This is a genomic window from Megalodesulfovibrio gigas DSM 1382 = ATCC 19364, from assembly GCF_000468495.1.
Taxonomy (GTDB): domain Bacteria; phylum Desulfobacterota; class Desulfovibrionia; order Desulfovibrionales; family Desulfovibrionaceae; genus Megalodesulfovibrio; species Megalodesulfovibrio gigas.
This window is the reverse complement of sequence record NC_022444.1, coordinates 1,524,935-1,582,605: the sequence shown is the minus strand read 5'-3', so window position 1 is coordinate 1,582,605 and position 57,671 is coordinate 1,524,935. Positions and strand designations below refer to the sequence as shown.

45 protein-coding genes (1 of these 45 cut by a window edge) are annotated in these 57,671 nt (G+C 64.8%); 27 read left to right on the top strand and 18 right to left on the bottom strand.

Translation table 11 applies throughout. The annotated features are described in order from the left end of the window. From DGI_RS06895 to DGI_RS06865, 7 genes are all read left to right on the top strand, one after another. Positions 1-635, top strand: partial view of an SO_0444 family Cu/Zn efflux transporter gene (locus DGI_RS06895; RefSeq protein WP_021760107.1) — the 3' portion only. 457 nt of this gene lie to the left of the window's left edge; 635 of the gene's 1,092 nt are visible here — the last part of the coding sequence; its start codon lies beyond the left edge, outside the window; its stop codon occupies positions 633-635. Between the two features lie 630 nt (positions 636-1,265). Then, on the top strand, positions 1,266-2,810 hold the full coding sequence (locus DGI_RS06890; protein WP_021760106.1) for an ABC transporter substrate-binding protein: 1,545 nt from the start codon (positions 1,266-1,268) through the stop codon (positions 2,808-2,810). A gap of 77 nt (positions 2,811-2,887) precedes the next feature. Beyond that, positions 2,888-3,868 carry an ABC transporter permease gene (locus DGI_RS06885; RefSeq protein WP_021760105.1) on the top strand — a complete coding sequence of 327 codons (981 nt, stop codon included), beginning with the start codon at positions 2,888-2,890 and terminating at the stop codon, positions 3,866-3,868. A 118-nt stretch (positions 3,869-3,986) separates the two neighbouring features. Beyond that, the gene (locus DGI_RS06880; protein WP_021760104.1) at positions 3,987-4,922 is read left to right on the top strand and encodes an ABC transporter permease; all 936 of its coding nucleotides are present in this window, start codon (positions 3,987-3,989) and stop codon (positions 4,920-4,922) included. A 2-nt stretch (positions 4,923-4,924) separates the two neighbouring features. Further along, positions 4,925-5,926 carry an ABC transporter ATP-binding protein gene (locus DGI_RS06875; RefSeq protein WP_021760103.1) on the top strand — a complete coding sequence of 334 codons (1,002 nt, stop codon included), beginning with the start codon at positions 4,925-4,927 and terminating at the stop codon, positions 5,924-5,926. A 2-nt stretch (positions 5,927-5,928) separates the two neighbouring features. Continuing rightward, entirely contained in the window at positions 5,929-6,939 is a 1,011-nt protein-coding gene (locus DGI_RS06870) for an ABC transporter ATP-binding protein (RefSeq protein ID WP_021760102.1), read from the top strand. Positions 6,940-7,192: 253 nt separating this feature from the next. Next, the gene (locus DGI_RS06865; RefSeq protein ID WP_027192840.1) at positions 7,193-8,899 is read left to right on the top strand and encodes an FAD-dependent oxidoreductase; all 1,707 of its coding nucleotides are present in this window, start codon (positions 7,193-7,195) and stop codon (positions 8,897-8,899) included. 190 nt (positions 8,900-9,089) lie between these two features. Here the strand turns inward: DGI_RS06865 and DGI_RS06860 are convergent, their stop codons facing one another. The 14 genes from DGI_RS06860 to DGI_RS17065 all read right to left on the bottom strand — a co-directional run bounded on the left by DGI_RS06860 (position 9,090) and on the right by DGI_RS17065 (position 28,413). Then, entirely contained in the window at positions 9,090-13,118 is a 4,029-nt protein-coding gene (locus DGI_RS06860; RefSeq protein ID WP_021760100.1) for a class I adenylate cyclase, read from the bottom strand. 6 nt (positions 13,119-13,124) lie between these two features. Continuing rightward, positions 13,125-14,477 carry an HD-GYP domain-containing protein gene (locus DGI_RS06855; protein ID WP_021760099.1) on the bottom strand — a complete coding sequence of 451 codons (1,353 nt, stop codon included), beginning with the start codon at positions 14,475-14,477 and terminating at the stop codon, positions 13,125-13,127. 30 nt (positions 14,478-14,507) lie between these two features. After that, positions 14,508-14,915: a hypothetical protein gene (locus DGI_RS18975; protein ID WP_193787670.1), complete on the bottom strand. Its 408-nt coding sequence runs from the start codon at positions 14,913-14,915 to the stop codon at positions 14,508-14,510. A gap of 141 nt (positions 14,916-15,056) precedes the next feature. Next, complete coding sequence (locus DGI_RS17075) at positions 15,057-16,388, bottom strand: hypothetical protein (RefSeq protein ID WP_021760097.1); 1,332 nt, start codon at positions 16,386-16,388, stop codon at positions 15,057-15,059. Then, positions 16,388-17,497 carry a DUF362 domain-containing protein gene (locus DGI_RS06840; RefSeq protein ID WP_021760096.1) on the bottom strand — a complete coding sequence of 370 codons (1,110 nt, stop codon included), beginning with the start codon at positions 17,495-17,497 and terminating at the stop codon, positions 16,388-16,390. Before DGI_RS06840 ends, DGI_RS17075 begins: the two co-directional genes overlap by 1 nt. A gap of 32 nt (positions 17,498-17,529) precedes the next feature. Next, positions 17,530-18,795 carry a class II aldolase/adducin family protein gene (locus DGI_RS06835; protein ID WP_021760095.1) on the bottom strand — a complete coding sequence of 422 codons (1,266 nt, stop codon included), beginning with the start codon at positions 18,793-18,795 and terminating at the stop codon, positions 17,530-17,532. Continuing rightward, positions 18,788-20,473, bottom strand: coding sequence for an aldehyde ferredoxin oxidoreductase N-terminal domain-containing protein (locus DGI_RS06830; protein WP_021760094.1), 1,686 nt, complete (start codon positions 20,471-20,473; stop codon positions 18,788-18,790). Before DGI_RS06830 ends, DGI_RS06835 begins: the two co-directional genes overlap by 8 nt. Further along, positions 20,470-20,919: a tRNA (N6-threonylcarbamoyladenosine(37)-N6)-methyltransferase TrmO gene (gene tsaA, locus DGI_RS06825; RefSeq protein ID WP_021760093.1), complete on the bottom strand. Its 450-nt coding sequence runs from the start codon at positions 20,917-20,919 to the stop codon at positions 20,470-20,472. Before tsaA ends, DGI_RS06830 begins: the two co-directional genes overlap by 4 nt. Before the next feature lie 19 nt (positions 20,920-20,938). Continuing rightward, the gene (locus tag DGI_RS06820; RefSeq protein WP_021760092.1) at positions 20,939-21,499 is read right to left on the bottom strand and encodes a biotin transporter BioY; all 561 of its coding nucleotides are present in this window, start codon (positions 21,497-21,499) and stop codon (positions 20,939-20,941) included. Between the two features lie 33 nt (positions 21,500-21,532). Then, the gene (bioB, locus tag DGI_RS06815) at positions 21,533-22,579 is read right to left on the bottom strand and encodes a biotin synthase BioB (protein WP_021760091.1); all 1,047 of its coding nucleotides are present in this window, start codon (positions 22,577-22,579) and stop codon (positions 21,533-21,535) included. Beyond that, positions 22,557-23,591, bottom strand: a complete 1,035-nt coding sequence (gene thiL / locus DGI_RS06810; protein WP_051286246.1) for a thiamine-phosphate kinase — start codon at positions 23,589-23,591, stop codon at positions 22,557-22,559. Before thiL ends, bioB begins: the two co-directional genes overlap by 23 nt. Before the next feature lie 85 nt (positions 23,592-23,676). Beyond that, positions 23,677-24,069 (bottom strand): hypothetical protein, encoded by a 393-nt coding sequence (locus DGI_RS06805; RefSeq protein WP_021760089.1) that lies wholly within the window; start codon positions 24,067-24,069, stop codon positions 23,677-23,679. Positions 24,070-24,172: 103 nt separating this feature from the next. Beyond that, positions 24,173-26,857 carry a response regulator gene (locus DGI_RS17070; protein ID WP_051286248.1) on the bottom strand — a complete coding sequence of 895 codons (2,685 nt, stop codon included), beginning with the start codon at positions 26,855-26,857 and terminating at the stop codon, positions 24,173-24,175. A 107-nt stretch (positions 26,858-26,964) separates the two neighbouring features. After that, positions 26,965-28,413, bottom strand: coding sequence for a PAS domain-containing sensor histidine kinase (locus DGI_RS17065; RefSeq protein WP_027192845.1), 1,449 nt, complete (start codon positions 28,411-28,413; stop codon positions 26,965-26,967). Between the two features lie 213 nt (positions 28,414-28,626). Here DGI_RS17065 and DGI_RS06790 point away from each other — a divergent pair, with 213 nt between their 5' ends. Continuing rightward, positions 28,627-29,217, top strand: a complete 591-nt coding sequence (locus DGI_RS06790) for a helix-turn-helix domain-containing protein (RefSeq protein WP_021760086.1) — start codon at positions 28,627-28,629, stop codon at positions 29,215-29,217. Between the two features lie 62 nt (positions 29,218-29,279). After that, a complete protein-coding gene (locus DGI_RS06785) occupies positions 29,280-30,935 on the top strand; it encodes an AMP-binding protein (RefSeq protein ID WP_021760085.1) in 1,656 nt (551 codons plus the stop codon). A gap of 215 nt (positions 30,936-31,150) precedes the next feature. On the opposite strand, the gene DGI_RS06780 is transcribed toward DGI_RS06785, so the two are convergent. The 4 genes from DGI_RS06780 to DGI_RS06765 all read right to left on the bottom strand — a co-directional run bounded on the left by DGI_RS06780 (position 31,151) and on the right by DGI_RS06765 (position 34,060). Next, positions 31,151-32,575, bottom strand: a complete 1,425-nt coding sequence (locus tag DGI_RS06780) for an esterase-like activity of phytase family protein (protein ID WP_021760084.1) — start codon at positions 32,573-32,575, stop codon at positions 31,151-31,153. 120 nt (positions 32,576-32,695) lie between these two features. Next, on the bottom strand, positions 32,696-33,157 hold the full coding sequence (locus tag DGI_RS18340; protein WP_021760083.1) for a hypothetical protein: 462 nt from the start codon (positions 33,155-33,157) through the stop codon (positions 32,696-32,698). Positions 33,158-33,262: 105 nt separating this feature from the next. Beyond that, positions 33,263-33,679 (bottom strand): amphi-Trp domain-containing protein, encoded by a 417-nt coding sequence (locus tag DGI_RS06770; protein WP_021760082.1) that lies wholly within the window; start codon positions 33,677-33,679, stop codon positions 33,263-33,265. A gap of 36 nt (positions 33,680-33,715) precedes the next feature. Then, on the bottom strand, positions 33,716-34,060 hold the full coding sequence (locus DGI_RS06765) for a hypothetical protein (protein ID WP_021760081.1): 345 nt from the start codon (positions 34,058-34,060) through the stop codon (positions 33,716-33,718). 418 nt (positions 34,061-34,478) lie between these two features. Here DGI_RS06765 and DGI_RS06760 point away from each other — a divergent pair, with 418 nt between their 5' ends. From DGI_RS06760 to DGI_RS06675, 18 genes are all read left to right on the top strand, one after another. Further along, on the top strand, positions 34,479-35,216 hold the full coding sequence (locus DGI_RS06760) for a cytochrome c3 family protein (RefSeq protein ID WP_021760080.1): 738 nt from the start codon (positions 34,479-34,481) through the stop codon (positions 35,214-35,216). 5 nt (positions 35,217-35,221) lie between these two features. Then, positions 35,222-36,418, top strand: a complete 1,197-nt coding sequence (locus DGI_RS06755) for a 4Fe-4S dicluster domain-containing protein (protein ID WP_021760079.1) — start codon at positions 35,222-35,224, stop codon at positions 36,416-36,418. Between the two features lie 75 nt (positions 36,419-36,493). Then, entirely contained in the window at positions 36,494-37,450 is a 957-nt protein-coding gene (locus DGI_RS06750; protein WP_021760078.1) for an RnfABCDGE type electron transport complex subunit D, read from the top strand. Positions 37,451-37,456: 6 nt separating this feature from the next. Then, positions 37,457-38,038, top strand: coding sequence for an RnfABCDGE type electron transport complex subunit G (gene rnfG, locus DGI_RS06745; protein WP_021760077.1), 582 nt, complete (start codon positions 37,457-37,459; stop codon positions 38,036-38,038). Positions 38,039-38,071: 33 nt separating this feature from the next. Continuing rightward, positions 38,072-38,791, top strand: a complete 720-nt coding sequence (gene rsxE, locus DGI_RS06740; protein WP_021760076.1) for an electron transport complex subunit RsxE — start codon at positions 38,072-38,074, stop codon at positions 38,789-38,791. Between the two features lie 6 nt (positions 38,792-38,797). Beyond that, a complete protein-coding gene (locus DGI_RS06735; RefSeq protein WP_021760075.1) occupies positions 38,798-39,373 on the top strand; it encodes an electron transport complex protein RnfA in 576 nt (191 codons plus the stop codon). 16 nt (positions 39,374-39,389) lie between these two features. Continuing rightward, positions 39,390-40,271, top strand: coding sequence for an RnfABCDGE type electron transport complex subunit B (rnfB, locus tag DGI_RS06730; RefSeq protein WP_021760074.1), 882 nt, complete (start codon positions 39,390-39,392; stop codon positions 40,269-40,271). A gap of 22 nt (positions 40,272-40,293) precedes the next feature. After that, positions 40,294-41,328, top strand: coding sequence for an FAD:protein FMN transferase (locus DGI_RS06725; protein WP_021760073.1), 1,035 nt, complete (start codon positions 40,294-40,296; stop codon positions 41,326-41,328). A 161-nt stretch (positions 41,329-41,489) separates the two neighbouring features. Next, complete coding sequence (locus DGI_RS06720) at positions 41,490-43,004, top strand: sigma-54-dependent transcriptional regulator (RefSeq protein ID WP_027192847.1); 1,515 nt, start codon at positions 41,490-41,492, stop codon at positions 43,002-43,004. Positions 43,005-43,451: 447 nt separating this feature from the next. After that, on the top strand, positions 43,452-45,152 hold the full coding sequence (locus DGI_RS06715) for an L-lactate permease (RefSeq protein WP_021760071.1): 1,701 nt from the start codon (positions 43,452-43,454) through the stop codon (positions 45,150-45,152). A gap of 69 nt (positions 45,153-45,221) precedes the next feature. Beyond that, entirely contained in the window at positions 45,222-46,604 is a 1,383-nt protein-coding gene (locus DGI_RS06710; protein WP_021760070.1) for an FAD-binding oxidoreductase, read from the top strand. Between the two features lie 11 nt (positions 46,605-46,615). Next, the gene (locus tag DGI_RS06705; RefSeq protein ID WP_021760069.1) at positions 46,616-47,896 is read left to right on the top strand and encodes a (Fe-S)-binding protein; all 1,281 of its coding nucleotides are present in this window, start codon (positions 46,616-46,618) and stop codon (positions 47,894-47,896) included. A gap of 328 nt (positions 47,897-48,224) precedes the next feature. Then, on the top strand, positions 48,225-50,336 hold the full coding sequence (pta, locus tag DGI_RS06700; protein ID WP_021760068.1) for a phosphate acetyltransferase: 2,112 nt from the start codon (positions 48,225-48,227) through the stop codon (positions 50,334-50,336). Between the two features lie 4 nt (positions 50,337-50,340). Next, a complete protein-coding gene (locus DGI_RS06695) occupies positions 50,341-51,558 on the top strand; it encodes an acetate kinase (protein WP_021760066.1) in 1,218 nt (405 codons plus the stop codon). 10 nt (positions 51,559-51,568) lie between these two features. Continuing rightward, positions 51,569-52,195 carry a LutC/YkgG family protein gene (locus tag DGI_RS06690; RefSeq protein ID WP_021760064.1) on the top strand — a complete coding sequence of 209 codons (627 nt, stop codon included), beginning with the start codon at positions 51,569-51,571 and terminating at the stop codon, positions 52,193-52,195. Positions 52,196-52,198: 3 nt separating this feature from the next. Further along, the gene (ldhH, locus tag DGI_RS06685; protein ID WP_021760062.1) at positions 52,199-54,364 is read left to right on the top strand and encodes an L-lactate dehydrogenase (quinone) large subunit LdhH; all 2,166 of its coding nucleotides are present in this window, start codon (positions 52,199-52,201) and stop codon (positions 54,362-54,364) included. A gap of 39 nt (positions 54,365-54,403) precedes the next feature. Then, positions 54,404-55,441, top strand: coding sequence for an alpha-hydroxy-acid oxidizing protein (locus tag DGI_RS06680; RefSeq protein ID WP_021760060.1), 1,038 nt, complete (start codon positions 54,404-54,406; stop codon positions 55,439-55,441). A 362-nt stretch (positions 55,442-55,803) separates the two neighbouring features. Further along, entirely contained in the window at positions 55,804-57,618 is a 1,815-nt protein-coding gene (locus tag DGI_RS06675; protein ID WP_021760058.1) for an SLC13 family permease, read from the top strand. The last annotated feature ends 53 nt before the right edge of the window (positions 57,619-57,671 follow it).

The window sequence follows — 57,671 nt, the reverse complement described above, 5'->3', positions numbered from 1 at the left end:
GCGGCTGCAACACAGGCGGGTGCGGCTGTGACGCTGCCGCGCCATCGCCACCGGCTGCGCAGCGTTCCCTGGGGCGCAGACTCCGCGAGGCCGGCGGGCACATCGTCCATGACATTCTGCCGTCCATCGGGCCGTGGTTTCTGGTGGGATCGCTGCTGGCCGGCTTCGTCACCGCCATCCTGCCCGACGACTTCCTGACCCGCCAACTCGGCCAGGGCCTGCCCACCATGCTGGTGATGCTGGCGGTGTCCATACCCCTGTACCTGTGCGCCTCGGCCTCCACGCCGCTGGCCGCGGCCCTGGTGCTCAAGGGGCTTTCACCGGGCGGTGCGCTGGTGCTGCTGCTGGCCGGGCCGGCAACGAACCTGGCGTCCCTGGCGGTGGTGACGCAGCTGCTGGGCCGCTGGGGGATGGTGCTGTACGTGGGGGGCATCGCCCTGTGCGCCCTGGGCCTGGGCCTGGGCACGGACGCCCTGTATGCGGGCATGGGCTGGAGCACCCGGGAATGGCTGCACGGGGAAGGCGAAGGCGGCCCCGGCCTGGTGGACATGCTCTGCGGCATGCTCCTGGCTCTGGGCACCCTGGCGGCCATGCTGCATGCACGCCGGCAGGGCCGGCGGCACGGCTGCTGCTGAGAAGCGCAACAGTATCTTTGAAAAGAACTGTCGGGGGAAGACCCCCCTTTCCAAAGACTTTTATTATACCGACAGCATATTAACTGTGCACCAGCATAACGAAGAGCGGCCCGGCACAGCGTCATCGCATCCGAGCCGCCCTCGCGTGCGCAGCAAGCTCTCGCAGTTCGGGCGTCCCACGCCCCGGCACCCCTCTGCAGAGGAAGACCGGGGGGGACCGTCGGCGAGCGGCTTCCCGTGCGCGTCGGGATCATCAAAAACAACAGGCCATGGTCTGGGTATCAGAAACCTTACCATTCGTCCACGGTCAGAATGCGCTCTGCCCAGGACCAGGCAAAACGTCGAGAAAAAATCACGTGATCGCCGCAGTATCGTCACACATCTCGCCAGCCCCTGCGATGTTTCAAACATTTTCCAACATTGTGCCTGATTTCGCAATCTTCGATTTTTCTTGCCAAGCGGGCCAATTTCTTCCATGTTGAGCTGTCGTCCCGCGGCGTGCCTTGCCTGCGGGCGCGACAGGACCAAATCCGTCATACGCCTTTTCCTCCGGACGTGATGTCCGGGGATTTTCGCCGGGCATGGGGCCCGCGCGATATATTGCAGTTCTGCGCAACCCAAGGAGACTCTATGAAACGGTTGTTGTTCGTGCTGGTCTTCTGCCTTTTGCTCCCCGCCATGGCGCACGCCAAAACCTTGAAGCTGGCCATGGATGCGGACCCCGAATCCCTTGACCCGCATGTGCAGCTTTCCGGCGGGATGCTTCAGTACAGCCACATGGTGTTCGACCCCCTGGTGCGCTTCACCAAGGAAGGCGGCTTCGAGCCCCGGCTGGCGGAGAAGTGGGAAGTCATCGATCCCCTGACCACGCGCTTTTACCTGCGCAAGGGCGTGAAGTTCCACAGCGGCAGCGCCTTCACCGCCAAGGACGTGGCCTGGACGCTGGACCGGCTGAAGAAGAGCGACGACTTCAAGGGTCTTTTTGAGCCCTTCACCGTCGCCGTGGCGGTGGACGACCACACCGTGGACCTGAAGACCTCCAAGCCGTACGCGCTGGTGCTGGCCATGGCCACCTACCTCTTCCCCATGGACAGCGCCTACTACACCGGTACTGACGACCAGGGCAAACCCAAGGATGCCATCGTCAAGACCGATCACTCCTTCGCCAACAAGAACGCCTCCGGCACCGGCCCCTTCAAGCTGATCAAGCGCGAGCACGGCGTGGTGCTGGAGCTGGATCGCTTTGCCGATTACTGGGACAAGGCGTCCAAGGGCAACGTGAGCAAGATCATCTTCACGCCCATTCCTGAGAACGCCGCCCGCGTGGCTGCCCTGCTCTCCGGTGGCGTGGATTGGATTCAGCCCGTGCCCCCCCAGGACTACCCCCGCCTGGAAAAGGAAAAGAACATCCAGCTGGTGACCATGCCCGGCACGCGCATCATCACCTTCCAGCTGAACCAGAAGCGCAAGCCTGAGCTGGCCAATCCCAAGGTGCGCCTGGCCATCGATTATGCCATCGACTCCGTGACCATGGTGGACAAGCTGCTCAAAGGCGCCGCCACCCCCGCCGGCCAGCAGGGCCCCGAGGGCATGGCCGGGTTCGACCCCACCCTGACCCCCCGCCAGGACCTGGAAAAAGCCAAGGCCCTGATGAAGGAAGCCGGGTACGAGAAGGGCTTCGAAGCCACGATGATCTGCACCAACAACCGCTACGTCAACGACGAAAAGATCTGCGAAGCCACCGTGGGCATGCTGGCCAAGATCGGCATCAAGGTGGCCCTGACCACCTACCCCAAGGCCCAGTACTGGGACAATTTTGACGCCCAGATCGCCGACATCCAGCTCATCGGCTGGCATCCGGACACCGAAGATTCCGCCAACTACAGCGAATACCTGCTGATGTGCCCCAACAAGGAAACCGGGTACGGCCAGTACAACTCCGGCAACTACTGCAACAAGGCGCTGGACGAACTGCTGATGCAGGCTGCCGTGGAAACCGACCTGGCCAAGCGCAGCGAACTGCTGCGCAAGGTGGAACGCATCGCCTACGAAGACGGCGCCTACGTGCCCCTGCACTGGCAGAACCTTTCCTGGGCTGCCAAGAAGGGCGTGCATCTGGAGCCCATCGTCAACATCATGGACTTCCCTTACTTCGGCGACCTGGTCATCGACTAAGGTGAACGATCATTCCTGATTAACCACGGCGCCGGGGCTCGAACGAACCTCGGCGCCGTCTTCATGCCGGGCGCACCATGATTGCATTTCTCATCCGACGAATCCTGCAGGCCTGCATCGTGATGGGCGTCATCAGCCTCATCGGCTTTTCCCTGCGTCATACCATAGGCGACCCCGTGCGCGAGATGTACGGCATGTCCGTCTCGGCCGAGGTCAAGGCCGAAGCGCGCGAACGCCTGGGGCTCAACGATCCCATCTACATCCAATATTTCCGTTTTCTCAAGAACGCCGTGCAGGGGGATCTGGGCAACTCCCTGTTTTACCAGAAGCCGGCCCTGGAGGTGATCCTCTCCAAGGCCCCGGCCACGCTGGAACTGGTGTTCTCCTCGGCCCTGCTCATCACCGTGTTGTCCGTGCCATGCGGAATCTATTCGGCCATCCACCCGCGGCGGCTGCTTTCGCGCATGATTCTGGGCGTCTCCACGGTGGGGGTCTCGGTGCCGGTGTTCTTCACGGCATTGATGTGCATTTCGCTGTTCTCCATCACCCTGGGCTGGCTGCCCAGCTTTGGCCGCGGCGAGCTGACGCCGCTGTTCGGCGGGGCCTGGGAGACGGGCCTTTTGACCTGGAGCGGCATTTCGCACCTGATCATGCCATCCTTTGCCCTCACCTCCATCATGCTGCCCCTGTTCATCCGGCTGGTGCGTGCGGAGATGATGGAAGTGCTGCAGATGGATTACGTCAAATACGCCCGGGCCAAGGGCCTTTCGGAGCGGCGCATCTACTGGGTGCACGCCTTCCGCAACACGCTGTTGCCGGTCATCACCGTGGGCGGGGTGCAGCTGGGCATTCTCATCGCATTCACCATCCTCACGGAAACGGTGTTCAACTGGAAGGGGCTGGGGGGCATGTTCAAGGAAGCCGTGGATCGTGGGGATACCTCCCTGCTGGTGGCGTACATGGTGGTGGTGGGGGCGTTGTTTGTGGTGGTGAACACCTTGGTGGACGTGATTTACGGCTTGGTGAACCCCATGGTTCGCGTGGTGGGCAGGAAATAGGAGCGCAACCGTGGAGATCTTGTTTTTCTTCCTGTCCTGGACGCAACCAGCCATCAATGCCCTGGCCATCGCCGGGCTGGTCTTGTTTTTCCTGTGGGTGGCTGGCGGCCGGTTCCTCATGCCTGCAGCCTGGGGACGCTTTGCCGATTCGCACCTGATGTACAGCTTCCGGCGCGACACCGTGGCCAAGGCCAGCCTGGGGATTCTGCTGGTGCTGCTGGTCTCCAGCTTTGCCTGCCCGTGGATTGCGCCCACGAACCCGTACGACCCCGCCTCCCTGGACCTGATGATGGCCCAGACGCCGCCGGCCTGGATGGAGGGCGGCGCGCCGGACCAGCTGCCGGCCTTTGTCCTGGGCGCGGATGATCAGGGCCGGGATCTGCTCTCCACCATGCTCTACGGCATGCGCGTGTCCCTGGTCATCGGTCTGGGCGCGGTGCTGGTGCAGGCGGTGCTGGGCATCGCCATCGGGCTCACGGCCGGATACCTGGGCAACCGGGTGGAAATACTGCTCATGCGTCTGGCGGACGTGCAGCTGTCCTTCTCCACGCTGCTGGTGGCCATCTTCATTGGGGCCATGTTCCGCACGGCGTTCGGGGTGGCCAGTTACGAACGGCTGGCCGTGCCCATTCTCATCTGCATCATCGGGCTGGCCGAATGGCCGCAATACGCCCGCACCGTGCGCGCCAGCGTGCTGGCGGAAAAGAAGAAGGAATATGTGGAGGCCGCCCGCGTGGTGGGTCTGCCCACCTGGCGCATCATGCTGCGGCACATCCTGCCGAACACGCTTTCGCCGGTGCTGGTCATCAGCACGGTGCAGGTGGCCAACGCCATGATGACCGAAGCCGGCCTCTCCTTCCTGGGCTTCGGCATGCCGGTGACGCAACCCTCCCTGGGCTCGCTCATCAACGCGGGCTTCGAGTACCTGCTGTCCGGCTCGTGGTGGATCACCATCTTCCCCGGATCGCTGCTGGTGGTGCTCATCCTGTCCATCAACCTGCTGGGGGACTTCTGCCGCGATGTCATGAACCCCCGGCTGTACAAGGGGATGTAGCCATGCATGCCATGACGACACCCTCCCCGGCAGCGCCGCTGCTGGAAGTAAAAAATCTGGAAGTGAGCTTCCCCACCAAGACCAAAACCCTGGTGGCCGTGCGCGACGTCTCCTTCACCCTCCACCGTGGCGAGCGGCTGGGGCTGGTGGGCGAAAGCGGCGCCGGCAAGTCCATCACCGGGTTCTCCATCCTCAAGCTCATCAGCCGGCCCGGGCGCATCAGTGGCGGCTCCATCCTGTTCGAGGGGCGCGACCTTGCCCCGCTCTCGGAACAGGAAATGCGCCCCCTGCGCGGCGACCGGATCTCCATGATCTTTCAGGATCCGATGATGACCCTCAACCCCGTGCTGACCATCGGCACGCAGATGGTCGAAACCCTGCAGGCTCACCGCCGTCTGAGCCGCCGGGAAGCCCAGGACATCGCCATCGAGACCCTGCGCGCCGTGCGCATCCCCTCGCCGGAAAAGCGGATGGCGCAGTACCCGCACCAGTTTTCCGGCGGCATGCGCCAGCGCATCGTCATCGCCATTGCCCTGCTCACCCGGCCGTCCCTCATCATCGCCGACGAGCCCACCACGGCCCTGGACGTGACCATCCAGGCCGAGATTCTGGACCTGCTGCTGGAGCTGGCCGAGCATGAAGGCATGGGACTGCTCCTCATCACCCACGATCTGGCCGTGGTCTCCCAGGTGACGGACCGCGTGGCCGTGATGTACGCCGGCAGGATTGTGGAAATCGGCCCCACGGAGCAGGTGGTGCACGCGCCTCAGCACCCCTATACCCAGGGCCTGCTGGCCGCCCTGCCCCAGACCCATGCCGGCGAGCCCGGCACCGGCCGGCTGGCGCAGATTCACGGCATCATGCCCAGCCTGTACAACACGCCCACTGGCTGCGCCTTCCATCCCCGCTGCCCGGTGCGCATCCATGCCTGCAGCGAAGACGCCCCGGCCCTGCGGCCCTGCGGCCAAACCGGCGTTCTGGCCGCCTGCCATCTGGTGGAATGATCATGAGCACGGCACTCGTTTCCATTCGCAACGTCGTCAAGCACTTCGATATCAGCGGTGGGCTGCTGGAGCAGCTGCGTTTTTCCGGCGGCCGCCCCACCCTCAAGCGCACCGTGGTGCACGCCCTGAACAACGTGAGCCTGGACGTGCGCCAGGGCGAGACCCTGGCCGTGGTGGGCGAAAGCGGCTGCGGCAAGTCCACCCTGGCCCGGGCCGTGGTCTGCCTGCACCAGCCCAACAGCGGCGAGATACGCTACCGCGATCAGCGCATCGACCACCTGCCCCCGGCCAAACTGCTGCCCTTCCGCACCAGGCTGCAGATGATCTTTCAGGATCCATACGCCTCCCTGAACCCGCGCATGCCCGTGCAACGCATCCTGGAAGAGCCCCTGCGCTTCCATCATCCCAATCTCAATGCGGCGCAGGTTGCCGAGCGGGTGGCCGCGGTGATGGAACAGGTGGGCGTGCGCGCCAGCTGGGCCAAGCAGTATCCGCACGAGTTCTCCGGCGGCCAGCGCCAGCGCATCTCCATTGCCCGGGCCCTTATCGTGGACCCGGAATGCATTGTGGCGGACGAACCCATCAGCGCCCTGGACGTCTCCATCCAGGCGCAGATTCTCAATCTGATGATGGATTTGCAGGAAAGCCACAACCTGACGTACCTGTTCATCAGCCACGACCTGAACGTGGTGCGCCGCATCGCCACCCGCGTGGCCGTGATGTACCTGGGATCCTTGTGCGAACTGGCCACGGCGCGCCAGCTTTTCGAAACGCCGCGCCACCCCTACACCCAGGCCCTGCTTTCGGCCATCCCCACCCTGGGCCGCGGCCGACGCAAGCGCATCCGCCTGACCGGCGAGCTGTCCACGCCCATCAATCTGCCGCGGGGCTGCGTCTTCCACCCCCGCTGCCCCTATGCCTACGAGCCCTGCCGCCTGGAAGTCCCATCGCCCCTGACCCAGCCCGACGGCGCCGTGGTGGCCTGCCACGCCCTGCGCGACGGCAGGATCTAAGGCAATGCACGTGTGAAAAGGACTCTCGGGGGAACACCTTCCAAAGACTTTTTTTAGAATTACAGGATACTATCAGAGTTTTGGAAGGGGAGAGCGCGAGAGGGGAGAACCTTTTTCCAAAAGGTGTCCCCTCTCGCAATGTCCTTATCAGAGTGATTCTGTCTGATTTGACGCAGCCTTGCCTTTCCCGCACATCTTTCGTATCTCCCTCCTTGAAAATCCCGTTTCGCCTCGTCAAGGAGGAAACATGTCCATCTCGCAACGTGTTCTTGTGATCGGCGGTGTGGCCCTGGGACCAAAGGCGGCATGCCGCATCAAGCGGCTCGATCCTCATGCCGACGTCACCGTGTTGGAGGCCACCAGCCATTTTTCATACGGCGGCTGCGGCATTCCGTATTACGTTTCCGGCGATGTCAGTGACATCAAGGAACTGAGCACCACGTCCTTCCACGTGCTGCGCGACGCCCCGTTTTTCCGCGACGCCAAGGGCGTGGCCATCCTGGCCAACATCCGCGCCCTGGCCATCAACCGTGACAAAAAAACCGTCACCGTGCGCCATGAATCCAGCGGCGCCACCGAAGACCTGCCCTACGACAAGCTCGTCATCGCCACCGGTGCTTCCCCGCGCCGGCTCAATGCCCCCGGCGAAGACCTGCCCGGCATCAGCGCCGTGGCCAACCTGGCCCACGCTGCCTACATCAAAGACATGGTGGCCGCCGGCAAGGTGGGCAAGGCCGTGGTGGTGGGCGCAGGCTTCATCGGGCTGGAAATGGCCGAGGCCTTTGCGGACATGTGGGGCATTGAGACCACGGTGGTGGAATTCATGCCCCAGCTCATGCCGAACCTCGTGTCTCCAGGACTGGCGACCATGGCCGTGCAGAATCTGGAAAAACACGGCGTGACCATGCACTTTGGCGAAAAAGTGGTGGCCTTCGAGGGTGATGGCAAGCTGGAGCGCGTGGTGACGGACAAGCGCGTCATCGAGGCCGATCTGGCCATCGTGGCCGTGGGCGTCACCCCCAATTCGGAACTGGCCAAGGCTGCCGGGCTGGACGTGGCCCCCAACGGCGGCATTGTGGTCAATGAATACCTCCAGACCACCGACCCGGACATCTATGCCGGCGGCGACTGCATCGCCCTGCCCAACCTGCTCACGGGCCAGCTCATGCACCTGCCCATGGGCTCCATGGCCAACCGCCAGGGGCGCATCATCGGGGACAACCTGGCCGGCCTGCAGCGCACGTTCCCCGGCGCGGTGGGTTCCTTCTGCGTCAAGCTGTTCGACCATGCCCTCACCGGCACGGGCCTGTGTCTGGCCGGGGCCAAGCGCGCCGGCTACGACGCCGTGAACGTGCACCTGAGCCAGCTGGACCGCGCCCACTTCTACCCCTCCAAGGCCCTGATGTATCTGGATCTGGTGGTGGACAAGGCCACCCGGCGCGTGCTGGGCATCCAGGGCTTCACCAGCCAGATGGATGCCGTGGTGGGCCGCATCAACGTGGTGGCCGGCCTGCTGCCCCGCGGCCTCACCGTGGACGAGCTCTCCAACGTAGAAATGGCCTACTCGCCGCCCTTTGCCGCCGCCATGGACATCCTCAACGCCCTGGCCAACGCCGCGGACAACCTCCTGGCCGGCCGGCACCGGCCCGTCTCCCCCGACGAATTCGGCACCATGTGGGCGGATGCGGAACAGGACGGCCTCTGCTTCCTGGATGTGCGGGCCAATCCCGACGGCGTGCGCGCCGTGGAACGGCTCAAGATGCCCAACTACCTGGCCATTCCCCAAGACGAGATCCCGGGCCGCCTTGGCGAATTGCCCGCGGACAAAAAGCTCGTCCTGCTGTGCAACACCGGCACCCGGGCCTACGAGGCGCAGATCATGCTCGATCAGGCCGGCCGCGAATCCATCGCCGTCCAGGGCGGCCTGGCCAGCGTGGAAAAAATGGGCGTGGACGTTTAGGACAACTTACCCTTGAAAACGAGTGGCGAGAGGGGACACCTTTTGAAAAAGGTTCTCCCCTCTCGCACTTTCCCCTTCCAAAACTTTAATAGTATCTTGTACTCCCAAAAAAATCTTTGGGAGGGGGGTTCGGGGGAACCCTTTCTATAGAAAGGGTTCCCCCGACAACGCGTTTCAAAAGCAAGTTGCCCTATCTGACAAGAAACACCTCCCGACACTGGGAGCGCGCGGGCTTGTGGAACATGAAAGCCATGCCCGACGCCAGGGGGGCGTGGCAATTCTCCTGCAGGCAGGCCTTGGGGGCGTGCTCCAGGCGTTCCAGGTCGCGCACCTGGGGCCGGCAGAACAGTTCTCCCCAGGACGTGGCGTAGACCAGCGCCGCCTGCCGCAAGGCCCGCTCTTCCCGCTGGGCCGTAAAATTGCCGATCACCATGCAGGCCGTGACCACTTCCGGGGCCAGAAGCTGTTCCATGGGCGGGGCAAAGGTGCGATCCAGGGGAAAGCACTGGCGCACCGCCTCCAGCAGGACCTGCAGATCGGCCAGGGTCATTGGAGCCACCAGGGCCTGGGCGGCAATCTGCGTGTGCGGTCCGCACAGGCCATTGGCGTGCAGCCAGGCGCAGAGGCGCTCGGGGGAATGCTCCCGATTGAGCAGTTGCCGCGGGCTGCGTGCGGCGCGCGGCGCGCCTGCTCCTGCCGGTCCTGCCGACCCGCCAGACCCGCCAGACCCGCCAGACCCTGGCGACGAACCCGGCCCGACAGCTCCGGTGGTGCCGGCGGCCTCGGTTGGCTCCCCGAACACATCCCAGACCAGCATCTGCCCCGGCTGGCCGCGGCTGAGGAACTCCAGACTGCGGAAAGGTTCCTGCCGGCGATCCAGAAACGGAATGCGCATGATCTTCAGCGGCCGTGGCGTGAAAAAGGCGCTGATACGCCGCTGCAGCTTGCGCAGATCGTCCATGCTCACATGGGCTTCCACCGCGCCGGAATCCAGGGCGGCATGGATGCGCGCATAGGTGGAAAGCAGAAACCGCATGATCCGCTCGCCCAGCTTCAGGCCCTCGGTAAAGGAATCCGCCGCCTGCGCCTCGCGCCGGGGGTCCTCGCCGGTGGCGGGACGTGATTCCAGCTGAACCGCCACCCCTGCCTCGCTGTGCGGAAAAAAGTAATCCGCCGCGCTCATCCCCCGCCCGACACCCGAAGCCTGGGCAAACTGCAGGCCCGTCTTGCGCCGGAAGGCCAGCCGCATGAGCCCCTGGGCCTCCGTGTTGCCGGTCCGCTCGTATTGCTCGTACACCTCGCGAAACAGGACGGCGTACGGGTCTATCTCCCACATGTCCCGGACCCCGCGATGAATGCGGTCCTTGATGCGGTCGCACAACAGCGGTGAGGCGGCGTTTTCCCGCACGTAGTGATCCAGCAAGGCCACCTTCATCACCGACTTGAACGGACTCTTGAGCGCCTTGACCATCTGCCACAGCGCCGCGCCGAAATACTCCTCCCGGGGGATGGCGGCCAGGCTGCCCATGTCCATCACCCGTGACGACGAGGCATCCCCTTCGCTCCACCGGCGCAGCCGGGCGTACACCGTGTCGGGTGCGCCGGCCGGCGCGCGCCACCACAAGGGCGTCTTGCCGGCCAAATGGATGCCGGTGCGGTAGAACTCCTCCTTGAGCAGCCGGGCCTGGGCCGTGCCGCTACTCTCAGCGCTGCTGAAGCCAAACTGGTTCTGCCGCACGGCCTCCATGTCCATCAGGAAAAAATGCACTTCCACACCCAGGACCTCCGCGGCCCAGGCCTCGATGTGCCTGCACTTGCGCTCCAGGGCCGCACGCTGCCCGGGGGAAACGGCGGCCTTGTCGTAGCAGCACCACAAATCCAGGTCCGAAGCCAAGGTCTGGGCAATGGTCCCGGTGCTGCCGATGGCGCACAGCGATTCCAGCGGAATGGTCTCCTCGGCAATCAGCGCCGCCGCGCCCGGCAAGGCGTGGTGCGCCAGCCCCCATTCCCTGAGGAAGGCCAGAGCCTGAGGGCCGGGATGATAGCCCTGAATGCGGCAGGAGGTATGCCCTGCAGGTGGCACACCGCCGCCCCGGGGCACGCTGCCTGCCTCCAGCAAGGCCGGCAACGCGGTAAGCAGGGCACCGGCCCTGACCGGAAACAAACAGGACGCCCAGAGCAGCCGGCGGCGATTGTTGGCCTGCATGGCCGCTTCCCGGCGCGCAGCGTCCCGGGTTTCCATCCATGTCTCGATGCAGCCGGCCAGCATGCGCCGGCCTTCCTCGGCCTGCAGGGCTGCCGGCGGCGACGCAGGAACCGTGCCCGCAGCAGCGGCCTGCTCCAGGCGGGATTCCACGGCCTGGCGGGCGCAGTCCAGCAGGGGCGGCGCATCGCCGCGGATACGCTCCACCCGGGCCCCGGCCAGATTGCACGCCAGCACCGCGCCATCAATGCAGTCCAGCTCCCGAACGGCCATGCCCTCCATGCAGCACTGGGTCCATTCCACGGCCCTGGCCCGCACCTGATTCCAGCGGCTTGCCTGCAGGGAGCAGGCCATCAGCCCCACGGCCTGGCACTCCACGCGCGAAAAAAACGCGCCGGACAGGTCGCAGGCCTCGAACCGGCAATCCTCCAGCCGGCTGGCCTCCCAGACCACGCCCGCCAGACTGACGCCCAGGAACTGACAGCGCGCCAGGGAAGTGCGTTCCAGGACAGCCCCCTCCATGGCGCAGTCCTCGAAACGGCAGTCCACGAACTGCGTTTCCCGGAATTCGCCACCCATGAACACGACCTGCTTGAAGACGCAGCCGGCGAACCGCGCCTGCTCGGCAAACAGGCGTGGCAACTGGCAGGCAGTAAAGGTGCATTGCTCAAATTCCGAACGGGAGACGTCCACCGCCTCCAGCCGCAGGGAGGAAAAGGCCGTCCCGGACTCCTGACGCGCCGGCCCCAGCACGGCAGCCTTGCCCGATGCCCCCCCGGCAGACGATGGCGGCAAGGCCATGCTGGGCACAGGCGCCGCAACATCCGGCCAGGCCGTTGCCTGTGCCCAGCGGCTGGCAGCCTGCCGCCAGGCGGCCAGTCCTTCCAGCACCAGCCCCATATCCGTGCTGTCCGTGCTGGTGTCATGCCCGGCACGGCCGCCAGCCGCGTCAGCCCCGCCAGACAGGCGCAACCGCCGCAACACCTCGTCCAGCCCGCGGACGTCGGCCCGGGCCAACAACCAGACGGCGTCAAGCACCACCTCGGTCTGCTCCGTCTCGGGCAGGCCGTCCAGCACCTCCCGCCACAGACCGGGCGCGCCGCGCAGCACCGTGGCCAGCAAAAAACTGCGGTCCTTGGGATGGGATGTCAGCAGACGCCGCGCCGCCTCCGCCGCCTTGGCGGATTCCCACTGCACCAGACAGTCCAGGGCAGCCAGACGCACATCCCGCGCCGGATGCCGCAGCATCGCCTCCACCAATCCGGCCACGGACGCATCTTCCGGCATGCAGACATCCCGGGCCAGACGACCGAAGCGCGCCAGGGTGGGCACATCGGCCTTGGGCATGTGCCGCACCAGGGCTGCCGCCAGACTGCGCACGCCCAGCCGGTGCACCGTGCAGGTAAGATAGGCGCTCTGCTCCCTGGAAAGCGGCATGTTCAGCAGTTTTCCCAACCAGATGCCGAAGCGGCTGCGCAACAGTTCACGTTGCAGCGGCCAGGCCAGGGGCGAACCGTGGTGTTCCATCTGCTCCAGGCAGACCAGCACCTCTTCGGGATCTTCCACCGCAATGCGCCGCACGGCCTCCAACGCCCAGTCCGTCTGCTCACGATCCGCCCCCGGCAGCAGCAGCATGCGGTTGGCAAGGCGCAACTGCACCGCCGCAGGCAGTTGCCGGAACATCCCGGCGGCCACCTGTCGCGTTGTCAGGGGCGTCTGGATGGATTGCAGAGCCAGCACCTCACCCCAGGCGCCCAGAGCAGGCAAACGCTCCCAGCAGAATTTCACGAAGGCGACATCGCGCGACGTCCTGACCAGCGACCCCAGCAGACAGGCCAGTTCCTGGCGCTGCATGCCGGTGGCTGGCGCGGCGGGATCGGTCTGCTGCAGGAATCCCAGGGCCTGATCGGCCAGCAGCATTGCCTCTGTCGGCGAACGTCTGCCCCCAGAGACCAGCCCTTCCCGGAGCATGGCCAGCACCCTGGCCAATGGAGACTGCGCCGCGGCGGTGGCCATGCGCAGCTAGGCCCGGTGGGCGGCATCGGCGTAGTAGCCAAGCTGCCGGCCGGGGGAAAGATACTTGAATGCCGACCGGGGCAGGGCCTCCGGTCGGATGCATCGGCGAATCTCCAACCCGTCCTCAATGGACAGATCAATGACCAGCGCCTCCATGCGCGGCACCTCGGGATGGTAGACCATCACCGAAGGTCGCGTGGCCCGCTTGGGATTGGTGGACACCACCATCCCGAACAGCCCGTTGGAGAGCTGCACCACGCTGCCCGGCGGGTACACCCCCATGCACCGGATGAAGGTGGAAAGGCACAGCTCGTCCAGCTTGGCCCGACTGCGATTGAACAGATGCTTCATGGCCATATGTGGGATGAGCCCTTCCTCCTGCTCGCGCTTTTCATCATGCTGCCCGCCCTGGGCGCACAGATTGTCGTAGCGATTCACCACGTGTACGATACGCGCCAAGCGATGGACCCCCTCCCCGGAGGCTCCCTTGGGAAAGCCGCTGCCGTCCATGGCTTCATGGTGCTGCAGGATGACGGGCAAGGCGGCGCGCGGCACATTGGGGAAATCCGCCGCCAGTCGCGCCCCCACCAGCGGATGCTGGCGGTAGTACTTCTTGATCGCCAGCTGCAGCTGCAGCTGGCCGCCCTGCAACGAGGTGGCCGGCATGCGCCCCTTGCCGATGTCGTGCATCAAGGCGCCCATGCCCAGGGCATTGAGGGCGGACTCGTCCAGGCCAAGTTCCGCCCCCACCATCATGGACAGCACCGCCACGTTCAACGCATGAAAATGATTCCGATCTTCCTGTGATTTCGAGGTGATGACGTTCAGCAACACATCGCGTTCACTCAGAAACGTCTGCGCCAGGGAGTGCACCACCTGGCCTGCCGCCTCGGCGGCTTCCGTGCTTTTGCCAGACACCCGACGGATGATGGCCGCCACCTGCGTCACCGATTTGGTGTACTGCTCCTCGCATCGCGTGTACCTGGAGTGGCGTTCCCGGTTGCGCTCCAGGGTTTCGCGCTTGAGGGCCTTCAGCTCGGCAGAGACCGGCGTTCGGAACGTCGGAACGGCCCGCGGGGCGGCGGGGGCGGTATTTTCGGCAGGCGGCGCGGCAGGCACCACCGCGATCGCCCCACCCGAAAGCGGCAACGGCATACCATCGCTTTTGTCCAACACCACCAGCAGGTGCCGCACCCCGGATACCTTGAGCGCATTGACCATGCCCTCATCCGTGAGCTTGAGCGCCTTGCGCGGGAACGGCCAGCGCACCACATCGTCCCCGCCGCCCTGCTCATCGAGCCGAACGAAGAGTCCGATGCAGACTTGCCGCACATCAATGGGATATTCTGTTACTGGCATAACACTGGCACTTGCAACAACGCCCGACAGCTACCGACATGTATTGTAGCCAAGATTGCAGTTCGTCATACAGGCGTTGTACGCTGCCTGATTGCGATGCGCCGCAAAGTTCTGACTGCATACCGCATTGCAGTTTGCATATGCCTGGCTGCATCCCGCAGATCTGCCTTGCTGCTGTTGCTGCGGCTTCTGTTGCTGTTGTTTGGGCTTTTGTTGTTGCTGAGAATTTTGTTGTTGCTGTTTTGGCTTTTGCTGTTGCTGAGGATTTTGTTGCGTGGGCGGCTTGAACTGGGATTGCGAGCCCTGGCCCTGCTGCCCCCCTCCGCCCGACTTGACGCACTGCCCCGCGGAATTCTTAGTGTACCCCGAAGGGCATGCCACCGTCCATGCGCCGGCAGCGGGTGCGAAACTCAGCAGCATGGCAATGGCCAGGGTCATGGACAATCGTGCGCAGCATGAATGTGATGTCATTTCCTTGTCTCCTTGTCTGTCAAAGGCCTCCCCCGGGCTGTCCAATGCCAGGAGAACATCGTTCATACTCGAGCACGCACCCCAAAAAAAAGCAACCGCTCAGGGTTTTCAGTCTGTAAAAAATTCCTCCATCCTGGGTGGGTGTTCCCCTGCCGATGTGGCGGCAAGGGTTTTTCCCAGTTCCGCCAATGCCAGTCGCTCCAGCACATAGCCGTCATACACGGCCGCCACGGTCTTGCCGTCGGGCCGGATGGTTGCCCGAACCAGCACCTCCCGGGCCAGATTGGCCACCAGCTCCACGCGCCCGCCAGGCACGTCCCAGGAAAGCACGTACAGCCGCGCGCCGGGCTGCTCGACCATGAAGGCCCGCATGGCCCGAGCCTGGCGGGCATCGTCCGGCATGCCCGGCCCGGGCAGCGCCGGCAGGTGCCGTGTCTGCACCGTGGCGGGTGGCTGTTCGGACAAGGGCAATGCGCTGCCGGACTGTTCCGGGCCGGGTGGCGGCGCAGGCCGGGCCGGCGCTGGAGGGATGGCCGCTGGTACCGGCAGATTCCCCGCCGCAGGCACTGCAGCCGGCGTGACTGGCGTGACTGGCGTGACTGGCGTGACTGGCAGCGGCGACATGGCCAGCTCCAGCGGCGGCCCCCGGGAAATCACTGCATATCCTGCCCCCAGCACCGCCACCAGCGCCAGCACCACCACGGCAACCTTCCAGGGCGAGAGCCCCTGCGTGCCCCCAGCCTGCGCCGGGGCCGCCGCGGGGTCGCCCAGGTGAAACCGGGGCGGGGGGGCGGACGAATGCCCGGTCGCGTCCTCGGCCTCCCTCGCGGCCTCCCTCTCAGCCTTCCTCGCCGTCTCGTCCTTTTCGACAGCTCCGGCAGTCTCGCCCGCCTCAACTGTGCCGACCGGGGCCGGCGGCGGAGCTGCCAGATCCGATGGAACGGGCGGCACGGGCGGCACGAGATCGTCCAGCCCGGCCGGAGTCCTGGCGCTTCGCTCCCGTGGCACTTCCTTGTGCAGGGCCAGCGCCCGTCCCAGCGCGGCTTCCACCTCGGCCCGCAGCGGCTCCGGCGGCATGTGCCCCTCCCGCCACTGCCGCTGCGTGCGGTGGAAGGCGGCGCGTACGCCGTCCGCCATCACGGCGATCCAGGGATCGGCCTCGTTCCAGGGCACATAGGCCTCGCACGGCTGCCCGCCGGGCAAGGTCAGGGCCAGAATCTGCCGTGTGACGGGAAAGCCCTCCGCCTCCCCGGCAAACCACGCCAGCCGGTGCGCATGCCGCACCAGCCCCGGCGGCAGACGGCCAGGGCTTTCCAGATAGCCCTGCACCAGATGCGCGCAGCACCGTCGCGGATCATCCGGCATGAACCGGGCCCGGCGTCGGGTCCAATCCTCGCAGGTGCAGCGCTGGGCGGCAAAGTCCGGCTGGGGCTCGGGCATCAGCACTCCGTCAAGGTGTAGGTCCGACTGCCCAGGCCGATTTCTTCTCCGTACGAGAGTTGCAGCTCGCCCCGGGTATGTGTCCACAAATGGTTGAATTTATTTTCACCGCAGGCATGGCCCGCGCACAGGTGCGTGCCGGGCAGGGCCTCCTGGGCATTGACAAGATCCAGGGACGCCTGGTCCAGGGCCACGGGATCGGTGGCGGCAAGGATGCCCACATCCGGGACGATGGGCGCATCGCTCCAGGGCAGACAGTCGCAGTCCGGGGTGACATCCATCACGAAGTTGATGTAGCCGATGCGCCCGGCCTTTTGCCGATGCGCGCCCAGGGCGTATTCGGTCATGCGTTCCATGAACGGCGGAATCTGCGTGGCCCAGTCGATCTGTACGGCCTTGGTGGGGCAGCACTGGAAGCACTCGCCGCAGCCGATGCACACGGCCTTGTCGATGACGGCCTTGGCGTCCGCCCCCACCACCGCCGCCTGCACGGGGCAGATGCGCTCGCACTCGCCGCAGCCGATGCAGGTATCGGCATCCACCTGAAACCGCGGGGAATGCTGGTCCCGCTTGCCAGCGCCCGGCGAGCAGCCCATGGCCAGGTTCTTGATGGCCCCGCCAAAGCCGGCCATCTCGTGCCCCTTGAAGTGCGAGAACATGATGCACACGTCGGCCTTGGCAAAGGCGCCGGCCAGCTTCACCTGCTGAAAATGTTTTTTATTGATGGGAAATTCCGTCACGCTTTCGCCCAGCAACCCATCGGCAATGAGCACCGGCGCATTCACCGAGGCAAAGGAAAAGCCGTGGCGGATGGCGGTTTCCATGTGGTCCACGGCGTTGTACCGGCTGCCGGAATACAGGGTATTGGTGTCCGTGACAAAGGGCTTGCCGCCCAGCTCGCGGATGCGGTCCACCACGGCGCGCACGAACACCGGCCGCACGAAGCAGTCGCTGCCCAGCTCGCCGAAGTGCACCTTCACGGCCACCAGCGCCCCGGGGGTGATGAGCCGGTCGAACCCGGCGGCGTCAAACAGTTTCACCAGCTTGCCGCTCTTGCTGTCGGCCCGGGAGCGGGATCGGAAATTGACGAAATGTACCGTGCTGGACATGGTCTTCTCCTCGAACGTGCTGATGATCCGCATCACAAGGCCAGCCGACGCGCCACTTCGCGCCGGCAGGCGTTTTCCACTTCCAACAGGGTGGCCAGGGCGCCGTTGAAGTCCACGGGATCCGCGGTGAACAGGCCGTGGCCGAAGACCATGGCCCCGCGCCGTCCGGCCAGGGCCACGGGCACAGTCTGACACAGCCCCGTGGGGCCGGTGCCCACCTCGCCGGGGACCACGGGAATGTCCGGGCAGCCCTCGGCCTCCAGGTACCGCGACCGTGGGCAGCGGATCTGGCAAAACTCCGCATCCGGGCATGGCGACTCGTTGCCCGTGCCGCGGCCAGGGCAATCCATGGACAAAATCACCGCAAACCGCGGGTGCCCGTGCAGGATGGCCCGCACCCGGCAGCCTGTCTCGGGCATGCCGGCCATGGCCTGCTCGATGACCGCCTGATGCGCCGCGCACTCGCTGGATGCAGTGATGCCCGCCGTGGACGCGCCCAGGGCAGGGTCATCGGTCAGCGGGCAGGCATCGATGGCGTCTTCCAGGGCATCCAGGGCCGCACCGGTCTGGCTGATGTGCATGATGGTATCCATCACGTAGGAAACATTGCCGAAACAGGAATCCACCAGCCCCAGCGTCACCGTCACCCGGCCGGCTTCCATCATGGCGGCCCGGGCCACTGTGGGGTCTTCGAACGGGCCGGTCATGAGCCGGGGCGGATCGTCCACGATGGCCGGCAGGGCATTGAAGGCGGCCGCCACGGCCTCGCTGGTGGCGCGATCCATGCCGCGCAGGCGGGCCATGAGCAGGGCATCCACAAAAAACTGCACAAAGGTGGCGAAGCAGATGCAGGACACGGTCACCGCGGCCTGCCCCGGGGTAAGCGCGCCCGCGGCGAGCACGAGGGGTACGGCGTCGCCGTCGAGCACGATGCAGCCCTTGCGCCGGCTGAGTGCCCCGGCCACGGCGGCGGCCTCCAGGGAAGGAGCCACGGGGATGTCGTGCAAAAAAGTGCGGGTTTCGGAGTCCGCCGGCTGCAGGGCCGTTGCCCCCTGACGCATGGCCTGGCGGACCAAATGCCGGATGACGACGCCATACGCCCCCGCCGGCCGGATGCACACCAGGGCCGAGCCGGGCGCCGCCTCAAAGAGGGCGTTCCAGGCGGCGGGATCAACCGGCTGGCGATTCCAGACGCAGCCTTCGTCCAGGGCGGCGACGAGCGGAGCATCTTCCCCTGCCCCCACCGCCAGCCCGGCCTGCACCAGGGAATGGGCTATCTGCTCCAGGGCCTCACGCATGGCGGCCTCCCTGTTTGTTGGGCCGATTGGCGATCGCACCGGCAGGGCACCCCGAAGCGCTCCAGCCGCGAATCCTGTAGTACTTGGCACGTTCTTCCAAAAACGCGCGCCTGTCCAGCGGCGGGATGGAACCGTCGCCGGCCGGCGCTTCAAAGCATTGCGGCGGCAGGTCATCCTGGGCAGCATCGAAACCGGCGGCGCAGTGCAGGCGGCGGTCCTGCTCCACCAGGGCGGCGCCGGCGGCCGCGAGATCCCCTGCCGAAACATTCCAGCCCGTCACCGCAGCCAAGGCCTGGGCCAGCTCCTCCATGCCCAGGGCGGCCAGGGCCAGACTGCACACGCCCAGGCTCTGGGCCACGGCAGCGGCGTCTTCGCCGCGGGCCACCAGCCGGGCCTTGCCGGACCAGGAAAAACGGTCCACGGGCACGGGTTTGCGCAGAATTTCCTGATGCCAGACCACGCAGGCGTCGGGAAGCGGCCCCTGGACCCCCACAGCCAGGGCCAGGGCCAGGCCCCAGGCGCCGCGCGGATCCATGCACGGCAGGGCCATGCCCTTCACGCGCATGCCGGCTTCGGGAGAGCTGACCAATCCCTCGCCCCGGCCCAGGCCTTCGAGCAACTCGGGCACCACGTCCTCCGGGCAGGACAATCCCACGGCGTCCAGATGGTCCGCCACGGCCGCGGCGGCTTCCCCGGCGTCCAACCCCAGGACCAGACAACGGTGGAAGGCCCGCACCGCCAGCGCCCGGGATCCGCCGCCGATGCGGACGGAAAAGCCGGCCATGGCCGCCAGATCCGGCAGCGGCTGCCCGTGGACGGTCCTGCCGCACGGCACGGGGCAGGCGGTGCAGCCCACATGACCGGGCACGATGCCGGCGGCATACGCCAGTGCGCCCAGCGGTTCGGCCGCCGCGGCATGGCTGGCGCAGGGCGATGGGGACAGCAGCAGATGCCGGGCCGCAAACAGGTCGAAGAATGCGCCGTCGCCGTGCCGGCCGATGCCCGACGCCCCGGCCAATGCCGGCGAGGCGTGGATCAGCCGCAGAAAGACCCGCCGCATGCGCCGCAGGGATTCCGGATCATGCACGGCTGTTGGCTGGCGGCCGTCCACGGTCACGGCCAGCAGATTGCGTCCGGCCATGGCCAGCCCCAGTCCGCCGCCGGGCACGGGCCGGCCGTGCTCCTGCAGGAGGCAGCCCAGGGGCGATCCGGCTTCCGCCGCCGGCCCGACACAGACCACCGCCCGCCGCGGCGCACGCAGCGCATTCAGCCGATGCGACGTCTCCAGGCCCTGCAACGGGGCAGCATCGGCAAATTCCACCGAGCCCTCCCCTATGTGCAGCGTCACGGGCGCATCGGCCCGGCCGGTCAGACACACGGCGTCCAGTCCGGCCCGCAGCAGGGCCGCGGCCAGACGACCACCGGCAGGCGCATGCCGCACGGTGCCCGTGAGGGGGGACACGGCAGCGATCACGGCCCGGCCGGCCATGGGCAACACTCCCGCCGTCAGGGGGCCGGCGACAAACACCAGGGGCGGTTCAGGCGCGGACGCCAGCAGCCAGCCGGCCAGTCCGCGGCCACCCAGGACCGCCCGCAGGATCGCACGGTCCACGGACTCCACCCGCCAACGCCGGCGCTGCAGGTCCACATGCAGCACCCGGCCGCGCCAGCCGGTCATGCCTCGGCCTGTGTCTCCACCGGCACAGGCGAAGGCGTCCCGCGCAGGGGCTTGATGTCGATGATGGGCGTGCCGTCCAGCACTTCCAGGGGGTGCACGGCGATGCCATCCGGAGCCACCCGGACAATGTTGGTCACGTGCAGCCCGATGGGATTGGGCCGGTTGGGCGAGCGGGTGTTGAACACGCCCTGCAGCGGCCGGGTCCGGTCGCCCCGGGGGTGCACCTGCAGCAGATCCCGCCGGGACAGGTGCAGCCAGGTGAGCAGCACCACCTGCTGCCCGGCCTCCAGCCCGAGCATGCCTTCGCGGAACTCGGGCAGGATCTCGATCACCGCCTCCACCCCGCCTTCGTGCTCCATTTTGGGCGCATCTTCCTTGGTGAGGATGGAAGAACGCACCACCCCTACGGGGAATACATCCATGTCCGCCGAATCGTGCGCGTGCATGACGGCCGCACCTCCGCAGTTATTTGGGAAGCAGGTTGAACCGGTGCAAATATCGATAAATGGCCACGGCCAGCGCCAGCTTGACGATATCCGTGGGGAAAAACGGGGCAAACCCGATGGCCAGCGCCTTCCACAGGCCAATCTCCAGCCGCACTATGAGCCAGAGCAGGCCCAACACATAGGCGGAGGCCAAACCGCCCAGGCCGAACAGCGCCCCCCGGGTCCAGGACAACGGCGGGGCTGGCCGGGTGAGGCTGCGCCGGGTGGCGAAGCCGCAGATGGCCGCCGTGCCGATGAACCCAATGAGGTACCCGCCCGTGGGCCCCATGAGGTGCGCCAAGCCGGACTTGCCGCCGGCGAAGATGGGCAGCCCGATGGTTCCGCCGGCCACATAGAGCAGCAGGCAGGCTGCCCCGGCCCGGGGACCGAGAATAAAGCCCGCCAGCATGATGAAAAACGGTTGCAGGGAGATCGGCACCGGGGCCATGGGCACGATGAGGAAGGCCCCCACGGCGACGCTTGCCGCCAGCAGGGCCGTCCAGACCAGACGATTGAGGGAGTGCAGGGTGTGCATGGACATATCGGTATCCTTACGCCAGGAGCGGCCCAGGCATCAAGCACTGCCCAGAGGATGAAAATTGCCGAACCGCCTATAAAACCGCTTGTCGAACCGTCTGTCGGCCAGGATGGCGGCCTGAACATCCAGCTCCGCGGCGCTGCCGGACGTGGTCAGAAAATCCCCCACCATGATCCCGTCCGCCCCGACTTCCAACGCCTGCACCCGGGCTGCCACATCCGGAAAACACAGGTGCCTGCCGCCGCACAGCCGCAGCGCGGCATCGGGCAGCAACAGCCGGAAACAGGCCACAATCATTGCCGCCTCGTCCTTGCCCAGGGTCGGACGGTGGGCCATGGGCGTGCCCGGGATGGGGTGCAGAAAATTCAGGGGCACACTCTGCACGACCAGTTCCCGCAGGGCCAGGGCCAGTTCGATGCGCTGGGCCCAGCTCTCGCCCAGACCAAAGATGCCACCGGCGCACACGGCCAGGCCCGCGGCATGGCCGGCGCGGATGGTGCGGGCCCTGTCGTCCCAGGTGTGCGTGGTGCAGAGGGATGGGAAAAAGGAACGCGCCGCCTCCAGGTTGTGATGCAGCATGGAAGCGCCGGCTTCCCGCAGGGCGCGCAGGGCAGCCTCGTCGATGATGCCCGGGGACACATCACAGGCCAGGCCGGCCTGCACCACGGCGCGCACCCCGGCCTGCCAGGCCGGCAGCTCGCGGGGGTCAAAGCCTCGTCCCGCGGCCACCAGACCCAGGCGGGTGGCCCCGGCCTCCCTGGCCCGGCAGGCGGCGGCGGCAATGGTCTCTGCATCCAGAAAATCATGCGCCGGCGAATCCGCCCCGTGGTGCGCGGACTGGGCGCAGAAGGCGCAGTCCTCGCTGCAGGCCCCGGTGCGCACGCTGACGATGGCGCAGCGCGAAATCTCAAGCGGTCGCGTCAGTCTGGCCACGGCGCCAGCCAGGGCCAGCACGGCTTCGGGTTGTTGGGGGATGGCGTCGAGCAGGAGAACAGCGGCCTCCTCCCAAGGCTTGGCCAGCCACTGCCGGGCCAGGTCGGCGAGCCCGTCCGCGGTGCGGTCATCTTTTGGAAAAATGATCAAATCCCTGTCCTGTCATGGGGGTGTTGTTGAGCATCACGCCGGGCGCAGCCGTGACCTCGCCAAGGTCCAGGAGGGCAGCAGGCAGCGCAGCTGCGGCATGACGCAGGGCCGGCATGGCGGCAGGGTCCACAGCCGCCAGCAGGGCATAATCTTCGCCGCCAAGGAAGGCCTCGGCCACGGGGTCCAGCCCGGCGGCAGCGCAGGCGGCCAGCAGTTCGGGGTGCAGCATGGACGCATCCAGCTCCAGCCGGGCGCCGGGGACTAGGCCGGGCGCTTGGCCAAAGGTCAGCAGACGGGGCAGATCGCGGGCCAGGCCGTCGGAGAGGTCCATGCAGCCATGCACCCCCTGCACTGCAGCCAGCGTCCGACCCGCCGCCACCTGCGGCTCCGGCATCAGATGCGCCGCCGTACAGGCCGGCCAGTCCGCCAGGGCCTCGCGGTCGTGGGCCTCCAGCAGACGCAGCCCCTGCCGGGCCAGGCCGAGCTGTCCGGATGGTCCCAGCACCACCAGCCGATCGCCGGGCTGCACCGGCCCGCGCCGCAGCAGCGGGCGCCCCGGAAACGGGCGGCCCCAGATGGTGACGGAGAACCCCAGCAGCGGGGCGCGTGACAAATCGCCGCCGGTGAGGGCCAGGCCGTGGGCCGCGGCGTGGGCCGCCATGCCCGTGAAGAGGGCGTCCCAGAATTCCCGCGGCAGCCCGGGCGGGACCATGAGCCCCAGGCTGAAGCCCAGGGGATCGCCGCCCATGGCCGCGATGTCGCTCACATTGACGGCCAGGGCCTTGTGGCCGATCTCAGCCGGGGTGAAGTAGCCGCGGCGAAAATGCACGTCCTCCAGAAACAAGTCCGTGGACAGACACAGGGCATCGGGCATGGTCAGGATGGCGCAGTCATCCCCGCGACCGAGCACCACATGGCCGTGCTCACGCGGAAAGTGGCTGTCAATGAGGGCCAGGAAATCGTCTTCCGAGGCCACGGCAGTGGGCGTCTCCGCCTGCAGCAATGCGGTCATGGATCCTCGTGACGGCCGCGCACGGCCGCAAGTGGCGTTGCGCGCCCAGGGACACACAGGCGCGCTCAGGCCCATTCAGGCCCGTTCAGGGCAGGGGCAACCCCAGCGAGACAATGATGTCGCGCACCAGGTTCGTCTGCAGTAGGGAAGCCGCCATCAGATTCAGGATGATGATGCCGAAGGCATACATCGAGCCGCGGAAAAACGCCGGCACGCCCTGGGCCACGGTTTCGACGATGCTGGTGATGGGGCCGGTGTCGAACAGGCTCTCGTGCTCCCGCAACGTGGCGATGCTGGCCAGCTTTTCAATGACTGCACACACCACGGCCGGCACGGCAAGCCACAGCCCCCACACCACCCAGTAATGCTGGTCAAAGGGGATTTCCTTGTCGAAGTACCGCAGCACGTGCTGGCCAAAGCTCGTCCAGACGGCGGCGTACACCAGTCCCAAGGGAATATACAAGAGATAGTTCAGCATGGCGTGTGTGTGCTCCCGAGCTCGGACCTCCGAGACAACATCCGCCATGATATGGGCAATGTCCTCAAAGGACAAGCCCGGACACGACCTGTACGCGGACTTTTCAGCCGCCTGCAGGCCGTTTCCCATGCAGCACGTGGCGCAGGACGGTCTCCAGAGCGTCCATTTCCACCGGTTTGGCCAGATAAGCATCCATGCCGACACGGAGAAATGCTTCGCGGTCGCCAGCCATGGCATGCGCCGTCAGGGCGATGATGGGCACGGTGCGGTGTTGCGCCCCGGCCTCGCCGCCGCGAATGCGCCGGGTGGTCTCGGTGCCGTCCATTTCCGGCATCTGGATGTCCATAAGCACCGCATCCACGGTCCCGGCATGCATGTCGGCCAGCAGCGCCAAGGCTTCCTGTCCGTTGACGGCAGCCTGCACGGTGCAGCCCAGTTTTTCCAGAAACCGCGTCACGGTCAGGCGGTTGACCTGCTCATCTTCCACCACCAGCACCCTGCAGTGGGACAGATCAAGCAAGGACGGGTCCGCCGGCACGGCCTTCGCCTTCTGGTGGCAGTCTGGCTGCTGTTCCTCGGCCACGCAGTCCACGGGCAGGGCCAGATGCATCATCGTGCCGCCGGCCTCGCCGTTTTCAATGCACAGGGAACCGCCCATCATGATGGTGAGCCGCTTGACGATGGCCAGCCCCAGGCCGGAGCCGCCAAACTTTCGGGTGTACACGGCTTCTGCCTGGGTGAAGTCACCGAACACGATGTCGAGCATGGCATCGTCGATGCCCACGCCGGTGTCGGCCACCACCAGATGCAGCATCACGCGTTCATCCGTGGCCCAGGGGGGGTGCGGCGGAGCCGGCGTGGCATACACTTCCAGGGTGATGCCGCCCTGATGGGTGAACTTCACGGCGTTGGCAATCAGATTGTACAGCATCTGGCGCACCCGGCCGGCATCTCCCCAGCAGAAGGCCGGGGCGCTGGGATCCTGTCGCAGCGTGAACGCCAGTCCCTTGCGCCGGGCCTCGTGCCCGAAGAGTTCCACCACGGGCTGGATGACATCTTCCAGACAATAGACCTCCCGGGCCATGGGCAGCTTGTCCGCCTCGATGCGGGAGATGTCCAGGATGTCCGACAGCAGCCGCAGCAGGATGCCGCTGGTGCGCAGGGCCGCCTCCACATACTCCTGCTGCTCGTCGTCCAGGCGGGTGGTTTGCAGCAGTTGCAGCATGCCCATGACACCGTTGAGCGGGGTGCGGATTTCATGACTCATCACGGCCAGGAAGGAGGATTTGACCAGGCTGGCCTTTTCCGCCGCCTCCTTGGCGCAGGAAAGCGCCTCCACACTGCGAATGCGCGACACGGCCATGGCGAAGAGATCCGCCAACGCCTCGACGGCGGTCAGATCTTCCGCGGTGTAGTCGCGGCCGGGATTGGCCAGGGCGATGAGCCCCACCGCCTCCGTGCCCACCACCGCCGGCATGACCAGAAACTGCTCCAGCGGCACGTGCCCCTGCGGCAGCCCCTGATAGTGCGGATGCGCCTGCGGCGCATTGGTGAAAAACCCCTGCCTGCTGTTCAAGGCGTGCCCCCACAGGCCGGGATACCCCTTTGCCCCCCGGGAAAGCACCAGCGCCGGTTGCCGCAGGGCGCAGCGGTCCTCGTGCACCATGGGCGAAAGCGCATGCCCCAGCACCTCGCCAGTCGCCGGATTGATGCTGGCCACAAAGCCGAACCGGCTCCCGGTGCGCTGCATGGCCTGATCGTAGATGTTTTCGGCCACGGCACGGATGGTCACGCCATACGCGGTGATGGCCCTGGCAATGGCCGCCTGGGCCTCATTGCAGGAGGCTTCGCGCTGCAGCCGTTCTTCGGCCAGACGGCGTTCCTCCACCTCGCGGGCCAGGCGCTCGTTCTGCCGGGCCAGGGCCGCCGTGCTGCGGGTCACCTGCCGCTTGAGCAGCATAGTGAGCCCGAAAAACAGGGCCACCGCCGCCACCAACAGCAGCAACGCATGCAGCAGCCATACAGGCCGTTCCTGATGCACGGACGCCGTGAGCCAGCGATCCAGCGACTGATAGTACACGGAATCCCTGGAATGCATCAGGCGCGCCACCTCGGCATCCAGGGTGGGCAGCAAGCCATGCGGATCGCCCTTGCCCACGGCAAACCGTATCTGGATGGGATTGAAAATGATGGGCGTGGGTTGCACGGCAAAGCGGGTGCCCTGCATATCGCCATAGATCCGGTTGACCACGCCGGCGTCCACCCTCCCCTCCTGCAAGGCGATGAAAAGCGCCTCGTACGAATCAAAGGGGACCTCGGTCACGGCAATATCGAAGGAAGCGATCAGCGTTCGGAAGGCCTCGGCATGCACATCATGCAGCAGCAGGCCCACGCGCTTGCCGGGCAGGGCGGTCAGGGTATCGATGGGCGCGCCGTCGCGGGCGAACACCTGTCCCCAGTTCGTGAGCAGGGGGCGATCGGAATAGTCGAGCAGGGGTTTGCGGTCCTCGCGGTAGGCCACCACGGGCAGCAGGTCGATATCGCCGGCCTGCACCGCCTCGAACATGCTGGTCCAGCTGCCATAGACGTATGTCAGCTCCCAGTTGGCGCGGCGGGCCACCTCCTGCAGCACATCCAGAAAGATGCCTTCGGGCTGGCCGCCCGGCCCCACACCAAGCAGGGGGGGGTTCTCATACACCCCCACCCGCACCGACGTGGCGGCTGCGCGCACGGGTACTCCCCAGGCGAACGTCAGCAGCCCTGCCAGCACCACCATGGCCAGCGCCATAGGGTGAAATCCCGATGATGACTCCATGCTCCCCCCGGAGCAGCGCCACATGCATGCGCATGGGCACCATGCCCGTTGTCAGGGGAAGAATATCCTGCCTCGTATAACTACGCAACAAGACATTGCGCATTTGCAGGCCAGCGCATGATGAATGCAGCGCCCTTGCCCGGCATGGATTCCGCCCGGATGTGCCCGCCGTAATGCTCCACAATCTGCCTGCAGATGGCCAGCCCCAGGCCGGTGCCCTTGGGATGCGCCGCGGTATCGGCATGCCCAGTCTGGTAGAACCGTTCAAAAATGCGTTCCAGATCCCCGGGGGGAATCCCCCGGCCGGAGTCCTCCACCCGCGCTTCCAGCCCGCCGTCGGACGCGGGATGCACCGTCACGCGAATGAACCCTGCCGGCGTGAACTTGAGGGCATTGCCCAGCAGATTCAGAAACACCTGCAGCATGCGGTCATGGTCCGCCAGCATGGCCGGGGCGTCTGGGTCCAGGATCAGTTCCAGCCGCAGTTCGGGTCTGGCGGCCAGTTCGCCCTGGATGGTGGCCACGGCAGCCTGCACCACGTCCCCCAGGCGCAGGCGGGTGTCGTTCCAGGCATATTGTTCGGACTCGATCTTGCTCAGGTCCAGGAGATCATCCACCAGCCGGGCCAGACGGCGGCCTTCGCTTTCGATGACCTGCAGATTGGCCAGCAGGGTCTGCGCCCGCTGCATGGCCACGGGGTTGTGCGCCAGGGCCGGCACAATGTGGCGGGTGACGCTTTTGACGGCCAGGGCGGCGAACCCCAGCACCGAGGTCAGGGGCGTGCGCAGCTCGTGGGACGCAAAGGAAAGGAAGGCGCGCCGGAGCTCATCAAGCTGGCGCAGCTTGTCGTTGGCCTGCTGCAAATCCTTGGTGCGTCGGGCCACGACTTTTTCCAGGGCATCATGGGACTGGCGCAGGGCATCCTCGGCCCGCTTGCGCAGGGTTACGTCGCGCCAGGTGTTATGCAACAGCCGCTCCCCATGCACGGTGATGGGGAGAAGGGACACCTCAATGATCAACAGATGGTCTTTGAACGTGGTGCACTGCCACTCGAAACGGCTGATGCCCTCCTCCCAGGCGCGGGCAATGAACCCCAGGCCGGCCTCGCGGGAGGAACGTCCATCGGATTGCAGGGCCGGGGAAAAATCGAAGGCGGTGGCGCCCACCAGACGGTCGCGGTCATCGGTTTCCAGGAGCTGCAACGCGGCCTGGTTGCACTCGATAAAGCGTTCGCCGCGCATCAATAAAATAGGATCGGGCGAACCTTCAAACAGCTTGCGGAAGGTTTCCTCGCTTTCGCGCAGGGCCTGGTCCTGGATGCGCCGGCTGCGCTCGTACTGCCTGAGCAGCCCGTACAGCAGCAGGGTGGTACACAAGATGAACAGCGTGCCCTTCATCTTGCTTACCAGGATGAGCAGATCCGGCGAGGCCCGGAACGCCAGGGCCATGAGCTCATCAGACAACAGAATCCAGAGCATCCCGAACACGAAGTAGATGGCGGCGAGGCTGGCTGGTTTGAGCTTGAGCATTCCATCACCTTCTGCGCATGACGCGCGCAAGGCCGGCCAAAGGCGGACGCGTCGGCTTCTTTTTATTAAGGATATCTTATTTTTTCACCCCTGGGAAGCAACCATACTCCCAGTCGCACCTGGGCGGCGCAATCCGCATCCACCCTTTGACAGGGTGCGGAAATTCTGAATACAATCAGGTTTTCCCGGCATCCCTCTTTCCTGGAGCGATTCATGTCCCATCCGGCTTCTCCCCCCGCTGCCTCCACCTGCCTCGCCTTCCCGGATCGTGACGTCGCCGCCCGGCTCAAGGGCCTGCGCGATTCCCTGGACTGGTCCCCCGAGACCATGGCCGAAAAATCCGGCGCCAGGGTGGAAGATGTGCTCATGTATGAAAATGGTTCCTGCGAAATTCCCGTCAGCCATCTCTTCAAGGTGGCCCAGGCTGCCGGTGTGGACCTCACGGACCTGCTCTCCGGCCACGAGGCCCACCTGCGCCGCTACACGGTGGTGAAGAAAGGCCAGGGCATGCCCGTGGAACGCCGCTCGGCCTACAGCTACCTGAGCCTGGCCTCGCGGTTCACCCACCGGGCCATGGAACCGTTCCTGGTGACCGTCCCCCCCTGCACCCGGGAAGAGCTGCACCGCAACTCGCATCCTGGCCAGGAGTTCTGCTACATGCTCGAAGGCACCATGGAAGTGCTGCTGGACGGTGAAGCCGTGGTGCTGGAACCGCATGACACCCTGTACTTCAACGCCATGATTCCCCATGCCATGCGCAGCCTGACGGACCAGCCGGCCACCTTTTTGGATGTGATCATCTAGCCGGCGACCTGCATCCGGTGTCCTCACCTTCCACCATCACGTTCAACGCCAGCGAGCAGCCCATGCCCCCCGTTCAGCGTCTCACGCCTGCCACGTACGCCGACTTCATGCGCGATTTCCGGATGGACGTCCCCGAAGGCTACAACTTCGCCTATGATTTTCTGGATGCCGAAGCTGCCGTGGATCCTGCCCGGCCGGCCATGGTCCATGTGGACGATGCCGGCGTGCGCCGCGAATACAATCTCGGCTACTTCTCCACCCAGTCCACCAAACTGGCCAACGCCCTGCAGGCCCTGGGCGTGGGTCAGGGCGACCGCCTCATGCTCATCCTGCACCGCCGGGTGGAATTCTGGGTCACCATGCTGGCCCTGCACAAACTGGGCGCCGTGCCCGTGCCCTCCCCGGCCCTGCTCACGCCCAAGGACATCGTCTTCCGCGTGCAGTTCGGCAAGATCAAGGGCTGCATTGCCGAAACCGGCGTCATCCCCCGCGTGGATGAGGCCCTGCCCCAGTGCCCGGACCTGACCGTGCGCGTGCAGGTGGGCGACGGCCGCGCCGACGGCTGGCACAACTACGACGCCATCCTCGACGCCGCCCCGGCCACGCCCCCGGTGCTGGCGCGCAGACCCGGCGGCGAAGACCCGCTGCTCATCTTCTTCACCTCCGGCACCACCGGCATGCCCAAGATGGTGGCCCACAGCCACACCTATCCCCTGGGCCATTACGTAACCGGCGTGTACTGGCACAACCTGCGCCCCGGCGACCTGCACCTCACCCTGGCGGATACCGGCTGGGGCAAGGCCGTGTGGGGCAAGTTCTACGGGCAGTGGATGGCCGGGGCCACGGTGTTCACCTGGGACTTCCGCGGCAAATTCGAGCCCTCGCGCCTGCTGGAGATGCTGGCCGGCCACGGCATCACCTCCTTCTGCGCTCCGCCCACGGTGTACCGCTTCCTGGTGCGGGAGAACCTCGCCAATTACGACCTCTCCAAACTGCGCCACTGCACCACCGCCGGCGAACTGCTCAACGACGGCGTCTTCATCGCCTGGAAGGCCGCCACCGGCCTGCCCATCTACGAAGGCTACGGCCAGACCGAAACCACCCTGCAGCTGGCCACCTTCCCCTGGATGGAGCCCAAGCCCGGCTCCATCGGCCGGCCCACGCCGGGCTGGGATCTCGTGCTCATGAACGAGGAAGGCAAGCCCTGCCCTCCTGGCGAGGAAGGCGAAATCTGCGTGCGCTGCGAACAGCCCGTCCTCGGCCTGTTCCAAGGCTACCTGGACGAGCCCAAACGCACCGCCGCCGCCCGCTACGACGGCTGGTACCACACCGGGGACAAGGCCTGGATGGATGAGGAAGGCTACTTCTTCTTCCTGGGCCGCACCGACGACCTCATCAAAAGCTCGGGCTACCGCATCGGGCCGTTTGAGGTGGAATCCGCCCTCATCACCCACCCTGCCGTGGTGGAAGCCGCCGTCACCGGCGTGCCCGACCCCGAACGCGGCCAGGTGGTCAAGGCCACGGTGGTGCTCGCGCCAGGGCACACACCCTCCGACGAGCTGACCAAGGCCCTGCAGCAGCACGTCAAAACCGTCACCGCGCCCTACAAGTATCCGCGCATCGTGGAATACGTGGGCGCACTGCCCAAGACCATCAGCGGCAAGATCAAACGTGCCGAAATCCGCCTGCGCGACGAAGGAAAAGAGGCGCAGGAGTAGCACAAAAGACGCCAGAGCACGTTGTTTTTGAAAAGGACTCTCGGGGGAAAACCTTTCTTCAGAAAGGTTTTCCCCCGAACCCCCTTTCCAAAGACTTTTTTATTGTGATGCAAGGTCACTATGAAAGTTTTGGAAGGGGACATCGCGAGAGGGAGAACCTTTTGCAAAAGGTTTCCCCTCTCGCGATGTCCTTTTTCAAGATCAAAATGCCCTGGCTATTTGGCCAGGAGCGGGGCCTTGATCACATAGAGGGTGTTGCCATCCAACTGGCCGTTGGAGAGGATTTTCTGCTCCATGCCCTTGTCCGAGCCCCAGAGGGCAAAGTCGTCGTCGTTGATCACCGCCACGGTGTTGTCGTCCACCACCCACAGCCCTTCCAGCTTGTCGTGGGGGTAGCCGTTCAGCTTGACCAAATCCGCCACCAGCGTCTTTTCCACAGGCTTCACACCCTTGGCAGCCAGGGCTTCCCAGCCGCCTTCCAGCACTGCCTGCTCCAGGGGCTTGCCGTCGATGAGCAGTCCCAACGCCTCATCCTGCGTGGTGCCAGGGGCGGTGACGGTTTCCAGATCCGTGCCCGTGGAGAGGTCGATGCGATACAGGTGCTTCATGGCCTCGGGCTTTTTGCCGGCAAAGGCGCCATCGCGCTCAATAAGCAGGAACTGTGTGGCAGAAAGCGCCGCAATGCCCGAGTTGGCGTTCTTGGGCTTTTCCTGCTTGTACAAGTATTGGGCCACCTTGCCCGTAGCCAGGTCCACGGTGACAATGCGCGTGGCCGTCTGCCCCTGGGCGGACTTGTCGGGGTTGTTCAAGGTGGACTGCATCAGCCCCACCAAGGTTTTCTCGTCCGGGGTGATGGCCAGGCCTTCCATGCCGCGATTGGGCCACCGCTTGCCCAATTCCGCCGGGAGCTTGATGGAGGCGCGGGCGTCCTTGGCAAAGGGGTTGATGCGGCCGATTTCCTTGCCTTCGGCGTCGTAGTGGACGATGTGCGGGCCGTATTCGTCGCTCACCCAAAACGTGCCATCGGAAAGGGCCACCAGGCCTTCGCTGTCCAGACCGTATTCGTCCAGGCGCAGGGGGTTGTAGTCCGGGCTGGTGGCGTTGTCATTGAACGGCTTGTCCTGATGGACGAGCACGGGCGAGCCGTCGGCGCTGTAGGGCGTCTCGCTGGTGCCGCCCAGGCCCTTGGCGTTGGGCAGGCCGGTGATGGGCGTGCCATCGGGCCGGCGCAGGAGGATGGTCTTTTCCAGGGTCACGCTGCCGTCGGGCTGAAGCGCAAAGAGGCCAATACGCGGCGTGTAGTCCGGGGTGGGAAAGAACTTGCCCTTGCCCTGGGGCCCCTCGTGGTCGGCATTGGGGCCGCGATCGGTGAGGGCGTAGAACTGCGTGGCCACGGTGGGGTGGGCGGCCATGTCGGAACCGAAACCGCCATTGCGGATTTCGATCATCTCGCCGGCACGAGCCGTGTCGGGCACGTCGTTTTTGAGCACAGCATGGGGCAGGCGCGCGCCCGTGAGGCCGATTTTGGCCAGCGCGGCATCACGCTCGGCGCTGCCGGTCTGACCAGCCCAGGCGGGGACGGCTGCGCTTACCGCCAGACAGACCGCGCCCGCCAGCAAGCCTTTCAGGTTGCGATGCATGATTCGACTCCTTGAGGATACAATGGATGGAGAGATTGTCCGCATAGTGCGAACAGTCCTGCGCTTCCTCTGCGTCCATGGGACGTCGAACGGGTGACAAGATGGTGACGAGTCCTGCCCTCAGGACGCCGGCTGCTGCCCATGCATTGCCTGACGACGGGTCAGGGCCTCGGTGGCGCGTGCGGCGGCCAGGGCGTCTCTGGTCTGGCGCTCGAACATATCCACCTGGGGCATGAGCCATTGGCACGCCGCGCGGGTCTGGGGATGGTCGGTACGTCGGGCTATCTGGACCAACAGGGCCTGAAGCTGAGGCGCCAGGGCATTGAACTCGGCCACGGCGCTGGAGGCGGCGTCCGGGTGGGCCAACATGCGCGTTGCCTGGGCCCGCAGGGCCATCACCTGACGCAGCACCGCCTCGCCAGCCTGGGCATTTGCCTCCCATGGCCCAGCCGGGCGCGGCAGGTGCAGCCACAGTGCCCCGACAATCACCGTGAGCAGGCAACACCCCCACACCACCCACCGGCAACGAGCACCTGCAACAGACGGAGCAGAAGGGATGGGATCGTCAGGACGTCCAGGCATATTGGCCTCCTTGCGGAGCGGCCCGCCGCACCCACGCAGGGGCGGATGCAGGCGGACCGTTACGGAAATCACCTACGCGCCCTGCATGGGGCGCACAGGGTGGCGTTACTTCTTGCCGCCGGCGGGCTTGGTGTCTTCTTTCTTGTCTTCAGCCTTTTTCTCTTCGGGCTTCACCAGCACGGTGGCCGGAGCCGCCGCTTCTGCCACCGGCAAGGTGGCCAGGCAGGGGTCTTCCGCAGGCACCACAGGCTCGGGCTCCTTGGAGCTGACCTTGAAGGGCGCTTCCACCTCGGTGAGCACCTCGTCACGCCAGGCGAGTTCCAGGGAGAGCTTCTGCTTGCCCTTCTTGACCAGCACCTCCAGCTCCAGCTCAATGAGCTCGCCAGGCTTGAGGGTGACGAATTCCTCGCCGCGCTGCACGCAGATGGTGCGCTCCTTGAAGCTGGCCACCAGATCCGTGAGGAAGGTGGAAACGGAATCGAAATCCATGGCGCCCTTGATGGCCAGACCGCTCTTGCTCATGATCGTACTCCTTAAGACTCTGCAATGAATGTGAAGCTAATTGTTAACAACGATGATGGAGGGAGCAGCCATGGCGGCTTCCTCCTGTTCCGACAGTGATGCGGAAGACGGCAAAGCCATGCGCACCTCGCCGCCCAGGGAAATGGCCTCGGCACGCTCACCGCGGAGTGTCTTCCTGCCGGCGTCCTCCGCCATTTCCTCAAGCTTCTTCTCGGCCTTTTTCAGGAATTTTTCCAGGGCTTTGTCCATGGCCCCGTCCACGTCCAGCTTCTTGCCGAACCGACGGGATTCTTCCTTGGCCTTTTCCAGCCGCTCGGCGAGCTCAGCATCAATATTGAAGATGACCCGCTTGAACTCTTTTTCTTTCTTGAACACGCTCATCACCCTTATCCTTCCTGTGCAGTTGCCAGCCCTACCTTGGTCCGACTGCAGCCCGCGACGCTCTTTTTCTGTACAGATTTCGTACAGCACTTGTTCGTCTTTTACGAGGTTCCCCGAACAAGTCAAGCACAAATTCATACCGTCCAAAATTTTGTGGTTACCACGCCTGCGCAGGGCGGCCGCTTCGGTATTGTGAATTAATGGACAAGCAAATATGTAATGTGATTTAATTCACATTCACCAATTGATGCCCAACCGCCTGGAAAACAATGCATAATTCCGCCATAGCGTATCCGCACAAAATTCTTCCCATTCTTTTCAGCGTGGGATACAAGAAGCCACCTTTGGAAACGCACGTTTCCGGGGCCGTTTTTTGCCGTTGTGATTCACCACCCCTGAATTACAAGGAAATGTCGCTTTGAAAAGACGCTACGCGCCCATCATCACTGGTTGTGGCATCATGGCTGTGCTGGCCCTTGGCGGCCAGTTCGTGCATGCGCCCTCGGACCAGCCGCCCGTACGGTTCAGGTTCGACAACAAGGGCGGAGATGTCGTCTTCACCCATTCGCGGCATGTGGACATGGGCAACGCCTGTGCCGACTGCCACCACGAAAGCGCCACGCCGGAACCCCAGCCTGTGCCATGCGGGTCCTGTCATCCGGCGGAATTCGACGCCCGGTGGATCGACGCCCACAAGACCACGCTGAGTCCCGCCACCTGCACCCGCTGCCATCACGCCACGTTTGGCAAGCTGACCTGGAATCACCAGGAGCACGTGGACCAGTACGCCACGAGCTGTACCGACTGCCACCACGGGCCGGACATCGAACCCGAGCCCACGGCCTGCAGCAGCTGCCACGGCAATGCGGCGGACGGCAAGACGCCCTCCCTGCGCGTGGCTGTGCACACCCGGTGCGAGACCTGCCACAGCGATTTGTACGAGCAGAAGACCGCGGGCTGCAAAACCTGCCACGAGCAGTTGCCCGGCGCGGCCGGCCCGGCCCAGCCCTCCTGCGCGTCCTGCCATTACGACGCCGAAGCCCCCCTGCTGCCCACCCGCATGGATGCCTTCCATGGCCAGTGCATGGGCTGCCACGAAACGTCCGGCGCAGGCCCCTTCGGCGAAAAATCCTGCTCCCGCTGCCACACCCGGTGACGCTCATGATGAAGCCACAATTGACTACATCCGTGGAAATCAAGGACACCCTCCGGGAGGCTCCCATTCCCTCTCTGGTGCGGATTCCCATCGAACCCCTCCACAAGCCCGTGGTGAAGAAAAAACAGCTCGTGAGCTGCGGGCAGGTCATCGCCGAAAATCCCGCCAAGGGACCGCACGGCACCGGCTATGTGCATGCCACCATCGACGGTATGGTGGAAGACATTCTGCCCCAGGCCATTGTTATCGGCCCGGCGCCGGCTCCCAAGGAAGGCGAAGCCCCGCCCGTGTTTGAGCGGCCCGAGCCTGTGGCCGATCTGGACACCATCAAGGGCGAAGAACTCTGCCGCCTGCTCCTGGAGCTGGGCATCGATACCGGCAAGTTCCGCCCCTCGCGCACCCTGGTCATCAACGGATTAAACCCCGAGCCAGGTGTCATCGTCAGCGAACTGCTTCTCAAGGATGCCAAGCCCACCCTGGAACGCGGCCTGGAGTTGCTGGAACGAGCCATCCGGCCGGCCACGGTCTATCTGGTGATGGCCGAGAGCAAGAAGACCTCTCTGTATAGCTGCACCGTCGTCCCCTCCACGGATCGCTACCCCCACACCATCGATCCCCTGGTGGTGCGCAAAGCCACCGGCTCGGAACGGCCCGACGATGTGGACGTGATCAGCATCTCGGATCTGTACCGCGTGGGGCGCGTGGGCAAGACCGGCCTGCCCCTGGTGGAGGCCATCGTCACCGTGGGTGACGGCGTGTACCGCGTGCCCACGGGCATGCCCGTGCGCGACCTGCTGGACGCCACGGACACCCCGCATGGCAAGGGCTGGCAGGTGGCCCTGGACGGCCCCATGCGTGGCGACCCCCTGTGCGACCTTTCCGTGGGCGTGCCCGAAAACTGCACCGCCATCACCGTGGTGCAGGAAGGCCAGTTCCCGCCCGTGGGCCCCAACCCGTGCATCAACTGCGGGGAATGCGTGCTGGCCTGCCCGGCGGGCATCCAGCCCGGCATGCTCTCGCGCTTTGTGGAATTCGATCTGGTGGAGGAAACCCGGTCCCGCCACATCGCCGCCTGCCTGGATTGCGGCATGTGCGCCTTCGTGTGCCCGGCCAACCGGCCCATGCTGCAGTACCTGCGGCTGGCCAAACAGCTGTTGGCAGCCAAGGACGCCCAGTTGGCCGAATGCCGGCTTTCGGACTGACACGACCGGCAGGCCATTGGCGAACGGGTTGTTGAGACGTTGCGACGTGGACATTACCGACAAGGACGAATGCACATGGCACAAGCGGCACTCCCAAAATCCTCCCTCACGGTGACTTCGGCGCCGTTCTGGCATTGCGGCAGAACCGTCAAAGGCATGATGACGGACACGTTGATCGCCCTGGCGCCAGCCATGGCCATGGCCGTGTTCCGCTACGGCTACCACGCCGTGGAGGTGCTGGCCTGGGCTGGTCTGGCGGCCGTGCTGGCCGAGGCGCTGGCCCAGAAACTCATGGCCCGCGAATACACGGCAGACGACTATACCGCCCTGGTGGGCGGGCTGCTCTTCGCCTTCATGTTGCCGGCCACGGCCCCGGGCTGGCTGGTGTGCATCGGCAGCGCCCTGACCATCCTGCTTGGCCGCATGGTCTTTGGCGGCTACGGCATGAGCCCGGTATGCGCCCCGGCCGTGGGCTGGTGCATCATGACCATCTCCTGGCCAGACCTTATTGATATCAACGGGATGCTGCTCAACTGGGATCTGGTGCACCCCCTGAGCGAGCTGAAGTTCTTCGGCCTGAGCGCGGTGACCAGCCTGAGCCTGCCCAGCCTCATGCTGGGACAAAACCTGGGGGCCCTGGGGGCGGAACAGTCCCTGATGCTGCTGCTCGGCGGCGCGTATCTCATCGCCCGCAAGCAGTTGCGCTGGTACATCCCGGTCTCGTTCCTGGTGGGCGTGTTCCTCACGGCGCTGCTGTACAACCTCATCGACCCGCAACGCTACGCCCCGCCCCTGTTCCACCTGTTCACCGGCGGCACCATGCTGGCGGCCTTCTTCCTCATGCCGTACCCCTCGGCCTCCCCGGTGTGGCGCACGGCCATGCTGCTGTACGGACTTTTTGGCGGCGCGCTGCTCATCATCATCCGCACATATGGCATCTACCCGGACGGCATGGCGTTTGCCGTGCTGCTGTCGAACATGTTCACCCCATTGTTCGACCTCATCCAACCCAAGCCCTTCGGCGGGAGGTAGCCTGGCATGAAGGAACTCATCCGCATGGTGGTGGTGCTCTCCACGATCACGGGTCTGGCCGGGCTGGTGCTTTCCGGCCTCAAGGTCTGGACGACGCCCATCATCGAAGAGCAGGTGCTGACGTATGTGCAAGGCCCGGCCATCAAAAAAATCTTTGAAGACGCCACCAACAATCCCATCGCCGACCGCAAGGTGATGGCCAAACCCGGCGCGCCGGGCGAAACGCTCTTCATCTTCCCGGCCATCAAGGACGGCAAGCTCACGGCCGTGGCCGTGGAGGCCGCCGGCAAAGGCTACGGCGGCATGGTGGGCGTGATGGTGGGCTTTGACGTCACCCAGGACAAGGTTGCCGGCATCAGCGTCACCACGCATAAGGAAACGCCGGGCCTGGGCTCGCGCATTGAAGACACCTCCTTCACCAAGCAGTTCCGCAACCGCGCCCTGGACAAAGTGGGCCTGAAGAAAGACGGCGGCGACATCGACGCCATTTCCGGCGCCACCTTCTCCTCCATCGGCGCGTCCGACGCGGTGAAGCAGGCGGCGCAATGGTACATGGCCCTGAAGGACGACATCAAGAAGAGCTGGTAGCCTCGCGGGTTCTGCCCGCCGCAAGGAGCGAGCATGGCAAGCATGATGCAAGAATTCACCAAGGGCCTGTGGAAAGAACTGCCGCCCTTTCGACTGGTGCTGGGCCTGTGCCCGGTGCTGGCGGTAACCTCCTCGGCCAACAACGGGTTGGGCATGGGATTGGCGGTCATCTTTGTGCTGGCGTTGTCCAACGTCATCATCTCGCTGGTGCGCAACATCATCCCCAAGAAAGTGCGCATCGCCTGTTTCATCGCCATCGCGGCCTCGCTGGTGGTCTCGGTGGAAATGCTCATGCAGGCGTTTTCGTACCCGCTGTATCAGCAGCTGGGCATCTTCGTGCCCCTCATCGTGGTCAACTGCATCATCCTGGGCCGGGCCGAGGCCTTTGCCGCCAAGAATCCGCCCCTGCTGTCTTTGGCGGACGGGTTGGGCATGGGCATCGGCTTCACCTTGTCCCTGACGTTTCTGGGCGGCATCCGGGAACTGCTGGGGGTGGGCACGCTGTTCGGGGTGAGCATGTTCTGGCCGGATTTCAAGCCCTTCGCATTCATGGTGCAGGCTCCCGGCGCCTTCGTCTGCCTGGGACTGATCCTGGCGGGCATGAACTTCCTGACAATGTGGCAGGCCAAACGTAAAGGCCAGACCGTGGATCCCATTCTCGATGCAGGCTGCAAAGGCTGCGCGGCATGCCGCAAGTTGGACGAGATCGCCAGCCAGAGAAAGCTGGAAAAACTCCAGCCCGCCAAGGGGTAGAAGCGCATGGATACGTTCCTGCTGTTCATCTCGGCCATTTTCGTCAACAACATCGTCCTGGCGCAATACCTCGGAAACTGCCCGTACCTGGGGTGTTCCAAGGAAAAGAGCGTCTCCATCGGGATGGGGGCCGCGGTGATCTTCGTCATGATCATGGCCACCGTCTTCACCTGGGCCATCCAGAAGTACGTAATGATCCGCTTTGGCCTGGAGTATCTGCAGACCATCGTCTTCATCCTGGTCATCGCCGCGCTGGTGCAGTTCGTGGAGATGTTTTTGAAGAAGATGGTGCCGCCGCTGTACAAGTCTTTGGGCATCTTCCTGCCCCTCATCACCACCAACTGCGCCGTGCTGGGCGTGGCCATTCTGGTGCAGCGGCAGGAATACGACTTCATGACGTCGCTGTTGTATTCCGTTGCGGCAGGGGTTGGTTTCTTGCTGGCGCTGGTGGTGCTGGCGGGGATTCGCGAACGCTTCGTCATCACCCGGCTGCCGCGGTCCATGCAGGGGGTCTCCATCGGCCTCATCATGGCAGGGCTCATGTCCCTGGCATTTATGGCCTTCAAAGGCATGATCGCCTAAGGCACAGGAGTTCCAGATGATTATCATCTCCGTTCTCACGCTGTTCGCCCTGGGCTTCATCGCTGCGGGGATTCTGGCCGTGGCCTCCCGCGTGCTGTATGTGGAAGAGGACCCGCGCATCGAAGTGGTGACCGAGGCCCTCCCTGGCGCCAACTGCGGCGGCTGCGGGTTTGCCGGCTGCGAATCCTACGCCGTGGCCGTGCTGAACGACCCCCTGATGCCGCCAAACCTGTGCTGCGCCGGCGGTCCCGACGTGTCCGTGCGTGTGGCCGAGCTGACCGGCAAGGCCATGGGCGATGCCGATCCCAAGGTGATCTTTCGCCGCTGCGTGAAAGATCAGGGCGGCGTGCTCAAACGCTTCCAGTACCTGGGGGCCCAGAGCTGCGCGGCGGCCAATCTGGTGCTGGGCGGGCCCGATGCCTGCAAATACTCCTGCCTGGGCTTTGGCGACTGCGTGCGCGCCTGCCCCTTTGACGCCATGTGGCTGGAGAATGGTCTGGTGCGCATCGCCCCGGACAAATGCACCAGCTGCGGCTCCTGCATCCGCGTCTGCCCCAACAGCATCCTGGAGCTGATCCCGCGCCGCGCTCGGGTGATGGTCTTTTGCTCCACCCAGGACAAGGGCAAGGCCGTCAAGGACGTCTGCGAAGCCGGCTGCGTCAACTGCGGGGCCTGCATCAAAAAATGTCCGGCCAAATGCATCAGCACCGTGAACGGCCGCATCGCCATTGATCAGGCTGCCTGTCTGGCCTACGGTCCGGAATGCGGCGAAGCCTGCGTCAAGGCCTGTCCGCGCGACATCCTGCGCTGCCTGGCGCCCGACGCCGTGGCCCCGGCCCCGCACAAGGAACCGGCCCACATCCCCGACGAAACCCACGTGGCCGACCTGAACGCCTAGCCCGCCGCCAGCGAGAATCGACATGAAACACACAGATTCGACCCGTTGCAGCCGCCGCGCCGTGCTGAAGCGTCTTGGTTTGGTGGCCGGCGGCCTCGCCCTGGCCCCCACCCTGCGCGTGCTGCCGGCCCTGGCCGCGCCTGCCCTGAAACAATCCAGCGAAACCCGGCTCCAGCTGGGCACCATGGTGGAGATGACCGCCCTGGCTCCGTCCAAGGACCAGGCCCGGGACGCCATGGCCCACGCCTTTGCGGAAATCGATCGTCTGGCCGCCATCTTCAGCCGCTTTGACGACGATGCCGCTCTGGCCGCCCTCAATGCCCACGGCCGCCTCGACCATGCCCCCGACGAACTGCTGACCGTGCTGGACCACAGCCGCCTGCTGACCCGCCAGTCCCAAGGCGCCTTCGACATGACCATCGCCCCGGTGGTGGCCCTGCTGGAACGCACCCACGGCGAGCCCGACCCCGCCGACCTGCGCGCGGCCCTGGAGCTGGTGGATGCCGCACGCCTGCGCCAAGACGCCAACTCCCTGCGCCTGGACGCCGCCGGCATGGCTGTCACCCTGGACGGCATCGCCAAGGGCTACATCGCCGACCGTGCCGCCGATGAACTGCGCCGGCATGGCGTGGCCCATTTCTGCATCAACGCCGGCGGAGACATCCGCGTCCAGGGCTCCCCGGAAGGCCTGTCCGGCGGCCGGGCCTGGCGCGTGGCCATCGAAGATCCCGACAAGGGCGGCCGCTACCCCGCCGTGCTCAGTCTGGCCGACGGCGCCGTGGCCACCTCTGGCGGATATGAAATCTTTTTCGACGCCGGCAAGACCGCGCACCATCTGGTGGACCCAGCCACCGGCCGCTCCCCGCGGCAGGTCAAAAGCGTCAGCGTGCAGGCCCCCACGGTGATGCAGGCCGACGGCCTGGCCACCGCCCTGAGCGTCATGCCGCCGCGGCAGGCCCTGGCCCTGATCGCCATGCTGCCGCAGCACGAGTGCCTGCTCCTCACCGCAGACGGTGCGCACCTTTCCTCCTCCGGGTGGGGCCGGGAACGAGTGTGACCGCCCTGAAAGGCCCGGACACAGTTCTTTGATTTAAGCAGCAAGGCCGATGTGTTATCGCATCGGCCTTGCGTTTTCTTGACCGCTGTCTGGCGGCGTGGCATCGTGCTGCGCACACGCATGGCCCTGTTCTTCCACATGCAACCTCCCCATTGCGCACCATGGCAGTCATTCTGGTCATCGACGACGACGAACAAATCTGTGAGACCATGCAGCGCATGGTGGCCCGCGCCGGCCACCAGGGCCTTGCCGCCCCCACCCTTGCCAAAGGGTTGGCAACACTTCGCACCGCGCCTGTGGATATCGTCTTTCTGGATGTCCGCCTCCCGGACGGCAACGGCCTTGATGCCCTGCCTTCCATCCTGGATGCCCCGTCGCGCCCGGAAGTCATTGTCCTCACCGGGCAAGGCACGGCCGACGGCGCCGCCACCGCCATTCACGGCGGCGTGTGGGATTATCTGGTCAAGCCCATGTCCCTCCAGGAAACCCTGCAGCGCCTGGAACGGGCCCTGGCCTACCGGGAAAGCAAGCACGCCAAGGATGCCGCTCCCCTGTGCCTGGACAACGTGGTGGGCGTCAGCCCCGGATTTCGCGCCTGCCTGGATCATGTGGGCAAGGCTGCACGCAGCGAGGCCCCGGTGCTCCTTGTGGGGGAAACCGGCACCGGCAAGGAGCTGATGGCGCGGACCATCCACTGCAACAGCCAGCGGCGGGACAAGCCCTTCGTGGTGGTGGACTGTGCGGCGCTCTCCGAACATCTGCTGGAAAGCCTGCTGTTCGGCCACAAAAAGGGCTCCTTCACCAGCGCCCATGCCGATTCTCTGGGGCTCATCCGCGCCGCGGATCAGGGCGTGCTTTTTCTCGATGAGATCGGCGAACTCTCCCTCAACGCCCAAAAGACCTTTCTGCGCGTGCTGCAGGAAAAACGCTTTCGCCCAGTGGGGGACATCCGAGAATTCTCCAGCAATTTCAGGTTGCTTGCGGCCACAAATCGCAGCCTGGACGCCATGATCGAGGATGGCACCTTCCGCAGGGACCTCTATTTCCGCCTCAAGACCATGGAGATCCACCTGCCCCCCCTGCGGCAGCGCCCCCAGGACATCACGCTGCTGGCCATGTACCGTGTGGGCGCGCTGGCCCAGGCGTACAGCATGTCGCGCAAGTCCCTGGACCCCGAATTCCTGGAGCACCTGCGGCTGTACCAGTGGCCGGGCAATGTGCGGGAACTCTTTGCCATGATGGAAACGGCCTTTGTGGCCGGCTGGGACAGCGACGTGCTCTACCCCCGCCACCTGCCCAGCGCCCTGCGCGTTGCCGTGGCCCGGCGCAAGCTGGAACGCGACGGCGGGGAGGACGGCCGCCCGCCCTTCCCCTCACTGCCGGACGAGCCGTCAGTCTTCCCCAGCCCTGCCTCCCCGGAACCGGCGCACGGGATCGCGCCCGCTCCGGCCAGCACCACCGCACTGCCCCCCGCGCTGCATGCAGACGCCTTGCTGCCGACAGACCCGGCCCAGCTACCAACCCTGAAGACATTCAAGACGTCCATGGAGCACGTGTACCTTGAGGCCCTGCATCGTCATACCAACGGGGATGTGGACCGCATGACGGCGGTCTCCGGCCTGTCCAAATCCCACCTGTACGCCTTGCTGAAAAAACACCAGCTGCCCTCGCGGTAGGGGCTGTTTGCAGCTGATTTTCGGGGGGCCGTCTGTTTCGGCAGGCCTCATCCTTCCTGCCCTGCCTCGCGCCCATCGCAGGCCCCGGGAGCTGCCCAGATCGCCGGCAAACCTCCCGAGGTCCCGAGTCTTTTTTTTCAGAATACTGTATATTGAAGCAGTTTGGGAAGAATTCTGAAAAACTGGAAGGCGGCTTCTGCACTGTGGCGCAAAATAGTGCCCGCAGCTATGCCGCATGTTCCAAAAGGCACGAACCCTGTCTTTTTTTTCAGACTCAAATATTCAGCACATTGATATTCCTGTTTATTTTCGTGCGGCACGTTTTGTGCTTATGCAGGTGGCAAACGGAATGACGGGGCAAAGCCGCCTTGATGGACGCATGCGGCGCAGGGTCCTGAATGGTAAGCACTCCGGACGGTTCAAACCACAGTTTTTTTGGGAGGTAGTATGTCTATCGGCATGTTGGCACTCGTTGCATTCTTGCCTATCTTGCTGGCATTGATTCTGATGTCCGGCATGCGGTGGCCGGCCACCAAAGCCATGCCCCTGGCCTGGCTGGTCACGGCCGCGGCTGGTATCGCCATCTGGAAAATGGATGTCGGGTTCGTTATCGCAGCCACGCTGTCCGGCTTCGGCGGCGCGTTCAACGTGCTGGTCATCGTGTTCGGGGCCATCCTGATCCTGTACACGCTGCGTGACTCCGGCGGCATGGAGACCATCAACTGCGGGTTCCACGGCCTTTCCCGTGACCGTCGCGTGCAGATGATCATCATCGCCTTTGTGTTCGGCGCGTTCATCGAAGGCGCGGCTGGCTTCGGCACGCCCGCGGCCATCGCCGCCCCGCTGCTGCTCTCCCTCGGCTTCCCGCCGCTGGCCGCAGCCATGGTCTGTTTGATCATGAACTCCATGCCCGTGACCTTCGGCGCGGTGGGCACGCCCCTCATCGTGGGTATGACCCCGGTGAAAGAGAAAGTGGCGGAAGCCATCGCCGCCAACCCGGATCTGGCCTTCCACAGCTGGGATCAGTTCCTCAAGCTGCTGGGCCAGTGGTCCTCCATGCTGCACTTGGCGATGGTGTTCATCCTGCCCCTGTTCACCCTGGGCCTGATGACCATGTTCTTCGGCAAGCGCCGCAGCTTTGCCGAAGGCCTGGGCGCATGGAAGTTCGCCCTGTTCGCCTCCGTGTGTTTCGGCGTGCCGTACTTTGCCACTGCCCAGCTCATCGGCGTGGAATTCCCGGCCCTTTTGGGCGGCCTCATCGGCCTGGGCCTGGTGGTGACCGGCGCCAAGAAGGGCCTGTTCCTGCCCGCACAGACCTGGGACTTCGCGCCCCAGGCTGAATGGGAAAAGGAATGGACTGGTGAAATCAAGGCTGAAGACAAGTGCACCTACACCGCGCACATGAGCCAGGTTCGCGCCTGGACGCCGTATGTGCTCATCGGCCTCATCCTGGTGCTCACCCGCATCGGCAGCCTGGGCCTCAAGGGCATGCTCACCTCCCCGGCCGTGACCATCGCCATCAAGGACATCATGGGCTACAAGGGCGTGAACTGGGTGTGCTCCATCCTGTATCTGCCCGGCACCATTCCCTTCGTGCTGGTGGCCATCATGACCATCTTCATCCACCGCATGCCCATGGAAAAGGTGAAGCTGGCCTGGACCGACTCCTTCAAGCGCATGAAGAACCCCACCATCGCCCTGTTCTTCGCCGTGGCCCTGGTGGAAATCTTCAAGCAGTCCAAGGTGAACCCCGGCGGCTACCCCTCCATGCCCCTGGCCATGGCTGAATTCGTGGCCGGTCTGGCCGGCCAGGCCTGGCCCATGTTCGCCAGCTTCGTGGGTGCGCTGGGCGCGTTCATCACCGGTTCCAACACCGTGTCTGACCTGCTCTTCGCCGAATTCCAGTACGGCGTGGCCACCACGCTGAACCTGCCGCGGCAGATCATCCTTTCCCTGCAGGCCGTGGGCGGCGCCATGGGCAACATGGTGTGCATCCACAACATCGTGGCCGCCTGCGCCACCGTGGGTCTGGTGGGCATGGAAGGCCTGCTCATCCGCCGCAACGCCATCCCCATGGCGCTGTACGGGCTCATCGTCGGCATCATCGGCATGGTGCTGTGCTTCGTGCTGTACCCCACCATCTTCTAACGTCCGCATCATTCGCAACGGGGCGGGAGCTGCACGCTCCCGCCCTTCATCCTCACTGGAGCTATCCGCATGACTGCAAAGGCGCTTATCAAGGACTTTGAAGCCATCGTCGGCAAGGACAACGTGCTGACCAGCGAGGCCGACCTCGCCAGCTACTCCTACGACGCCGCCGTGCTGCCCAACGCCATGCCCGGCCTGGTGGTGCGTCCCACCACCTCGGAACAGCTCGGCAAAACCGTGAAGCTGTGCAACGACAACGCCATCCCCATGACCGTGCGGGGCTCCGGCACCAATCTTTCCGGCGGCACCATCCCCAGCAAGGGCGGCATTGTGGTGCTGACCACGGCGCTCAACCGCATCCTGGAAATCAACGAGGAAGACCTGTACGCCGTGGTGGAACCGGGCGTCATCACGTCCAAGTTCGCGGGCGAAGTGACCAAGCGCGGCCTGTTCTACCCGCCGGATCCGGGCTCCCAGACCGTCTCCACCCTGGGCGGCAACGTGGCGGAAAACGCCGGTGGTCTGCGCGGCCTGAAGTACGGCGTGACCAAAGACTACGTCATGGGCATGACCTTCTATGACGTGAACGGCGAACTGGTGAAGACCGGCGGCAAGACCGTCAAGTGCGTCACCGGCTACAACCTCACCGGCCTGATGGTGGGCGCCGAAGGCACCCTGGGCGTGTACGACACCATCACCCTCAAGCTCGTGCCCCCGCCTGCGGCCGCCAAGGCCATGATGGCCGTGTTCGACACCGTGATGGACGCCTGCCGCGCCGTGGCCGCCATTATCGCCGCCAAGATCGTGCCCGCCACCCTGGAGCTGATGGACAACTTCACCATCCGCACCGTGGAAAACTTCCGCAATGCCGGCCTGCCCACGGAAGCCGGGGCCCTGCTGCTCATCGAAGTGGACGGCCACCCCGCCATGGTGGAAGAAGACGCCATCAAAGTGGAAGATATCTGCAAGAAGAACAAGGCTTCCACCGTGCGCGTGGCCAAGGACGCCGCCGAGCGCAATGCCGTGTGGCAGGCCCGCCGCGACGCCCTGCCCGCCCTGGCCAAGGTGAAGCCCACCACCGTGCTGGAAGACGCCACCGTGCCGCGCTCCAAGATTCCGGCCATGATGTCTGCCCTGGAAGACATTGCCAAGAAGTACTCCCTGACCATCGGCACCTTCGGCCACGCCGGTGATGGCAACCTGCACCCCACCATCCTCACCGACAAGCGTAACACCGAGGAATGGCACCGCGTGGAAGCCGCCATCGACGAAATCTTCGACCATGCCCTGGCCCTGGGCGGCACGCTCTCCGGCGAACACGGCATCGGCATGGCCAAGGCCAAGTACATGAAGCAGGAATGCGGCATTGCGGCCATCGAATACTCCAAGCGCATGAAGAGCGTGCTGGATCCCAAGGGCATCCTCAATCCCGGCAAACTCATTGTGGGCTAAGGAGGCGTGTGATGGCGGACCCGAAAAAACTCGTCGAGATGCTCAAGTCGCTGGAAGACCAGCTCGTCACCTGCATGCGCTGCGGCATGTGCCAGGCCCAGTGCCCGGTGTTTGCCCAGAGCGGGCGTGAGGGCGACGTCACCCGCGGCAAGATCGCCCTGCTGGCCGGCCTGGCCGAAGAGATGATCAAGGACCCCGAAGGCGTCAACAACAAGCTCAACCGCTGCCTGCTCTGCGGCACGTGCGAGGCCAACTGCCCCAGCGGCGTCAAGGTGACGGACATCTTCCTGCGGGCCCGGGCCATCATGGCCGCCTACAACGGGATGAGCCCCACGCAGAAGCTGATCTTCCAGCAACTCTTGACCCACCCCGGGCTGTTCAACACCATTCTGGACCTCGGCGCCAAGTTCCAGGGCATCTTCACCAAACCGGTGAACGACATGCTCGGCACCTCCTGCGCCCGGTTCAATGCGCCCATCATCGGCGACCGGCACTTCAAAACCCTGGCCGCCAAGCCCCTGCACTCGGACGTGCCCAGCCTGGACACCCCGGCCGGCGCCTCCAACCTGCGGGTAGCCTTCTACCCCGGCTGCGTGGTGGACAAAATCTACCCCAGCGTGGGTCATGCCGTGCTCAAGGTGCTCAAGCACCACGGCGTGGGCGTGTTCATGCCCAAGGGGCAGGCCTGCTGCGGCATCCCGGCCATCTCCAACGGCGATGTGGCGTCCTTCCAGAAAATGGTCAAAGCCAACATCGAGTTGTTCCGCAAGGGCGACTTCGATTACCTGATCACCCCCTGCGCCACCTGCACCTCCACCATCAAAAAGATTTGGCCTGCATACTACGAGGACAAGTCCGACCAGATCACCCTGGCCAAGATCGTGGATAAGGTGAAGGACGTGAGCGCGTTCCTGGTGGATGTGCTCAAGGTGTCCCCCATGGACACCGAAGGCACCAAGACCGTGACGTACCATGACCCCTGCCACCTGCGGAACTCCCTGGGCGTGACCGCGCAGCCCCGCACGCTGCTCAAGGCCACCCCGGGCGTGAAGTTCGTGGAAATGACGGACGCCGCCTCCTGCTGCGGCAGCGGCGGCAGCTTCAACCTGAAGTTCTATGAGCTCTCCCAGGAAATCGGCCGCAAGAAGGCGCAGCACATCATCGATTCCCAGGCGGAAACGGTGGCCACCGGCTGCCCGGCGTGCATGATGCAGATGACGGACATGCTGTCCAAGGCCGGAGCCTCGCGCAAGGTCCGCCACGTGGTGGAACTGTACGCAGACACCCTGTAACCCCCGCGGCAAGGGGCGCTGCAAGGGCACTGCACGGGCCATGGCTGCACCGCCGCAGCACTGCCCCGCAGGTGCGCAAACAAACATCCAGGAAGGGCTTTCGCCGCTCCCTGACAGATGATAGCCTCGCGCCAAAGACGCACATGAAAACCGTGCGGTTGCGGGGGGAGTTGGAAAAAATCCGGTTGTTCGCGCCATGTATCGATTGATTCATCAATCAGAAGCTGGTACAAGAATCGGATTTCCCCCCGCGCCGCCCTCCCCTGGGGCCGACTGTGAAGGCGGATGCGCAACCTGCTGATTTAGCAAGGAGAACTTAGGAGCGCCCATGGTCAAGAATCTCTACATCATTGGCACGGAGCCGCGCACAGGCAAATCGGCCATCGCCCTTGGCCTGACCCAGATGCTGCTGCGGGATGTCCAACGCGTTGCCTTCTTCCGGCCCATCATCAGTGGCGGACAAGGCAACCGCAAGGATCACGACATCAACCTCATCCTCTCCCAGTTCTACCTCAACCAGCGCTACGAAGACACTTACGCCTTCACCCTGGCCGAGGCGCGCGACATCGTCAACCGTGGCGAGCACGCGCTGCTGGTGGAAACCATCCTCAACAAGTACAAGGGCCTGGAGCGTCGCTTCGACTTTGTGCTCTGCGAAGGCACGGACTTCCTGGGCTCCGACCCGGCCTTTGAGGTGGACATCAACTCGGAAATCGCGGCCAACCTGGGCGCGCCTGTGTTGCTGGTGACCAACGCGCAAGGCAAGTCGCCCGAAGAAATCGTCTCCTCCACGCAGCTGGCCATCGACGGGTTCGAGGAAAAAGGCCTGGACATCCTGGCCACCATCATCAACCGCGCCGAGGTCAAGGACAAGGACTACGTCCTTTCCCAACTTTCTTGCAAATTCCGCAGCACCACGGAATGCCTGCATTACGTCATCCCCGAAGAGCCCTCCCTGGGCAAGCCCACCGTCAAGGATGTGGCCAAGTGGCTGGACGCCGAAGTGCTCATCGGCCGCGAGCAGCTGGACGCCCAGGTGGATGACTACCTGGTGGCCGCCATGCAGGTGGGCAACTTCCTGGACTACATTTCCAAGAACTGCCTGGTCGTCACGCCCGGGGACCGGTCGGACATCATCCTGTCCTGCTACGCCTCGCGCCAGTCCACGGAATATCCGGACATGGCCGGCATCGTGCTCACCGGCGGCATCGAACCCCAGCGCAACATCCGCAAGCTCATCGAGGGCTGGTCTGGCAACCCCATGCCCGTGCTGCTCACCAAGGGGCACACCTTCAAGACCGCCCGCGTGCTCATGGATTTGTACGGCCGCATCGAAGCCGACGATCAGAAGAAGATCGCCACGGCCCTGGGCACCTTCGAAACCAATGTGGACGTGAACGAACTGCGCACCCGGCTGGAAGCCAAGCGGTCCACCCGTGTTACGCCCAAGATGTTCGAATACAGCCTCATCGAAAAGGCCAAGAACGACCGCAAGCACATTGTTCTGCCCGAGGGAAGCTCCGGCCGCATCCTCAAGGCTGCGGACATCCTCCTGCGCCGCGGTGTGGTGGATCTGACCATCCTGGGCGACCCGGACCAGATCCGCTCCGACATCTCCCAGATGAGCCTGGATCTCTCCGCCGCGCACATCGTCAGCCCGGCCAAGTCGCCCCTGTTTGACGCCTACGTCAACACCTTCTACGACATGCGCAAGGCCAAGGGCATGACCATGGAAGTGGCGCGCGACACCATGGCCGACCCCACCTACTTCGGCACCATGATGGTCAAGCTGGGCCACGCCCACGGCATGGTTTCCGGCTCCATCACCACCACGGCCCAGACCATCCGGCCGGCGTTCCAGATCATCAAGACCAAGCCCGGCGCGTCCATCGTTTCCTCGGTGTTCCTGATGTGCCTGTCCGACCGCGTGCTCGTCTTTGGCGACTGCGCCGTCATCCCCAACCCCAACGCCAAGGAACTGGCGGACATCGCCATCCAGAGCGCAGAGACGGCCATGATCTTCGGCGTGGAGCCGCGCGTGGCCATGCTCTCCTACTCCACCGGCGAATCCGGCTCCGGCGAGGATGTGGACAAGGTGCGCGAAGCCACCAAGCTGGTGCGCGAGCTCAGGCCCGAGCTGCTGGTGGAAGGCCCCCTGCAGTACGACGCCGCCGCCAACCCGGACGTGGCCGCCACCAAGCTGCCTGGCAGCGCCGTGGCCGGCAAGGCCACCGTGTTCATCTTCCCGGATCTGAACACCGGCAACAACACGTACAAGGCCGTGCAGCAGTCCGCCGGCGCCGTGGCCATCGGCCCGGTGCTCCAGGGCCTGAACATGCCGGTCAACGACCTCTCCCGCGGCTGCACCGTGGACGACATTGTGAACACCGTGGCCATCACTGCCATCCAAGCTCAGGCCGTGCAGGCCCAGGGGAAGTAAGCGCATGAAGATTCTCGTCATCAACTCCGGCAGCTCGTCCATCAAATACCAGCTGTTCGACATGGCTGCCAGCGGCCGCGTGCTCTGCTCCGGTCTGGTGGAACGCATCCACGAGCCCATGGGCGCCATCAAGCACAAGAAATTCCCGGACAGCCCCGAGGAAGCCGTGTTTGCGGATGAACTGCCCATCCCCGATCACAAGATCGGCATGCAGTTGGTGGTGGACCGCATCACCAATGGGCAGACCGCGGTGGTGGCCAGCCCGGACGAAATCACGGGCGTGGGGCACCGCATCGTGCATGGCGGGGAATTCTTCTCCGCGCCGGTCATCGTGGATGATTCCGTGGTGGAAAAACTCACCTCCATCATCCCGCTGGCCCCCCTGCACAACCCTGGCCACCTGGCCGGCATTGCCACGGCGCGCGAACTGCTGCCCGCCGCGCCCCAGGTGACCGTGTTCGATACCGCCTTCCATCAAACCCTGGCCCCCGAAGCCTATCTCTACCCCCTGCCCTACGAGTTCTATGAAGAACTCCGCGTGCGCCGCTACGGCTTCCACGGCACTTCCCACGGCTATGTCTTCGGCAAGACCGCCGAGTTCCTGGGCCGCGCCCCCGAGGAAACCAGCGCCATCACCATCCACCTGGGCAACGGCTGCTCCATGGACGCCGTGAAGCGCGGCAAGTGCATCGACACCTCCATGGGCCTCACCCCCCTGGCCGGCCTGATGATGGGCACCCGCTGCGGCGACGTGGACCCGGCCGTCTATCCCTTCCTGGCCGAGCGCAAGGGCCTGACCGTGAAGGACATTGACGCCATCTGCAACAAGCAGAGCGGGCTCAAGGGCGTGTGCGGCGTGAACGACATGCGCGATGTGCATGCCCGTCGCGCTGCCGGGGACGAAAAGGCCCAGCTGGCCTTCACCATGTTCTGCCGTCGCGTCACCCATTACGTGGGCGCGTACATGGCGCTGCTTGGCGAATGCCATGCCCTCAGCTTCACAGCAGGCATCGGGGAAAACGACGTGGACGTGCGCCAGCAGGTCTGCCAGACCCTGGGCTACCTGGGCGCCAAGATCGATGCCGAAAAGAACAAGACCCTCAAGCGCGGCCAGCCCGGCGACATCAGCACCGACGATTCGCCCATCCGCATTCTGGTGATGCCCACCAACGAAGAACTGGCCATCGCCCAGCAGACGCTTGCGCTGCTGCAAACCATCTAAGGAGATTCCCATGACGAAACAGGAGATGGTCGACCTGTTCCGGCAAAAAGCCGAACTGGTTTCCGCCAAGGTGATTCCCATCGCCTCCATGAAGGACGCATACGCCTATGCCATCGACGCTTGCGTGAACAAGGAGGCCTGCCAGTTGCTCATCAGCGGCTGCGGCGAGGCCATCTCCGATACAGCCGGGGCGCTGTGCGAGCAGAAGCCGGCGCCCCGCATCGTCGCGGCCCCGCAGCTCAAGGACAAGGAGCTCAAGGCCTTTACCAAGCTGACTGAAGAACGCGGCATCCAGGTGCTCACCCAGGGCATGCGCCAGCACCTGGCCGGCATCGACGTGGCCTTCACCACCTGCGATTACGGCATCGCGGAGACGGGCAGCATCGTCATCGACTCCGCCAGCGAGGAACTGCGCCTGGCCACCATGATTGCCGAAGTGCACGTGGCTGTGCTGCGCCTCAAGGATCTGGTCCACATGGCCTACGACGTCGAACAGCAGCTCGACGCCCGCATGAAAAAGGCGCCCTCGTACATGGCCTTCATCACTGGCGCGTCCCGCACGGCGGATATCGAACGCGTGCTGGCCATTGGCGTCCATGGCCCGCTGGAACTGCACATCCTGCTGCTGGAGGACTAATCCATGCAAACCGCACAGACTCTTGAGCAATACAAAGCCGAACTCCGCGATTCCCTGGACAACGAGTTCCTGCGCAAAACCCTGGACAACTTTGCCGTGGCCTACCGCACCGGCCGGGAAAACGCCTTCAAAGGCATCGACCTGCCCGGGCTGATTGCCGAAATCGCCGCGGCCAAGGACGATTCCGTGGCCCGCCTGGACGAGCTGTACGCCGAATTCAAAAAGAATGCGGAAGCCATCGGCATCCACGTCCACATGGCCAGGACGGCCCTGGAAGCCAACGAAATCATCGCCCGCATTGCCGAAGAGAACAACTGCAAGACCATCGTCAAGTCCAAGTCCATGACGGCGGAAGAAACCCTGCTCAACCACCACCTGGAAGACAAGGGCCTGCACGTCACGGAAACCGACCTGGGCGAATGGATCATCCAGTTGCGGCACGAAGGCCCCTCGCACATGGTCATGCCGGCCATCCACCTTTCCCGCTATCAGGTGGCGGACCTGTTCTCCCAGGTCACCAAAAAGGATCAGGATTCCGACATCCAGAAGCTCGTCAAGGTGGCCCGCCGCGAACTGCGCGTGAAATACGCCGAGGCGGACATGGGCATCTCCGGCGGCAACTTCGCCATTGCCGACAGCGCCACCATTGGTCTGGTGACCAACGAAGGCAACGCCCGCCTGGTGACCACCCTGCCCCGCGTGCACGTGGCCTTGCTGGGGCTGGACAAGCTCACCCCCACCCTGCACGACGCCCTGCGCGTGCTGCGCGCCCTGCCCAGAAACGCCACCGGCCAGCAGATCACCTCCTACGCCACCTGGATCACCGGCCCCAACGAATGCGGCGCCTGCGAAGACAACAAGAAGATCATGCATGTGGTCTTCCTGGATAACGGCCGCCGCGCCCTGGCCAAGGACCCGGACTTCAAGCAGGTGCTGCGCTGCGTGCGCTGCGGCGCGTGCGCCAACGTCTGCCCCGTGTACCGCATGGTGGGCGGCCACAAGTACGGGCACATCTATATTGGCGCCATCGGCCTCATCCTCACGTACTTCTTCCATGGCCGGGAAAAAGCCAAGCATCTGGTGCAAAACTGCATCAACTGCCAGAGCTGCAAGGCCATCTGCCCTGCCGGGATCGACCTGCCCCGGCTCATCAAGGAAATTCACGCCCGCATCCAGAATGAGGAAGGCCACCCCATGCAGGGGCAGCTGCTGGGCATGATGATGAAGAATCGCAAGCTGTTCCACGGCCTGTTGCGCGCGGCCAACTGGGCGCAGCGGCCCTTCGTGGGCAAGGGGCAAACCGGCGGCCGGTTCATCCGGCACCTGCCCATGGTCTTCGCCAAGGATCAGGACTTCCGCGCCCTGCCAGCCGTGGCCGAAACGCCCTTCCGCGATCTTTGGGAAAAAGGGCTCAAGCAGGAGATCAACCCCAAGCCCGGCCAGCATGCCAGCATGAAGGTGGCGCTGTTCTCCGGCTGCGTGCACGACTTCGTGTACCCTGAGCAGTTCGTGGCTGCTGCCAAGGCCATGGCCGGCAAGAACGCCCAGATTGACTACCCCATGCAGCAGAGCTGCTGCGGCCTGCCCCTGCAGATGATGGGCGAGCTGCCTGCCGCCCGCGACGTGGCCTTGCAGAACCTCCTGGCCATGGACCCCGCAGAGTACGACTACATCGTCACCTCCTGCGCCTCCTGCGCCTCCCATCTCAAGCACAACTACCCGAAACTGCTTGAGGATCGGCCGGACCTCGCCTTCAAGGCCACCCAGTTCGCCGAAAAGGTCATCGACTTCTCCTCCTTTGTGCATGATGTGCTCAAGGTGGCCCCCAAGACGGGTGCAGGCAAGAAAGTCACCTACCACGCTCCCTGCCACCTCTGCCGCGGGCTGGACGTGCGCGAGGCCCCGCGGGCGCTTATCAGCGCCAGCGGCAACGAATACGTGCCCTGCGCCGAAGAGGAAGTCTGCTGCGGCTTTGGCGGCACGTACGGCATGAAGTTCGCCGAGATCTCCAATACCCTGCTGCAGAAAAAGCTGGACAATATCGTAGCTTCCGGCGCATCAGTAATCGTTACTGATTGTCCCGGATGTGTCATGCAGATCCGGGGCGGGATGGAAAAACGCCAAGGGCAGAAGGTCGAAGTCAAGCACATCGCTGAACTGCTTGGCTAATTCCTGACGCATACCCCCACAGAGACAGGAGATTGGGCCATGGATCTGAACACGCTCAGAGAGACGGCACGGGCAAAGCTCAAAGGCTATTGCCGCGTCTGCTCCTTCTGCAACGGCATTGCCTGCCGCGGTGAAGTCCCCGGCATGGGCGGCGTAGGCTCCGGCAGTTCGTTCAAGGCCAATGTGGAGGCCCTGGCCCATCACCTGCTGAACATGCGCACCATTCACGAGGTGCGCGACCCTCGCACCAACCTGACGCTCTTTGGCTGCGAGCTGGACATGCCCGTCATGGCGGCGCCCATGACCGGCTCCACATACAATATGGGCGGGGCCATCTCCGAAGAAGACCTCGCCACCTCCCTGCTCATGGGCAGCCTGCAGGCCGGAGTGATGGGCATGATTGGCGACGGCGCCGACCCCACCATGTACGCCTCCGGCCTGGCTGCCATCCGGGGAACCAAAGGCCGCGGCATCGCCATCATCAAGCCGCGCGGCCAGAAGGAAATCATCGCCCGCATCCAGGAAGCGGAAGCCGCCGGTGCGGCGGCGGTGGGCGTGGACATCGACGGCGCAGGGCTCATCACCATGAGCCTCAAGGGTCAACCCGTGGGGCCCAAGAGCCTGCGCGAACTGCGCGAAATCATCCAGGCCACCAGCCTGCCTTTCATCATCAAGGGCATCATGACCCCCGTGGAAGCGGAAATGGCCGTGGAAGCCGGCGCGGCCGGCATTGTGGTCTCCAACCATGGCGGCCGGGTGCTGGATTCCACCCCCGGCGTGGCCGAGGTGCTGCCCTGGATTGCCGAAAAAGTCCGCAACCACACCGTGGTGCTGGCCGACGGCGGCGTGCGCAACGGGGCGGACGTGCTCAAGCTCCTGGCCCTGGGCGCGCAGGCCGTGCTGGTGGGCCGTCCCCTGGCCATCGGCGCCGTGGGCGGTGGCCCCGAAGGCGTGGCCCTGCTGCTGAACAACATGCGTACGGAACTCATCCAGTCCATGCTGCTCACGGCCACGGCGGATGTGCGCCACGTGGACCGCAAAATCCTCTTCCTGCGCCAGGCCTCTGCCCTCGGCTAGGACAAGTTCTCTTTAAAAGGAGTCCTCGGGGGAAAACCTTTCTAAAGAAAGGTTCTTCCCCCGAACCCCCTTTNACCCCCTTTCCAAAGACTTTTCATTGTGATTCAAGGTCACTATCCAAGTTTTGGAAGGGGAGCGCTTTTCGTGACGAAGGGTGCTCCCCTTTTTCTGACGCCTGCTATGCCTCTCGATGCAAAAGGGCGTTGCCCTGACAGCGGCACGTGGAATTGGTGGTGACACCAATCCATGCGCATCGCCGCCACTGCAGCAGCATTTTTGAATTGATCCCTCCCCTGTCCCCGTATTGCACTCTGGTTTTCCTCGCTGGCGCATGATAGGAGTGCGGCAAAGAGGGAATTGCCATGACTGCACCTGCCTTCACTATGGATATGGCGCTGGTTTTCTGCGTCACCGGCGCCACCATCTTTCTGTTCATCACCCAGTGGGTCCGTGTGGACGTCACGGCCATCCTGGCCATGCTGGCCCTGGCCTTGCTGGGGCTGGTGGAGCCGCGCCAGACCTTCCAGGGCTTGTCCTCCACGGCCGTGGTGTCCATCATCGCCGTGGTCATCATGGGCCGCGGACTGGACCACACCGGCGTCATCACCAACGCCGTGCGCCCCCTCATGCGCATGGCCCAGGGCAGCCGATCCCGCATGCTGGCGCTGCTGTGCACGGCAATCGCGGTGATTTCCAGCTTCATGCAGAACATCGGCGCAGCGGCGTTGTTCCTGCCGGCAGTCAAGCGCCTCTCCAGCCAGACGGGCATTCCCCTCTCCCGGCTGCTCATGCCCGTGGGTTTCTGCGCCATCCTGGGTGGCACGGTGACGCTGGTGGGCTCCTCCCCGCTGATCATGCTCAACGACCTCATGCGGCCCTTCGGCCTCAAGCCCTTCGGCCTGTTCAGCGTCACGCCCATCGGCCTGGCCCTGGTGGGGCTGGGCATCGCCTACTTCCTGCTGCTGGGCAACGCAGCCCTGCCCAGGATGCGCGCCGGGCAGCAGGCGTCGCCCGCGCCGGAGGCGCTGCAATTCTATCCCGAACTGGGCCGGCTGTTCGAGGTGCACGTGCCCCCGGCCTCGCCCTTCAGCCGCTCAACCGAGGTCATGATCACGGATCTGTGCGACTGCCACAACATCCACACCGTGGCCCTGGCTCCCCAGGGCGGCAAGGACATCCTCATCCCGCCGGATCGGGAAATGTTCATCCGATCCGGGAGCATCTTTGCGGCCTACGGCCCGGAGGACGGCATGCGCGAGGCCGCCGCCACCTTTGGCTGGGAGGTGCGCGAGCACCTGACGCACTTTGCCGGCCCCCTCTCGCCAGACATGGCCGGCGTGGTGGAAGCCGTGGTGCCGCCGCATTCCGCCTTCCAGGGCAAGACCATTTCCGACATCCGCTTCCGTCACACGCACCATCTGGCGCCCCTGGCCCTGAACCGCGAGGGCGAAAAGCTCTACCAGCAGTTGGCCGGGCACCCGCTGAATCCCGGCGACACCATCCTCATGTTCGGCACCTGGGAGGCCTTCCACGCCATGCGGCCGGCGCGGGAACTGCTCTTCGTCCAGCCCCTGGATCACGAAATCCTGCACCCGCGCAAGGCCGGGCTGGCTGGCTTCTGGTTCATGGCCGCCACCCTGCTGGCCATTTTCTCGGGATTGCCCCTGTCCGTGTGCCTCATGAGCGGAGCCATGGGCATGGTGGTGACCAAGGTCCTGACCATCGACGAGGCCTACCGCGGCGTGGACTGGCGCACCGTGTTCCTGCTGGCCGGCCTCATCCCCCTGGGCACGGCCATGGAAAAAAGCCAGGCTGCGGCCTGGCTGGCGCATCAGGTGCTGGCCTTCACGGGCGAGGCCCTGGCCACGCCGTTCGTGTTTTATCTGGTCATCGCGACGCTTTCCACGGGCATCACCCTGGTGGTGTCCAACGTGGGAGCCATGGTGCTGCTGACACCGCTGGTCATCGACATCGCCGGCGGTGTGGGGGCAGACCCGCGCATGGCCGCCCTGGTGGCGGCGCTGGCGGCATCCAACTCGTTCCTGCTGCCCACGCATCAGGTGAACGCCCTGTACATGGGCGCTGGCGGCTACTCGGCCGGGGACTTCCTCCGGGCTGGCGGCCCCTTGTCCGTGCTGTACGTGCTGCTGCTGGCGGCAATGGCGTCGCTGTATTAGGGCCTGTTGTTTTTGAAAAGATCTCTCGGGGGAACACCTTTCTGAAGAAAGGT

Excerpts from the sequence above, each read along its gene's own strand:
- DGI_RS06860 (WP_021760100.1), bottom strand. The coding sequence starts at position 13,118 with ATGGCCACCGCCGCGGCGCAGTCTCCATTGGCCAGGGTGCTGGCCATG.
- rnfG (WP_021760077.1), top strand. The coding sequence starts at position 37,457 with ATGAAGGAACTCATCCGCATGGTGGTGGTGCTCTCCACGATCACGGGT.
- DGI_RS06680 (WP_021760060.1), top strand. The coding sequence starts at position 54,404 with ATGGATCTGAACACGCTCAGAGAGACGGCACGGGCAAAGCTCAAAGGC.
- DGI_RS06785 (WP_021760085.1), top strand. The coding sequence starts at position 29,280 with ATGCCCCCCGTTCAGCGTCTCACGCCTGCCACGTACGCCGACTTCATG.
- DGI_RS06690 (WP_021760064.1), top strand. The coding sequence starts at position 51,569 with ATGACGAAACAGGAGATGGTCGACCTGTTCCGGCAAAAAGCCGAACTG.
- DGI_RS17075 (WP_021760097.1), bottom strand. The coding sequence starts at position 16,388 with ATGCCCGAGCCCCAGCCGGACTTTGCCGCCCAGCGCTGCACCTGCGAG.
- rsxE (WP_021760076.1), top strand. The coding sequence starts at position 38,072 with ATGGCAAGCATGATGCAAGAATTCACCAAGGGCCTGTGGAAAGAACTG.
- DGI_RS06725 (WP_021760073.1), top strand. The coding sequence starts at position 40,294 with ATGAAACACACAGATTCGACCCGTTGCAGCCGCCGCGCCGTGCTGAAG.
- DGI_RS18340 (WP_021760083.1), bottom strand. The coding sequence starts at position 33,157 with ATGCCTGGACGTCCTGACGATCCCATCCCTTCTGCTCCGTCTGTTGCA.
- DGI_RS06875 (WP_021760103.1), top strand. The coding sequence starts at position 4,925 with ATGCATGCCATGACGACACCCTCCCCGGCAGCGCCGCTGCTGGAAGTA.
- DGI_RS06820 (WP_021760092.1), bottom strand. The coding sequence starts at position 21,499 with ATGTCCATGCACACCCTGCACTCCCTCAATCGTCTGGTCTGGACGGCC.
- DGI_RS06880 (WP_021760104.1), top strand. The coding sequence starts at position 3,987 with ATGCCTGCAGCCTGGGGACGCTTTGCCGATTCGCACCTGATGTACAGC.
- DGI_RS06790 (WP_021760086.1), top strand. The coding sequence starts at position 28,627 with ATGTCCCATCCGGCTTCTCCCCCCGCTGCCTCCACCTGCCTCGCCTTC.
- DGI_RS06710 (WP_021760070.1), top strand. The coding sequence starts at position 45,222 with ATGACTGCAAAGGCGCTTATCAAGGACTTTGAAGCCATCGTCGGCAAG.
- DGI_RS06830 (WP_021760094.1), bottom strand. The coding sequence starts at position 20,473 with ATGACCGGCTGGCGCGGCCGGGTGCTGCATGTGGACCTGCAGCGCCGG.
- DGI_RS06870 (WP_021760102.1), top strand. The coding sequence starts at position 5,929 with ATGAGCACGGCACTCGTTTCCATTCGCAACGTCGTCAAGCACTTCGAT.
- DGI_RS18975 (WP_193787670.1), bottom strand. The coding sequence starts at position 14,915 with ATGACCCTGGCCATTGCCATGCTGCTGAGTTTCGCACCCGCTGCCGGC.
- DGI_RS06735 (WP_021760075.1), top strand. The coding sequence starts at position 38,798 with ATGGATACGTTCCTGCTGTTCATCTCGGCCATTTTCGTCAACAACATC.
- DGI_RS06805 (WP_021760089.1), bottom strand. The coding sequence starts at position 24,069 with ATGCTGAACTATCTCTTGTATATTCCCTTGGGACTGGTGTACGCCGCC.
- DGI_RS06755 (WP_021760079.1), top strand. The coding sequence starts at position 35,222 with ATGATGAAGCCACAATTGACTACATCCGTGGAAATCAAGGACACCCTC.
- DGI_RS06675 (WP_021760058.1), top strand. The coding sequence starts at position 55,804 with ATGACTGCACCTGCCTTCACTATGGATATGGCGCTGGTTTTCTGCGTC.
- DGI_RS06705 (WP_021760069.1), top strand. The coding sequence starts at position 46,616 with ATGGCGGACCCGAAAAAACTCGTCGAGATGCTCAAGTCGCTGGAAGAC.
- DGI_RS06695 (WP_021760066.1), top strand. The coding sequence starts at position 50,341 with ATGAAGATTCTCGTCATCAACTCCGGCAGCTCGTCCATCAAATACCAG.
- pta (WP_021760068.1), top strand. The coding sequence starts at position 48,225 with ATGGTCAAGAATCTCTACATCATTGGCACGGAGCCGCGCACAGGCAAA.
- DGI_RS06885 (WP_021760105.1), top strand. The coding sequence starts at position 2,888 with ATGATTGCATTTCTCATCCGACGAATCCTGCAGGCCTGCATCGTGATG.
- ldhH (WP_021760062.1), top strand. The coding sequence starts at position 52,199 with ATGCAAACCGCACAGACTCTTGAGCAATACAAAGCCGAACTCCGCGAT.
- DGI_RS06780 (WP_021760084.1), bottom strand. The coding sequence starts at position 32,575 with ATGCATCGCAACCTGAAAGGCTTGCTGGCGGGCGCGGTCTGTCTGGCG.
- rnfB (WP_021760074.1), top strand. The coding sequence starts at position 39,390 with ATGATTATCATCTCCGTTCTCACGCTGTTCGCCCTGGGCTTCATCGCT.
- DGI_RS06715 (WP_021760071.1), top strand. The coding sequence starts at position 43,452 with ATGTCTATCGGCATGTTGGCACTCGTTGCATTCTTGCCTATCTTGCTG.
- DGI_RS06855 (WP_021760099.1), bottom strand. The coding sequence starts at position 14,477 with ATGCCAGTAACAGAATATCCCATTGATGTGCGGCAAGTCTGCATCGGA.
- thiL (WP_051286246.1), bottom strand. The coding sequence starts at position 23,591 with ATGACCGCATTGCTGCAGGCGGAGACGCCCACTGCCGTGGCCTCGGAA.
- tsaA (WP_021760093.1), bottom strand. The coding sequence starts at position 20,919 with ATGCACGCGCACGATTCGGCGGACATGGATGTATTCCCCGTAGGGGTG.
- DGI_RS06720 (WP_027192847.1), top strand. The coding sequence starts at position 41,490 with ATGGCAGTCATTCTGGTCATCGACGACGACGAACAAATCTGTGAGACC.
- DGI_RS06890 (WP_021760106.1), top strand. The coding sequence starts at position 1,266 with ATGAAACGGTTGTTGTTCGTGCTGGTCTTCTGCCTTTTGCTCCCCGCC.
- DGI_RS17070 (WP_051286248.1), bottom strand. The coding sequence starts at position 26,857 with ATGGCGCTGGCCATGGTGGTGCTGGCAGGGCTGCTGACGTTCGCCTGG.
- DGI_RS06765 (WP_021760081.1), bottom strand. The coding sequence starts at position 34,060 with ATGAGCGTGTTCAAGAAAGAAAAAGAGTTCAAGCGGGTCATCTTCAAT.
- DGI_RS06835 (WP_021760095.1), bottom strand. The coding sequence starts at position 18,795 with ATGCGTGAGGCCCTGGAGCAGATAGCCCATTCCCTGGTGCAGGCCGGG.
- DGI_RS17065 (WP_027192845.1), bottom strand. The coding sequence starts at position 28,413 with ATGCTCAAGCTCAAACCAGCCAGCCTCGCCGCCATCTACTTCGTGTTC.
- DGI_RS06750 (WP_021760078.1), top strand. The coding sequence starts at position 36,494 with ATGGCACAAGCGGCACTCCCAAAATCCTCCCTCACGGTGACTTCGGCG.
- DGI_RS06770 (WP_021760082.1), bottom strand. The coding sequence starts at position 33,679 with ATGAGCAAGAGCGGTCTGGCCATCAAGGGCGCCATGGATTTCGATTCC.
- DGI_RS06840 (WP_021760096.1), bottom strand. The coding sequence starts at position 17,497 with ATGTCCAGCACGGTACATTTCGTCAATTTCCGATCCCGCTCCCGGGCC.